The organism is Psychromonas ingrahamii 37 (assembly GCF_000015285.1).
Lineage (GTDB): Bacteria > Pseudomonadota > Gammaproteobacteria > Enterobacterales > Psychromonadaceae > Psychromonas > Psychromonas ingrahamii.
Genome location: NC_008709.1, coordinates 4,037,004 through 4,094,674, shown reverse-complemented (window position 1 = coordinate 4,094,674; position 57,671 = coordinate 4,037,004). Strand labels below are relative to the sequence as shown.

At 41.0% G+C, this 57,671-nt stretch carries 51 protein-coding genes and 3 rRNA genes (2 of these 54 cut by a window edge); 27 read left to right on the top strand and 27 right to left on the bottom strand.

What is annotated here, in order from left to right:
* On the top strand, positions 1-998 hold the 3' portion of the coding sequence (locus tag PING_RS17115) for a sensor domain-containing protein (protein WP_011771556.1). The gene continues 1,672 nt to the left of window position 1, outside the view; the window shows 998 of its 2,670 coding nt (coding positions 1,673-2,670); the start codon falls outside the window, past its left edge; it ends in the stop codon at positions 996-998.
* Positions 999-1,398: 400 nt separating this feature from the next.
* The gene (gene cls, locus PING_RS17110; RefSeq protein ID WP_011771555.1) at positions 1,399-2,877 is read left to right on the top strand and encodes a cardiolipin synthase; all 1,479 of its coding nucleotides are present in this window, start codon (positions 1,399-1,401) and stop codon (positions 2,875-2,877) included.
* 177 nt (positions 2,878-3,054) lie between these two features.
* Here the strand turns inward: cls and adhE are convergent, their stop codons facing one another.
* On the bottom strand, positions 3,055-5,727 hold the full coding sequence (adhE, locus tag PING_RS17105; protein ID WP_011771554.1) for a bifunctional acetaldehyde-CoA/alcohol dehydrogenase: 2,673 nt from the start codon (positions 5,725-5,727) through the stop codon (positions 3,055-3,057).
* Positions 5,728-6,092: 365 nt separating this feature from the next.
* On the opposite strand from adhE, the gene PING_RS17100 reads away from it, so the two are divergent.
* Positions 6,093-7,154, top strand: a complete 1,062-nt coding sequence (locus PING_RS17100) for an AI-2E family transporter (protein WP_011771553.1) — start codon at positions 6,093-6,095, stop codon at positions 7,152-7,154.
* 8 nt (positions 7,155-7,162) lie between these two features.
* Positions 7,163-8,098: a class I SAM-dependent methyltransferase gene (locus tag PING_RS17095; protein ID WP_232279383.1), complete on the top strand. Its 936-nt coding sequence runs from the start codon at positions 7,163-7,165 to the stop codon at positions 8,096-8,098.
* 110 nt (positions 8,099-8,208) lie between these two features.
* Here the strand turns inward: PING_RS17095 and pta are convergent, their stop codons facing one another.
* Together pta and PING_RS17085 are read right to left on the bottom strand one after the other, a co-directional pair.
* A complete protein-coding gene (gene pta / locus PING_RS17090; RefSeq protein WP_011771551.1) occupies positions 8,209-10,371 on the bottom strand; it encodes a phosphate acetyltransferase in 2,163 nt (720 codons plus the stop codon).
* Between the two features lie 58 nt (positions 10,372-10,429).
* Entirely contained in the window at positions 10,430-11,644 is a 1,215-nt protein-coding gene (locus PING_RS17085; protein WP_011771550.1) for an acetate kinase, read from the bottom strand.
* A 348-nt stretch (positions 11,645-11,992) separates the two neighbouring features.
* Between PING_RS17085 and yfbV the strand changes: the two genes are divergently transcribed.
* Complete coding sequence (gene yfbV, locus PING_RS17080; RefSeq protein WP_041767444.1) at positions 11,993-12,442, top strand: terminus macrodomain insulation protein YfbV; 450 nt, start codon at positions 11,993-11,995, stop codon at positions 12,440-12,442.
* Between the two features lie 103 nt (positions 12,443-12,545).
* Here yfbV and rlmA read toward each other — a convergent pair whose 3' ends face one another.
* From rlmA to fldB, 5 genes are all read right to left on the bottom strand, one after another.
* The gene (gene rlmA, locus PING_RS17075; protein WP_011771548.1) at positions 12,546-13,364 is read right to left on the bottom strand and encodes a 23S rRNA (guanine(745)-N(1))-methyltransferase; all 819 of its coding nucleotides are present in this window, start codon (positions 13,362-13,364) and stop codon (positions 12,546-12,548) included.
* A gap of 285 nt (positions 13,365-13,649) precedes the next feature.
* Positions 13,650-14,390, bottom strand: a complete 741-nt coding sequence (gene pflA, locus PING_RS17070) for a pyruvate formate lyase 1-activating protein (RefSeq protein ID WP_011771547.1) — start codon at positions 14,388-14,390, stop codon at positions 13,650-13,652.
* Positions 14,391-14,555: 165 nt separating this feature from the next.
* Positions 14,556-16,841, bottom strand: a complete 2,286-nt coding sequence (pflB, locus tag PING_RS17065; protein ID WP_011771546.1) for a formate C-acetyltransferase — start codon at positions 16,839-16,841, stop codon at positions 14,556-14,558.
* A gap of 75 nt (positions 16,842-16,916) precedes the next feature.
* Positions 16,917-17,786, bottom strand: a complete 870-nt coding sequence (gene focA, locus PING_RS17060) for a formate transporter FocA (protein ID WP_011771545.1) — start codon at positions 17,784-17,786, stop codon at positions 16,917-16,919.
* A gap of 306 nt (positions 17,787-18,092) precedes the next feature.
* Positions 18,093-18,611: a flavodoxin FldB gene (gene fldB / locus PING_RS17055; RefSeq protein WP_011771544.1), complete on the bottom strand. Its 519-nt coding sequence runs from the start codon at positions 18,609-18,611 to the stop codon at positions 18,093-18,095.
* A gap of 54 nt (positions 18,612-18,665) precedes the next feature.
* Between fldB and xerD the strand changes: the two genes are divergently transcribed.
* From xerD to recJ, 3 genes are all read left to right on the top strand, one after another.
* Complete coding sequence (gene xerD / locus PING_RS17050) at positions 18,666-19,562, top strand: site-specific tyrosine recombinase XerD (protein ID WP_011771543.1); 897 nt, start codon at positions 18,666-18,668, stop codon at positions 19,560-19,562.
* A gap of 149 nt (positions 19,563-19,711) precedes the next feature.
* Positions 19,712-20,467 (top strand): bifunctional protein-disulfide isomerase/oxidoreductase DsbC, encoded by a 756-nt coding sequence (dsbC, locus tag PING_RS17045; protein WP_011771542.1) that lies wholly within the window; start codon positions 19,712-19,714, stop codon positions 20,465-20,467.
* 106 nt (positions 20,468-20,573) lie between these two features.
* On the top strand, positions 20,574-22,292 hold the full coding sequence (recJ, locus tag PING_RS17040; protein ID WP_011771541.1) for a single-stranded-DNA-specific exonuclease RecJ: 1,719 nt from the start codon (positions 20,574-20,576) through the stop codon (positions 22,290-22,292).
* 44 nt (positions 22,293-22,336) lie between these two features.
* Here recJ and trmL read toward each other — a convergent pair whose 3' ends face one another.
* The gene (gene trmL, locus PING_RS17035; RefSeq protein ID WP_011771540.1) at positions 22,337-22,801 is read right to left on the bottom strand and encodes a tRNA (uridine(34)/cytosine(34)/5-carboxymethylaminomethyluridine(34)-2'-O)-methyltransferase TrmL; all 465 of its coding nucleotides are present in this window, start codon (positions 22,799-22,801) and stop codon (positions 22,337-22,339) included.
* Positions 22,802-23,296: 495 nt separating this feature from the next.
* On the opposite strand from trmL, the gene PING_RS17030 reads away from it, so the two are divergent.
* Complete coding sequence (locus PING_RS17030) at positions 23,297-24,253, top strand: cation diffusion facilitator family transporter (RefSeq protein WP_011771539.1); 957 nt, start codon at positions 23,297-23,299, stop codon at positions 24,251-24,253.
* The gene (gene cysE / locus PING_RS17025) at positions 24,253-25,035 is read left to right on the top strand and encodes a serine O-acetyltransferase (RefSeq protein WP_011771538.1); all 783 of its coding nucleotides are present in this window, start codon (positions 24,253-24,255) and stop codon (positions 25,033-25,035) included. Before PING_RS17030 ends, cysE begins: the two co-directional genes overlap by 1 nt.
* A 145-nt stretch (positions 25,036-25,180) precedes the next feature.
* Here the strand turns inward: cysE and PING_RS17020 are convergent, their stop codons facing one another.
* On the bottom strand, positions 25,181-25,402 hold the full coding sequence (locus PING_RS17020; protein ID WP_011771537.1) for a DUF1653 domain-containing protein: 222 nt from the start codon (positions 25,400-25,402) through the stop codon (positions 25,181-25,183).
* A 160-nt stretch (positions 25,403-25,562) separates the two neighbouring features.
* Here PING_RS17020 and PING_RS17015 point away from each other — a divergent pair, with 160 nt between their 5' ends.
* Positions 25,563-25,787 (top strand): cell division protein ZapB, encoded by a 225-nt coding sequence (locus tag PING_RS17015; protein WP_011771536.1) that lies wholly within the window; start codon positions 25,563-25,565, stop codon positions 25,785-25,787.
* Positions 25,788-25,944: 157 nt separating this feature from the next.
* Here the strand turns inward: PING_RS17015 and rraA are convergent, their stop codons facing one another.
* The 3 genes from rraA to pyrB all read right to left on the bottom strand — a co-directional run bounded on the left by rraA (position 25,945) and on the right by pyrB (position 28,043).
* On the bottom strand, positions 25,945-26,457 hold the full coding sequence (rraA, locus tag PING_RS17010) for a ribonuclease E activity regulator RraA (RefSeq protein ID WP_011771535.1): 513 nt from the start codon (positions 26,455-26,457) through the stop codon (positions 25,945-25,947).
* 185 nt (positions 26,458-26,642) lie between these two features.
* Complete coding sequence (gene pyrI, locus PING_RS17005) at positions 26,643-27,098, bottom strand: aspartate carbamoyltransferase regulatory subunit (protein WP_011771534.1); 456 nt, start codon at positions 27,096-27,098, stop codon at positions 26,643-26,645.
* 9 nt (positions 27,099-27,107) lie between these two features.
* Entirely contained in the window at positions 27,108-28,043 is a 936-nt protein-coding gene (gene pyrB / locus PING_RS17000; protein ID WP_011771533.1) for an aspartate carbamoyltransferase, read from the bottom strand.
* Between the two features lie 162 nt (positions 28,044-28,205).
* On the opposite strand from pyrB, the gene dacB reads away from it, so the two are divergent.
* Positions 28,206-29,648: a D-alanyl-D-alanine carboxypeptidase/D-alanyl-D-alanine endopeptidase gene (dacB, locus tag PING_RS16995; RefSeq protein WP_011771532.1), complete on the top strand. Its 1,443-nt coding sequence runs from the start codon at positions 28,206-28,208 to the stop codon at positions 29,646-29,648.
* A 44-nt stretch (positions 29,649-29,692) separates the two neighbouring features.
* Here the strand turns inward: dacB and PING_RS16990 are convergent, their stop codons facing one another.
* The 4 genes from PING_RS16990 to PING_RS16975 form a co-directional block, all read right to left on the bottom strand.
* Positions 29,693-31,168: a hypothetical protein gene (locus tag PING_RS16990; RefSeq protein ID WP_232279382.1), complete on the bottom strand. Its 1,476-nt coding sequence runs from the start codon at positions 31,166-31,168 to the stop codon at positions 29,693-29,695.
* Between the two features lie 214 nt (positions 31,169-31,382).
* Positions 31,383-32,174 carry a Cof-type HAD-IIB family hydrolase gene (locus PING_RS16985; protein ID WP_011771530.1) on the bottom strand — a complete coding sequence of 264 codons (792 nt, stop codon included), beginning with the start codon at positions 32,172-32,174 and terminating at the stop codon, positions 31,383-31,385.
* A complete protein-coding gene (locus PING_RS16980) occupies positions 32,162-33,256 on the bottom strand; it encodes an alpha/beta fold hydrolase (protein WP_011771529.1) in 1,095 nt (364 codons plus the stop codon). The genes PING_RS16985 and PING_RS16980 overlap by 13 nt, the downstream gene beginning before the upstream one ends.
* Positions 33,257-33,433: 177 nt before the next feature.
* Complete coding sequence (locus tag PING_RS16975; protein WP_011771528.1) at positions 33,434-35,149, bottom strand: proline--tRNA ligase; 1,716 nt, start codon at positions 35,147-35,149, stop codon at positions 33,434-33,436.
* Between the two features lie 152 nt (positions 35,150-35,301).
* Here PING_RS16975 and PING_RS16970 point away from each other — a divergent pair, with 152 nt between their 5' ends.
* The gene (locus tag PING_RS16970) at positions 35,302-35,868 is read left to right on the top strand and encodes a rhomboid family intramembrane serine protease (protein WP_011771527.1); all 567 of its coding nucleotides are present in this window, start codon (positions 35,302-35,304) and stop codon (positions 35,866-35,868) included.
* Here the strand turns inward: PING_RS16970 and tsaA are convergent.
* Together tsaA and rcsF are read right to left on the bottom strand one after the other, a co-directional pair.
* A complete protein-coding gene (gene tsaA / locus PING_RS16965; protein ID WP_011771526.1) occupies positions 35,837-36,553 on the bottom strand; it encodes a tRNA (N6-threonylcarbamoyladenosine(37)-N6)-methyltransferase TrmO in 717 nt (238 codons plus the stop codon). The two genes, PING_RS16970 and tsaA, sit on opposite strands and share 32 nt — an antisense overlap.
* Positions 36,543-36,977, bottom strand: a complete 435-nt coding sequence (gene rcsF / locus PING_RS16960; protein ID WP_011771525.1) for an Rcs stress response system protein RcsF — start codon at positions 36,975-36,977, stop codon at positions 36,543-36,545. Before rcsF ends, tsaA begins: the two co-directional genes overlap by 11 nt.
* Positions 36,978-37,011: 34 nt before the next feature.
* Here rcsF and gmhB point away from each other — a divergent pair, with 34 nt between their 5' ends.
* Entirely contained in the window at positions 37,012-37,569 is a 558-nt protein-coding gene (gmhB, locus tag PING_RS16955; RefSeq protein ID WP_011771524.1) for a D-glycero-beta-D-manno-heptose 1,7-bisphosphate 7-phosphatase, read from the top strand.
* 617 nt (positions 37,570-38,186) lie between these two features.
* Positions 38,187-39,733 (top strand): 16S ribosomal RNA (locus tag PING_RS16950).
* A gap of 18 nt (positions 39,734-39,751) precedes the next feature.
* On the opposite strand, the gene PING_RS16945 is transcribed toward PING_RS16950, so the two are convergent.
* A complete protein-coding gene (locus PING_RS16945) occupies positions 39,752-39,979 on the bottom strand; it encodes a hypothetical protein (protein WP_041766469.1) in 228 nt (75 codons plus the stop codon).
* 383 nt (positions 39,980-40,362) lie between these two features.
* On the opposite strand from PING_RS16945, the gene PING_RS16940 reads away from it, so the two are divergent.
* The 3 genes from PING_RS16940 (at position 40,363) to PING_RS20780 (ending at position 44,105) form a co-directional block, all read left to right on the top strand.
* A 23S ribosomal RNA gene (locus PING_RS16940) occupies positions 40,363-43,254 on the top strand.
* A gap of 299 nt (positions 43,255-43,553) precedes the next feature.
* A 5S ribosomal RNA gene (rrf, locus tag PING_RS16935) occupies positions 43,554-43,669 on the top strand.
* Together the 16S, 23S and 5S rRNA genes form the textbook arrangement of a ribosomal RNA operon.
* A 289-nt stretch (positions 43,670-43,958) precedes the next feature.
* Positions 43,959-44,105, top strand: a complete 147-nt coding sequence (locus PING_RS20780; RefSeq protein ID WP_157035397.1) for a hypothetical protein — start codon at positions 43,959-43,961, stop codon at positions 44,103-44,105.
* Between the two features lie 174 nt (positions 44,106-44,279).
* Here PING_RS20780 and PING_RS16930 read toward each other — a convergent pair whose 3' ends face one another.
* On the bottom strand, positions 44,280-44,621 hold the full coding sequence (locus tag PING_RS16930; RefSeq protein WP_011771523.1) for a hypothetical protein: 342 nt from the start codon (positions 44,619-44,621) through the stop codon (positions 44,280-44,282).
* A 169-nt stretch (positions 44,622-44,790) separates the two neighbouring features.
* Positions 44,791-45,804: an EF-P beta-lysylation protein EpmB gene (epmB, locus tag PING_RS16925; RefSeq protein WP_011771522.1), complete on the bottom strand. Its 1,014-nt coding sequence runs from the start codon at positions 45,802-45,804 to the stop codon at positions 44,791-44,793.
* Between the two features lie 31 nt (positions 45,805-45,835).
* Between epmB and efp the strand changes: the two genes are divergently transcribed.
* On the top strand, positions 45,836-46,405 hold the full coding sequence (gene efp, locus PING_RS16920; protein WP_011771521.1) for an elongation factor P: 570 nt from the start codon (positions 45,836-45,838) through the stop codon (positions 46,403-46,405).
* A gap of 88 nt (positions 46,406-46,493) precedes the next feature.
* Here the strand turns inward: efp and frdD are convergent, their stop codons facing one another.
* The 4 genes from frdD to frdA all read right to left on the bottom strand — a co-directional run bounded on the left by frdD (position 46,494) and on the right by frdA (position 49,983).
* Complete coding sequence (gene frdD, locus PING_RS16915) at positions 46,494-46,871, bottom strand: fumarate reductase subunit FrdD (RefSeq protein WP_011771520.1); 378 nt, start codon at positions 46,869-46,871, stop codon at positions 46,494-46,496.
* 11 nt (positions 46,872-46,882) lie between these two features.
* The gene (locus tag PING_RS16910) at positions 46,883-47,272 is read right to left on the bottom strand and encodes a hypothetical protein (RefSeq protein WP_011771519.1); all 390 of its coding nucleotides are present in this window, start codon (positions 47,270-47,272) and stop codon (positions 46,883-46,885) included.
* Between the two features lie 162 nt (positions 47,273-47,434).
* A complete protein-coding gene (locus PING_RS16905) occupies positions 47,435-48,172 on the bottom strand; it encodes a succinate dehydrogenase/fumarate reductase iron-sulfur subunit (RefSeq protein ID WP_011771518.1) in 738 nt (245 codons plus the stop codon).
* A complete protein-coding gene (gene frdA / locus PING_RS16900; protein WP_011771517.1) occupies positions 48,172-49,983 on the bottom strand; it encodes a fumarate reductase (quinol) flavoprotein subunit in 1,812 nt (603 codons plus the stop codon). The genes PING_RS16905 and frdA overlap by 1 nt, the downstream gene beginning before the upstream one ends.
* Positions 49,984-50,271: 288 nt before the next feature.
* Here frdA and epmA point away from each other — a divergent pair, with 288 nt between their 5' ends.
* The 5 genes from epmA (at position 50,272) to PING_RS20775 (ending at position 53,006) form a co-directional block, all read left to right on the top strand.
* Complete coding sequence (epmA, locus tag PING_RS16895; RefSeq protein WP_011771516.1) at positions 50,272-51,252, top strand: elongation factor P--(R)-beta-lysine ligase; 981 nt, start codon at positions 50,272-50,274, stop codon at positions 51,250-51,252.
* Between the two features lies 1 nt (position 51,253).
* Entirely contained in the window at positions 51,254-51,472 is a 219-nt protein-coding gene (locus PING_RS16890; RefSeq protein ID WP_011771515.1) for a hypothetical protein, read from the top strand.
* Between the two features lie 125 nt (positions 51,473-51,597).
* Positions 51,598-51,858, top strand: coding sequence for a DUF4404 family protein (locus PING_RS16885; protein ID WP_011771514.1), 261 nt, complete (start codon positions 51,598-51,600; stop codon positions 51,856-51,858).
* Positions 51,859-52,203: 345 nt separating this feature from the next.
* A complete protein-coding gene (locus PING_RS16880) occupies positions 52,204-52,392 on the top strand; it encodes a hypothetical protein (protein WP_041766653.1) in 189 nt (62 codons plus the stop codon).
* 449 nt (positions 52,393-52,841) lie between these two features.
* Complete coding sequence (locus PING_RS20775; protein ID WP_157035396.1) at positions 52,842-53,006, top strand: hypothetical protein; 165 nt, start codon at positions 52,842-52,844, stop codon at positions 53,004-53,006.
* Positions 53,007-53,224: 218 nt separating this feature from the next.
* Here PING_RS20775 and rpsT read toward each other — a convergent pair whose 3' ends face one another.
* Positions 53,225-53,485: a 30S ribosomal protein S20 gene (rpsT, locus tag PING_RS16875; RefSeq protein ID WP_011771513.1), complete on the bottom strand. Its 261-nt coding sequence runs from the start codon at positions 53,483-53,485 to the stop codon at positions 53,225-53,227.
* Between the two features lie 314 nt (positions 53,486-53,799).
* Between rpsT and murJ the strand changes: the two genes are divergently transcribed.
* From murJ to ileS, 3 genes are all read left to right on the top strand, one after another.
* Positions 53,800-55,365: a murein biosynthesis integral membrane protein MurJ gene (gene murJ, locus PING_RS16870; RefSeq protein WP_011771512.1), complete on the top strand. Its 1,566-nt coding sequence runs from the start codon at positions 53,800-53,802 to the stop codon at positions 55,363-55,365.
* A 73-nt stretch (positions 55,366-55,438) separates the two neighbouring features.
* Positions 55,439-56,371 (top strand): bifunctional riboflavin kinase/FAD synthetase, encoded by a 933-nt coding sequence (ribF, locus tag PING_RS16865; RefSeq protein WP_011771511.1) that lies wholly within the window; start codon positions 55,439-55,441, stop codon positions 56,369-56,371.
* A 111-nt stretch (positions 56,372-56,482) separates the two neighbouring features.
* Positions 56,483-57,671, top strand: the start of a protein-coding gene (ileS, locus tag PING_RS16860) for an isoleucine--tRNA ligase (protein WP_011771510.1). 1,646 nt of this gene lie beyond the right edge of the window; only the first 1,189 of its 2,835 coding nucleotides appear in the window; the start codon lies at positions 56,483-56,485; the stop codon falls past the right edge of the window.

Below are 57,671 nucleotides of genomic sequence, written 5' to 3'. Positions count from 1 at the left end.
TTATTATCGACGAATTAGTCAATGAATTCGATGCTGCTATGGTTGCGAATAAAATAGCCGAGCAGTTTAGCCGCGCGTTTCTTATAGAAAACAGTTATACAAATCTTAGCGCAAGTATTGGTATCAGTCTTTCCCCTGATGATGGGATGGAGGCTAGTACCCTGTTTCTAAATGCTGAAGATGCGATGCAGCGTGGAAAAAGCGACAGAAGCGCAGCATTCAATTTTTATACCGCCAGCTTGACGGTTGGTTTGAATAAAGAGTTTGCATTAGAACAAGAGTTACAGCAGGCATTATTGTCAGAGCAGTTTGTTATGTATTATCAGCCGCAATATGATTTTAATAACCGTCAAATTGTTGCGCTGGAAGGTTTACTGCATTGGCACCACCCCAAGCGTGGAATATTAACGCTGGAGCGCTTTTTGAGTGTGGCTGAAGGGAGTCATTTATTAGTTCCCATAGGTTGGGAAATAATTCATAAAGCTGCTTTACAAGCGGTTATCTGGGAAAAATCGGAGATTAAATTTGGCCGGATTGCGGTTAATCTATTCACTATACAATTATCACAAATTAGTTTTATTGCCGAGCTGCAAACAATTTTAAAAGAAACCGGCTGTTCAACCGGGCAGCTTGAATTTTTAGTGGATAAGACTGTTCTGCAGCACGCCTCAACAGATATTCTGTCGAATTTGGATAATCTTAATAAAATGGGCATTACATTAACCATAACAAATTTAGGCATAGACGCTAATGTTATTGATTTAATTCATCGCCTGGGTGTTCAAAACTTAAAAATATCAGACTCGCAGATTAACAGTGGATCAGGAATTTTGGCGAGTGAGCTACAATTACAATGCTTTAAATTTTTTGCCCGCAGTTTAAGTCTTAATGTCGTTAGTGATGGTCTCGATAATGCCGAACAAGCAAGCTTTGTTCAGGAAAAAGTGATGAGTACCCCTGAAGCCACCTTTTACCTGCGTTGTAATAAACGCAAATAATCATTGCTTTTAAAATTCACTTTCCAGTTTGATTGCTTGCGGTGGTTTGTCTGCTAGGGGGTAGTGAAGGTTAGACTTATTTGTTGTTTTAAATGCGATAACAGATTCAACTATGTCGGATTCAACTATGTCAGATTTAACTATGCTGATTGCTATTACTGATCTGACCTCTAAAGATGGTCGTATTATGCTTATAATGCCGAACAGAAAAAATTTCCAGCCGATGCAGGACAAGAAAACGTTTTTCAGGAAAAAGAGATGAGCGCCTCGGAAGCGACCTTTTACCTGCGTTGCAATAAACACAAATAATCATAGTATTTTAAATCGACTCTCTCGCAATAAAAGTTGTCGTACGCTGTCATTTAAGCTAACGTTATTTTTTCCATTAAGAACTTGCCATATGGACACTTCTTTATTTACAACGAACTGGTCAGATAACTCCTTGTATGTTGGACTGACCGCTTTTATATATATAACGCTGGTGATACTGACCTCATTAAGTGTTCTTATTAAACGCAAACCCATTGGCGTTTCTCTCGCATGGTTGCTGCTTATTTACGCTTTACCTATGGTGGGCATGATAAGTTATTATATTTTTGGCCAGCTCAATTTAGGTAAAAAGAGAAAAAAGCGCCGCCTTGAGATGGCGGGGTTATTTAAAACCTGGCTCGCAGATGAAGTGACAGAACATCGCTTATCTGATCAACAAATTTCCAGCGCTGTGACGTCGATTAAACATTTTGTTGAATTTGGTAGCCAAATGCCGATGATGGCTGGCAATAAACTCACCTTATTATCCTCTACTGACGTTATTTTAACGGAGCTGGCGGATTGTATTGAGCAAGCCCGGCACAGCTGTTATTTAATGTTTTATATCTGCTCGGGGGGAGGGTTGGCAAATAATATTTTAGATGCATTAATGCGCGCCGCGCGCAGGGGGGTGAGCTGTAAGTTATTATTTGATTCTGTTGGCAGCCATGATTTCTTTAACTCTACAGAATCGCAGAGGCTTAGAGGGGCAGGTGTTGAAGTCTGTGAAGCCTTACCTGTGGGTACTTTTAGATTACTCTTTCAGCGTCAAGACTTACGTTTACACCGCAAATTAGTTTGTATTGATGATCATGTCGCTTATACCGGCAGTATGAACTTAGTTGATCCCGCTTTCTTTAAAAAAGAGAAAAATATCGGTCAATGGGTTGATATGATGGTGCGCTGCGAGGGGCCTATCGTGCAGTTGATGAAAAGTTTGTTTGTCTGGGATTGGTATTTGGAAACTAACGTTAAATTACCTTTTCAAAAACTTTATGCCGATAGTTTTGCCATCGCCGGGGATCAAAATGTGCAGCTTATTCCATCGGGGCCTGAGTTTGGTGAAGCGAGTATCTATCAAGTTTTATTAATCGCTATTTATGAGGCTAAATATAGTTTGGTGCTCACCACTCCCTATTTTGTTCCCGATGAGAGTTTGCATGAAGCATTAAAAGTGGCCGCGCTGCGTGGTGTTGATGTCAAAGTGATTTTGCCGGCTAAAAATGATTCCTTTATGGTTGATTACGCATCACGGGCCTTTTTTGAGGAGTTGTTGGTTGCGGGGGTGAAAATATATAAATTCCATGGCGGTTTACTGCACAGTAAAAGTATTGTTATTGATGAAAAAATTGCTTTATTAGGAACGGTTAATCTAGACCGCCGTAGTTTTTGGTTAAATTTTGAAATGACGATGTTGGTTGATAATGATTTTTTTGCCGACGAATTATTGCAGCTGCAAATGCGTTATTTATTGTTATCAGATCCTTTAATACTGGAAGATTGGCAGAAGCGAAGTTATCACAAGCGCCTATTAGAAAGTGTTATGTACCTGTTTAGTCCGCTTTTATAGCTCGAAGGCTTGAAAGCCGTCAGCCGTCAGTCGAAGCTCGAAGACTCGCAGCCGACAACCGACAATCGACAACCGACAACCGACAGCTTACCGCCGATAGCCTACATCCGAAGCTCAGCGCATAAAAAAGCCAGCAATTAAGCCGGCTCTCTATATTCACTTAGTAACGAAAAAGAATTAAGCTTCTTTTTTTACTTTTTCTTCTTTTACTAATTTAGGCATTTCAACTATTTCAACTTCAGGTGCATCCATTACATCAACGTAATCTGTGCCGTAGTAAGAAGCAAGCAGTACCGCTTTAAGCTCAGATACAAGAGGGTAACGCGGGTTAGCCGGAGTACATTGGTCATCAAAGGCTTGTTCTGCTAGCGCATCAACTGCCGCCAGGAAGTCATCTTCTTTAACCCCCGCGTCTTGGATTGAAAGGGGAATATTTAACTCAACTTTTAACTCATCTAACCAAGTTAGCAGTGCCTTAATCTTAGCTTCAGTGTTACCTTCACGGAAACCTAAATGGTCAGCAATTTCTGCGTAACGAGCACGTGCTTTAGGACGGTCGTATTGTGAGAACGTGCCTTGTTTAGTTGGGTTATTCGTTGCATTAAAACGAATAGTATTGGTCATTAACAATGCATTTGCTAAACCGTGTGGAATATGGAATTCATTACCAATTTGATGCGCCATAGAGTGACACACTCCCAGGAATGATTGAGCAAACGCCATGCCCGCGATAGTGGCTGCGTTATGTACTTTTTCACGCGCCACTGCATCATTTTTACCGTTATGGTAAGAGCTTGGCAGGTACTCTTTTAATAGTTTAAGCGCTTGTAGTGCTTGACCATCTGAGTACTCGTTAGCAAGTATTGAAACATAAGCTTCCATCGCATGTGTTACTGCATCGTAACCACCGAATGCACAGAGAGATTTCGGCATGTCCATTACTAGATTTGCATCAACAATTGCCATACTGGGGGTTAGTTCATAATCGGCTAATGGGTATTTTTTACCGGTTTTTTCATCGGTTATAACGGCAAAAGGGGTGACTTCAGCACCGGTACCAGAAGTCGTTGTAATACAGACGAGATCCGCTTTAACACCCATTTTAGGGAATTTGTAGATACGTTTACGTATATCCATAAAGCGCATTGATAAGTCTTCAAAATCAGTTGACGGGTGCTCATATAGAACCCACATGATTTTCGCTGCATCCATGGGTGAACCACCACCGACAGCAAGAATAACGTCTGGATTAAAGACATTACAAGCAGCCGCCCCTTTTTTGATAATGGCAAGGGTTGGATCTGCTTCAACTTCGTGGAAGATTTCAACTAACATCCCTTTACTTTCAAGGATTGAACGTAACTCATCCACGTAACCGTTAGCAAATAGAAAACCATCCGTTACTATCATTGCACGTTTTTTATCTTCTAAATCAGTCAGTGCGATAGGTAAACAACCACGACGGAAGTAGATAGATTTTGGTAGTTTATGCCACAACATATTTTCAGCTCTCTTCGCAATTTTTTTAGTATTGATTAGATGTTGCGGACCTACATTTTCTGACACTGCATTACCACTGTGCGTACCACAACCTAAGGTCATTGAAGGTGCAAAACCAAAGTTATAAATATCACCGATACCACCGTGCGATGTTGGTGAGTTAATCACAATACGACAGGCTTTCATGGTAAGGCCAAATTTATCAATACAATCCGAGTTTGCATCCTGGTCTGTGTATAGTGCGGCTGTGTGACCAACACCACCTATCTCTAGAACGATTTTAGCTTGACGGACCGCATCTTCATAATTTGTAGCTTTAAATAGACCTAGCGTTGGAGATAGTTTTTCATGTGCAAACATGTTTTCAACGACGACTTGAGGGCCTTCACCCACAAGAATTTTAGTTGAAGTGGGGACTTTAACGCCTGCAAGTTTAGCAATAGTATAGGCTGATTGACCTACAATTTTAGCGTTAAGCGCGCCGTCGATAAACATCGTTTTAGCTACTTTTTCGGCATCAACTGCATTCAGTATAAAAGCGCCGTATTCTTGAAGGCGCACTCTAAATTCGTTATATTTTGATTCAACAACAATCACAGCCTGCTCGGACGCACAGATCATACCGTTATCGAATGTTTTTGACATTAAGATTGAAGAGACCGCGCGTTTGATATCAGCTGATTCATCAATAATGACGGGCGTATTACCCGCGCCAACACCAATTGCAGGATTACCTGAAGAGTATGCGGCTTTAACCATGCCCGGGCCACCGGTCGCAAGGATAATGGCAGTATCTTTGTGTTTCATAATCGCATTAGTCAGTTCAATAGATGGAATATCAATCCAACCGATAATATCTTTTGGCGCGCCGGCAGAAACAGCAGCGTCTAAAACGATTTTAGCGGCGTAGTTTGTACATTCTTTAGCACGTGGATGCGGCGCGACAATACAACCATTACCTGTTTTAAGCGCCATTAACGTTTTAAAAATAGCCGTTGATGTCGGGTTAGTTGTTGGAATGATCGCACAGATAATGCCCATCGGTTCGGCAAGTGTCACCGTATTGAGAGATTCATTGCGTGATAATTCACCTACGGTTTTTGTGTGTGCGTAGCTGTTATAAATAAACTCAGAGGCAAAGTGGTTTTTAATGACTTTATCTTCCATGATCCCCATGCCTGTTTCTTTAACGGCCATTTTTGCAAGTTCAATACGGTGTGTTGAAACTTTAAGGGCTGCGACACGGAATATTTCATCAACCTTTTCCTGTGAGAAGGTTGCATACTCTGCTTGTGCTACTTTGACGCGTGCAATCAGCGCTTCCAGATCAGCAACAGTGCTAACTGTCATAATATTTCTCCTAAAGATTTATAAGTTTAAAAATTTTTTAATAAAACGGCGCTCGCGATGGCAAATACTGTCTTAGTAAAAAACTCTTTTTAACTAATCTATGGCTGATTATAGAAACCTATGCATGAAGGGACTTGATCAAGATCAGAAAAAAACGATTTATTAAAATATTAAAAATGTGAGGGTATTCACGTTGTAGTGATCAACCGGCCCTGAATAATGTTGTTTTCACGCGAATAAAAGGAGCATGAAAATTTTATTCGCTTATTTTGGCGATAAAAATGTTTAATGCGGGAAAGTCTTTACTTGTTATAGCAAGCGGTAATAAGCTATCACTTTAGCTTAAGTCAACATAAAGAGATCCTATGTCCAATGCCTCCTCCTTTGCGCGCAGTGCAATATTTTTTTCTGCAATTGTGATCTCACTTGCCGGTGTAAAAGTTGCGGCGCCTATTGTTGTGCCTTTTTTACTGGCACTCTTTGTTGCTATTATTTGTAATCCTGCCGTTGACTTTTTATCGGCACGCAGAATTCCTCGGGGTATTGCTATTGCCTGCGTCATTTTCTTTATTTTTGCCATTTTTTTTGGTTTTGGGGGCGTTATTGGTGCAGCAGTTAATGGCTTTAGAGAGGCAATTCCTACCTATGAAGCTCAATTTGCGGTCGAACTGCAATGGTTCATTGCTAAAATGAGTGAATATAATATTGTTATTTCGATGACCGCGGTACGAGAATACTTTGATCCCGCAAAAATAATGACCCTAGTAACAAGCACGTTAAGCAGTTTCAGCAGCGTGTTGGGCAATGTATTCCTGTTGTTATTAACCGTGGTATTTATGCTCTCGGAAGGTGGTGGTTTTGCCAAAAAACTGCATATCGCTTTTGATGACTCGGTCAAAACGGAAAAGCGCTTAGATCATTTTTTAAAGTCAGTGAATAAATATATGGCCATCAAAACGATAATGAGCTTAATGACCGGTTTAATGATTGGTTTTGCTTTATGGCTGATGGGCGTCGATTTTTATGTGTTATGGGCTTTACTGGCTTTTTTATTAAACTATATACCCAATATAGGCTCAATTATTGCGGCGGTGCCAGCGGTTATTTTAACTTTTTTACAACTTGGTATGGGTTATGCAGCAGCGGTGATCGCTTTGTTTGTTGGCGTTAATACGCTGATGGGGAATGTCATTGAGCCTAGGTTTATGGGCCGCAGCCTCGGGCTTTCAACTCTGGTGGTCTTTCTGTCATTAATTTTTTGGGGGTGGTTATTAGGCATGGTAGGGATGCTACTATCTGTGCCTTTGACCATGATTTTTAAAATAGCATTAGAAAATAGTGAAGAGGGACGTTGGTTTGCTATTTTATTAAGCTCCGATGAAGAACTCGAAGATTTTCAAGCAACCAAACAACAAGATAATAAATAATGAAAATAATGGAACATATTAATTGGCAGCATGTTGAAAGCCAACCAGAAAATGAGATGCAGCGTTTATTACACGGTCGGGGTTTCCACTTTCCCGAGTCCGAACACATCAATATCGATTGGTTCTCACCGGTAATCTTAATCATTTTATATAAAGAAATGAAGGTAAAAGACTTACAAAGACTAAGCACGCAGTTACTGCACAAAATGACTAAAATAGGTTTTACTGTTGAGAGCATTCAGGTGCAGTTCCGCTGTCGGGATTTTGCACCGACTGAGATTTTATACGGGGAGCCTATTACGGATTTAATTGCCCGTGAAAATACCCTTAAATATAAAATAAATTTAGGCAGCAAACAAAATTATGGCATTTTTTTAGACATGAAAAATGGCCGTCAATGGTTACAAAATAACAGTGAAAATAAATCTGTTTTGAATCTTTTTTCTTATACTTGTGCTTTTTCTAACGCGGCTATTGCCGGGGGAGCTGAGCGTGTTATCAATTTAGACATGAGTAAAGCAGCCCTTGCGGTAGGGCGTGATAATCATAGATTAAATGATCATGATCTAAGCCGGGTGAAGTACTTCGCCCATGATCTTTTTAAGTCTTGGGGTAAAGTTAAACGCTTTGGACCCTATGATATTGTGATTGCAGATCCGCCGTCATTACAAAAAGGCAGCGTTAATATTAAACGCGATTATCCTAAAATTATTCGCCGTTTACCTGATTTATTAACTGCCGACGGCGTCGCGCTGTTATGTTTGAATTCCCCTGATTTAGATTTAATATTTTTAAGGGAAGTTATTGCTGAAGAATGCCCTCAAGCGGTCATTATTGCGCAAATCTCGCCTCCTGAACTGTTCCTTAATATTGAACCCGGGCGTGGCTTAAAATGTTTGTTATTACGCCTGAATAGAGAGCCTAATGAGTGGGATTGTTATTAGGGTCTGGTGGCTTAGTTTTTATTGAAAATTTGTTTATAAAAAAGCCCCGATTTGGTTTGCAAATCGGGGCTTTTTTGCAGCTATTGATAAAGCGATAAAGCGATAAAGCGTTAAACGTTAGCGATTGCTTTATCCATGGCTTGCGTTGCCTGAATGGCCGTTAACGCGATAGTGTAAACAATATCATCAACTAATGCGCCACGTGATAAATCATTGACAGGTTTACGCATACCCTGCAGCATTGGACCAATACTGATTAAATTTGCACTACGTTGTACTGCTTTATAAGTAGTATTACCGGTATTCAAATCCGGGAAGATAAAGACAGTCGCTTTACCGGCAACCGGACTGTCCGGCGCTTTACTTTTTGCTACATTTTCCATTACCGCCGCATCATATTGAAGCGGACCATCAATCAGCAAATCTGGACGACGTTGTTGCGCAATTTTAGTTGCTTCACGCACTTTATCAACATCAGAGCCGACACCGGACGTACCCGTTGAATAACTGATCATGGCAACTTTAGGGTCAATACCGAATGCGATAGCTGAATCCGCTGATTGAATTGCGATATCAGCAAGTTGTTCTGCGCTTGGATCCGGATTGATTGCACAGTCACCATAGACTAATACTTGATCGGGTAGAAGCATAAAGAAGATAGAAGAAACTAAGTTTGCGCCGGGCGCTGTTTTAATCAGTTGCAGTGCGGGTCGAATGGTATTTGCGGTGGTGTTAAGCGCACCTGAGACAAGCCCGGATACCTCACCCTCAGCCAGCATCATTGTCCCTAAAACAACTGTATCTCGTAATTGTTCACGGGCAACAACTTCCGTCAGGCCTTTTGATTTGCGCAGCTCCACCATAGGGGCAACATAATCTTCAATAACATCGTCTGGATTGATGATTTCAACATCATCGGTTAAAACAATGCCCTGCTGTGTTGCGACACGGTGAATCTCTTCCGGGTTACCTAATAGAACAGGTTTTGCAATACCACGTTGTGCACAGATAAGGGCAGCTTGAATAGTACGCGGCTCTTCACCTTCAGGCAGCACAATACGCTGGCTGTTTTTACGTGCAAGTTCCGTTAAATGATAACGGAATGCCGGTGGTGATAAACGGCGAGATAAAGATGAATCCCCGGTTAATGTTTTTAACCAGTGCTTATCAACATGGCCGGCAATGTATTCTTGTACCTTTTCTATGCGCTCTATATCGTCAACTGGAATTTCCATATTGAAGTTTTGCAGGCGCTGAGCCGTTTGCCATGTGTTGCTATTGATTAGGAGAATCGGTAAACCGGATTCCATTGCCCGTGCACATAACTTCATAACCTCGGCTTCGGGTGTGTAATCACCGGTCAGTAATAAACAACCAATTTTCATCCCATTCATTACCGCAAGACAGGCGGCGATAATCACATCACTGCGGTCACCAGATGTGACCAGCATGGATCCGGCTTTGAAATGTTCAAGCATATTTGGGATCGAGCGAGCACAGAATGTGACCCGTTGTAAACGCCGGGTGTTTAGGTCACCTTTGTTTAATATTTTCGCATGTAAATGGGTAGCAAGATCGACAACGCGTGGTGCAATCAGTTCTGAGCTCCAAGGAATACAGCCTAAAATGGGCAATGGACTTTTACTGAACATTTGCAATACTTCAAGATTACTGTTTAACGAGTCGTGAGCACCCTCAAACATTTCCGTTAAATCTGGACGGTACTGTTCACTTTCATCGCTTGGTGCGCCAACTTTATTGATAATGCAACCGGCAATACGTTGATTGTTTTTACCACCAAAAGAAGAGACAGCAATTTCAATGCGCTCTTTTAATTGCTGTGAAGTGTCATTATTCGGATGAGTAACAAAGACCATCTCAGCACCTAATGCTTTGGCAATACTGTAGTTGATTTCGTTGGCAAACTGATGCTTATCCGTTGGCACAAGCCCTTCAACAATAATCACATCACTTTCTTTGGTGCCTTGACGAAAACGTTCAACAATATTTTCTAATAACTCTGACGTTCTGCTGGAGGAAATCAGGTTTTCTGCGTATTTCATTGCAAAGGGTTCAGGCGGATTCAAAGCTGAAGCATTACGCAGTGTTGCCGTAGAGCGCTCTGGACCTACATCTCCAGAACGTGGTTGCGCAATAGGTTTGAAGAAGTTAACTGCGACACCCTGACGTTCCAGTGCGCGGACCATACCGAGACTGACAGAGGTAACACCAACACCGGAACCGATGGGAATGAGCATAATTGTGCGGGGCATGACTATTCCTTGTAAATAAAGAAATTAGAGGAAAAAGTGGGGAGTGTTTTTCCCCTATTTATAGTGATAATGATTGATTTGAAACTAGTTTTGCAGAATCTTGTGCAATGACCCACTCTTCATTGGTAGGGATAACCATCGCAATCGGGGAGCCGGCTATCGTAATTATACCTTGATTGCCCAATATCGCGGCTTTATTTTTTTCGCCGTCGACTTGGTAACCAAAAATGGTTAATAATTCCAATACCTTGCTGCGGACAAGGGGGGAATTTTCACCGATCCCGCCAGTGAAAATAATGGCATCAATATGGCCTAATGGTACAGCGTAAGAAGCAATATATTTGGCAAGGCGGTAGATAAACATGTCTATTGCGAGTGTCGCTCTTTTGCTACCTTGCTCATAGCCTGCAATAATTTCACGGAAATCGCTGGAAATACCGGAAATGCCAAGCAAACCACTTTGTTTTTGTAATATTTCCATGACGCCTTCGATGCTGTAACCCAGACGAGTTATTAAGTATTCAATAATACTCGGGTCAAGATCACCACAACGTGTTCCCATTACTAAACCATCCAGCGGTGTTAGCCCCATACTGGTATCGACACTTTGACCCTTTTTAATGGCAGTCACCGATGCACCATTACCTAAATGCGCGCAGATAACGTTGAGATCATCGACGGGTTTGTTTAATATTTTTGCGGCTTCATGGGTAACGAACAGATTACTTGTTCCGTGCATACCGTAACGGCGGATGCTGTACTCTTTGTATAAATGATAGGGCAGTGCATACATAAACGCTTTAGCAGGCATAGTTTGATGGAATGCAGTATCAAATACGGCAACCTGTGGAAGCGCCGGGAAAGCGACCTGCGCTGCTCGAATACCTAGCGCATGGGCCGGATTATGCAGTGGAGCAAGGGATGAGCACTGTTCAATACCTTCAAGTACATGGTCATCAATAATAACTGATTCTGTAAATCTTTCGCCACCATGAACAATGCGGTGACCGACGGCTACAAACTGCTCAGTTAAGCCTGCTTCTTTTTTAATAATCTCTTCTACAATAAAAGATATTGCTGCAGAGTGTGCGCTATAAGGGGGAAGACTGGTGGACTTTTTTGTTCCTGCCATTTTCCATTTGATACGTGCCTCGGGAAGATTAAAACATTCAGCAAGACCACTCATTATCTCACCACCGTTATCAGCATTGATAACCGCGAATTTAAGAGATGAGCTGCCACAGTTAAGGACAAGTACCAGTTTGTTATTCATGAAAAACCCAGTAAGTAAAGTTTGAAATAGTCGATCAATGTTATGTGCTTGATGGTCAAAAAAGCCATGCCAATTAGTGACTCAGATCGCATAATTGTGTGTAAAGTCTACACTTATGTAATTAAATGACAATAAAAAATCGGGCTGGTAAATGATTTAAATCAAACTGTAGGAAGGGAGTTTTGTTGTATTTATACTCTGCTTGCAGTGCAGTCCGACTATCTTTTATGTTGTTATTGTAGTGCTTTTTTCGTTGTTATGGTATTAACTGTTATTATATTGATGCTGGTGTTGAATATTGCTAGTGTTTATCCATCATTTTATTTATTAACTGATTTGAGGTTTTTTTTGCATTCATTTTTTGATGTTATCCGCGAGGGGAGTCGTTACCTCAAAGTGTGGCCAAAACAACGTGCGCTAAATGGCTTGTTTATTGACAGTAAAGTTTCATTCTATACGCGTCTGTCAATTAAAATAACACCCGCTTTTATTGCACTAAGCTTAGGGTTAGCCCTTACCTTTCCAATTTCATTTGATCCTATTGTCAGCGTAACATTTGCATTATTTTTATTAGGCTTACCAATTCAAGGTTTTTACTGGTTAGGTAAACGTTCGCAGCAGCTTTTGCCACAGCAATTATTACCCTGGTTTATGGCTATCAAAAAAAAATTGAGCGCAAAAAATGCAGCAGAAAAGGGGGCTATTCACCATCCTTCCTATTTGGAGCTTGCAACATTGCTGCAGCAAGCCTTTAAACTGGGTGGTGATGATTTTTTACAGCATAATGAGCTGATTTAAGCATTATGAGCTTCGAGCTTCGAGCTTCGAGTCGAGAGCCACGAGTTACGAGCGAAGTTCGCAGCTAGAAGCTCGTGGCTCGGATCTTGCTCCCTCGCAGCTGTCATTCTTTTTGATAAACCTCGATATTAAAGTCACATTCAATCTCCCAGGTTTTTTCTGCTAATAAAGCGAGCATTTTTTGCGGGTTAAATTTCCATGCAAAGGGTGTCATATTAATTAAATCCTGCACTGTCTGAGGATTATTAATCGTTAGTCTGTAATTTAGATTGATCTGCTTGATTTTGCTAAAACCAGACACGGGTTTATTTTCTTCGGCATGTTGATTTACCTGTTCATATATTTTTTCACGTAACTGAAACAGATGGCGCGGGGCAGGCGTGACGGTTATTATATAACCCTGTGGTTTGATTAATCGTTGTAATTCACTTTCGAGTGACGGTGCATAGATTCGGATTAAGGCATCTAAACTATTATCCGCCAGTGGTACATCGTATGCGCTGGCAACACAGAAGTTAATATTTTTATAGCGCTTAGCTGCATAACGAATTGCTACTTTGGAAATGTCTAAGCCGTTAATCATAAACTGCTCCGGGAGCTTTGCTGCTATACGTGCAGTGTAATAACCTTCGCCGCAACCTAAATCAAGAATTTGAGCCTGCTTTTTTTCTGCTAAGCAGGCAGACACTAACTCACTGACTTTTTCTGCTAATGGCAAATAGCCGTCGCTGTTTAAAAAAGCACGGCGTGCGCTGATCATCTCTTTATTATCACCCGGATTTTTTGAATTTTTAGCATTCACCGGCAGCAGGTTTAGATAACCTTCCTTGGCAATATCAAAATGATGATTATTAGCGCAGATTTGGGTGTTATTAGTGCGTTGCAGTTTAGTTTGGCAAAGCGGACAAATAAAAGGAGTCATAATGGGGCCTATTTGAGCAGGTGAAAAATTTACCTGCTCTGTTTATTATTCAGTAGATAACGCAGTGATGGTATTGTAAAAGAATCTCTTTTATTTTGTCTATACTCTCATGAATTGGTGTGCTGATTGTTCAAGCAGGTGAAATATTTACCTGCTCTGTTTATTATTCAGTAGATAACGCAGTGATGGTATTGTAAAAGAATCTCTTTTATTTTGTCTATACTCTCATGAATTGGTGTGTCGATTGTTCAAGCAGGTGAAAAATTTACCTGCTGTGTTTATTATTCAGTAGATAACGCAGTCATGGTATTGTAAAAGAATCTCTTTTATTTTGTCCATACTCTCACGAGTTGGTGGGCTAACGCCATCTAGCGGGTAGATTTCCCCCATTGCGGTCCATTTATGCTTACCTAATTCATGGTAGGGTAATAGCTCTATTTTTTCGATGTTTTTCATAGGCTTTATAAATTTACCTAAGGCATGTATATCATCGATAGCATCGGTATAACCGGGTAAAACCACATAACGTAAATAGACCGCTTGGTGACGCTCTGCTAAATAGTGAGCAAATTCCAGCGTGTATTTATTACTGACGTGGGTTAAGTCGATATGTTTATCATTGTCCATCTGTTTGATATCTAATAATACTAGATCAGTGTGATCGAGCACGCTTTTAACCGTGTCATCGATTCGGCGCACAAAACCATTAGTATCTAAACAGGTATGAATTCCCTCCAGATGGCAGGCTTCAAAGATCGCTTTAATAAATTCAGGCTGGAGCATTGCTTCGCCCCCGGAAACGGTAATGCCGCCCCCCGATGCTTCCATGTAATGGCGATATTGCAGCAGTTCGGCCATTAATTCTTCAACGCTCATCTCTTTACCGGCCTCGGTATCCCAAGTGTCGCGGTTATGACAATATTGACAGCGCATTAAACAGCCCTGTAAAAAAATAATAAAGCGGATCCCAGGACCATCAACGGTACCACAACTTTCAACGGAATGAACTCGTCCTGTTACTGACATTAGAAACCCCTTAAAATAGACTATTTGATTTGCATCTTAGGCAAAAAACAAAGCAAATAAACATTTTAGAATAGATAAAAAGAAAGGTTTCATCCGTACAGATGAAACCTTTGCAATCTTTGCAATTATAGCAGGCAAACTAAAAGAGTTGCCTGAATATTTTTGTTACAACCTGGCAGTAAAGGTACGTGAAATCACATCGCTTTGCTGTTCTTTAGTTAACGAGTTAAAACGTACTGCATAACCAGAAACACGGATAGTCAACTGCGGGTATTTTTCAGGATTATCCATTGCATCAACCAGCATTTCACGGTTCATCACGTTTACGTTTAAGTGCTGACCACCTTCAATCTCAGGGGTGTGCTTAAAGTAACCGTCCATCAGACCCGCTAAGTTTGTTTTTTGTGAATCGTCAGTTTTACCTAATGCATTTGGTACAATCGAGAAAGTATATGAAATACCATCCTGTGCGTAGGAAAATGGCAGTTTAGAAACAGAGGTTAATGATGCAACCGCACCCTTTTCATCACGACCATGCATGGGGTTAGCACCAGGCGCAAAGGGCATGCCAGAACGACGTCCATCAGGTGTGTTACCGGTTTTTTTACCGTATACCACGTTAGAAGTAATAGTAAGGATAGATTGAGTCGCACGTGCATTGCGGTACATTTTGTGCGATTGAATTTTTTTCATAAAACGTTCAACAAGATCACAAGCCATGTCATCTACACGCGGGTCATTGTTACCAAATTTAGGGTAATCACCTTCGATCTCAAAATCAGTTGCAATACCGTCTTCATCACGGACAGGTTTAACGGTTGCGTATTTTATGGCAGAAAGTGAATCAGCTGCAATTGAAAGACCGGCAATACCACAAGCCATAGTACGTTCAACATCACGATCGTGCAGTGCCATTAGCGATGCTTCATAACTGTATTTGTCATGCATATAATGAATACAGTTAAGTGCAGTGACGTAGGTTTCAGCTAACCATTCCATAAAGTGGTCAAGGTTCGCAAATACTTCATCATAATCTAAGACTTCAGAGGTAATTGCAGGCAATGTACTAGGACCAACCTGCACTTTAGATTTTTCATCTACGCCGCCGTTAATGGCGTAAAGCAAGGTTTTAGCAAGGTTGGCACGCGCACCAAAGAACTGCATCTGCTTACCGACAATCATAGGGGATACACAACAGGCGATAGCGTAATCATCGTTATCAAAATTGCTGCGCATCAAGTCATCATTTTCATACTGAATAGAGGAAGTATCAATCGATACTTTTGCACAGTATTTTTTAAAGTTAACAGGTAATGCTTCAGACCATAAAACAGTAATGTTCGGCTCTGGAGAAGGGCCCATAGTGTATTGTGTATGCAGAATACGGAAGCTGCTTTTAGTCACTAGCGTACGCCCGTCAACGCCCATGCCGCCAATAGACTCCGTTGCCCAGATAGGGTCGCCGGAGAACAGATCATCGTATTCAGGTGTACGTAGGAAACGTACCATACGTAATTTCATGACCAAGTGATCGATAAGCTCTTGTGCTTCAGTCTCGGTAAGTACACCTGCCTGCATATCTTTTTCAATATAGATATCAAGGAAACTCATAGTACGACCAAATGACATTGCTGCGCCATTTTGTGATTTGATTGCCGCCAGATAACCAAAGTAAGTCCATTGAATGGCTTCTTTCGCATTTTGTGCAGGACGAGAGATATCCGAGCCGTATTTAGCCGCCATCTCTTTAATTTGTGCTAGTGCACGGTATTGCTCAAAGATCTCTTCACGTAATTTCAGGGTATCTTCAAGTGTTGCTCCGGCAAGTAAATCTTTTTCTAAGCTTTTATGCTGCTCCGCTTTATCGGTCATTAGGAAGTCAATTCCGTACAGGGCAACACGACGGTAATCACCGATAATACGACCACGACCATAAGCATCGGGCAAACCGGTTAAGATACCTGATTTACGACATTTTAGGATGTCACCTGTGTAAACATCAAAAACACCCTGATTATGTGTTTTACGGAATTCAGAGTAAATTTTATTAATAGTTGGATCGAGCTCTTTACCATAAACTTTACAAGAACCATCGATCATACGAATACCGCCGTTAGGGATAATCGCACGTTTTAAAGGCGCATCGGTTTGCAGACCAACAATGGTTTCTAAATCTTGGTTGATATAACCTGCGTCATGAGCGGTAATGGTAGAAACAATATCAGTATCGAAATCAACTGGCGCATGGGTGCTGTTTTCCAGTTTGATGCCTTCCATCACCTTAGCCCAAAGCGCATCAGTGGCTTGGGTTGCACCCGCCAGGAAACTTTCATCACCTTCAAAGGGGGTATAGTTTTTTTGGATGAAGTCACGTACGTTAACGTCAGTTTTCCAAACTTCACCAGCAAAACCTTGCCATGCTGATGCCAATTCTTCATTAATCTTAGTCATAACGATTTACCTTGTAGTTAAAATAAGTATGAGTTGAACTGTAAATAGACTCTATCGTTCGTGTTTAAATAGACTCTATTGTTCTTGTTTGCTTTTCTGCATTGGACGTAAATAGATCATCCAGTGCATTAAACCTACTATTACGCCGCCGCCAATAATGTTACCGATGGTCACCGGAATTAGGTTATCGAAAATAAAGTTGTAAATTGTTAAATCAGAATATTGGCTGGTGTGCTCTCCGATAGCGAGCCAAAATTCTGCGGGAGCAAATTGCTGGATTAAAATGCCGCTGGGCACCATAAACATATTGGCAATACTATGCTCAAAACCGGAGGCGACAAACATGGTGACAGGTAGAAATACGGCAAACATTTTATCGGTAATAGTGCGTGCGGCAAATGCCATCCACACTGCCAGACAAACCATCATATTACATAAAATACCCAGTGAAACGGCCTCTATAGATGAATGATGGAGTTTATGCTGGGCAATATGTAAGACTGTTAATCCCCATTGCCCGTGATCTGTATTGTACATTCCCGCAAAAAAGATCAGGAAAACAAGGAAGGTTGCGCCAATAAAATTACCAAAATAAACAATGATCCAGTTTTTAAGCAGTTGTGCTGTCGTGATACGTTTGCTCGCTTTCGCTATCAGGGTCAGCGTGCTGCTGGTGAATAGTTCACCGCCCACGACAACGATTAATAGTAGACCAAGACTAAATGCTGCTCCACCTGCAAATTTACTAAGACCCCAAGCGACATTTTCAGTGCCTGTGGTGACGGTGACATAAAAAACAAAAGCGAGGCCGATAAAAAGACCTGCAGTAATCGCGAGGTAAAAAGCGGATAGGGGAGCTTTAGTTGCTTTATTATATGCAACGTCAGCGGCTTTTTCGGTTAGTTGATGAGGCAGTAGTTCTTCTCGTTTATTTTCTGCAAGCATCTCGTCCGTTCCTGTTTATTGAGAGTACAAGAAGTTTAACAAATGGATTATGTAATAAATTTGATTTAAATCAATTGCCAGGGATTGGTTGTAATTTTATTACATTTTCGGTGGTTTTTGTCACTTTCACGAGGTAGGTGTGGTTCGAGGTTATTTTTTTAAATGAGCTAATCCAATATAATAATAATAATAACGATAATGACAGGCAGTCTATTTATGCTGAATTGTTATTAACCTTTAGACTGTCGTTGTCTTTCCCAAATGATGGGATGACAAGCAAACAGTGATAAAGGCTTATTATGTTTACTATAGTAATGATTCTATTTCTTGTAAAATTTGCAAACACCATTCGTCGATACGTTGATCGCTTAATTCGTATTGAGAATCTTCATCAAGCGCCAATCCCATAAAGTGCTGTTGATCAGGTAAAAGGGCTTTTGAAGCGATAAATTCATAACCTGTGGTTGGCCAGTAACCGACAAAAAGAGGTTCCTGCGGTAGCAGTTCGTCATGCAGCATTCCAACAGCATCAAGAAACCATTCGCTATAACCCTCTTGATCCCCCAATCCATATAAAGCAATAATTTTGTTTTTGAGATTAAGCCCTTCAAGTTCATCCCAAAGTGCTCCCCAGTCTTCCTGAAGCTCGCCATAATCCCAGGTAGAAATCCCTAAAATAAGAATATCATAATCATTTATCTTGCTAATGGGGGTTGTTTTTATGTTAAATAGCTCAACAAGTGATTCACCTATACAAGCCTGAATCTTTTCAGCTGCAATTTCTGTATAACAAGTACTAGAACCATAAAATAATCCGATTTTCATATATAACGCCCGATAGACTAAAAACGGTGTTAATTTACAGATAAGGGAGTCTTAATGGAAGCATTAAGCATCGATCAATTTTTAGATTCATTATGGTTAGAGAGGGGATTGTCACAAAATACCTTAGAATCATATCGCCACGATTTACGTTTGGTTGAAATTTTTCTTGCCACAAGATTGGTTAGTTTATGCTCTGCCTCGTCGTTAGATTTAATTGATTATTTTAGTTGTCGTCTGAGCGGAGAGAAAGAATATAAAAATGCATCAACTGCGCGTTTAATGAGTGCCTTACGCCGTTATTATCAATATTTATGCCGCGAAAAAATACGCGAGGATGATCCCAGTGCTAAGCTGGAAAGCCCTAAAATAATCAAACCCTTACCTAAGTCACTTTCAGAATCCGAAGTTGACGGATTATTATCCTCACCAGATTTAACCGACAGTGTTCAATTTCGAGATAAAGCCATGCTTGAGCTTCTCTACGCGACGGGTTTGCGCGTTTCCGAGTTAGTTGGATTGTCGATGGAGGAGATCAATTTAAAACAAGGTGTTGTGCGCGTTACCGGGAAGGGTGATAAAACGCGTTTGGTACCATTAGGAGAAGAGGCCATCTACTGGGTTGAGCGTTATATAGAGGAAGCGCGGCCAGATCTGTTAAAGGGTCAAAGCAGCGACGTGTTATTTCCAAGCCGTCGCGCAACGGTGATGGTGAGACAAACATTTTGGCATCGCATTAAATTTTATGCCCAATTATGCGGCATAGATAAAGAAGCGTTATCCCCGCATGTATTGCGTCATGCCTTTGCAACACACTTATTAAATTATGGGGCAGATCTGCGTGTGGTGCAGATGCTATTGGGGCATAGTAATCTTTCTACAACGCAGATTTACACGCATATTGCACAAGACAGATTGAAAGAGCTGCATCAGGAGCATCATCCAAGGGCATAACGCAGCTATTTCTGATAACACGCAAAAACACGGTCTAGTATTTATTGATGGCAAATTAAAAAATTCACAAATCAGTACTTACTAGGCATAATCAACTCCTGAGTATTTTAGAAATACTCTCTTTATTCCACTAACAATATGAGGTTTTTATGGCGACTATTTTTTCAAAAACAGGGGTTATTTGTGTCTTTTTATTAAGCAGTTTTGCAGCCGTCTCAGCGACGTCTGAATCTCCCTCCTCGCTGGTGGTTGAGGAAATAACGACTAAAATGGAAAGCCTTAAGATCCCCGTTAATGAGATTAATAAGTCAGCAGTAGAGGGATTATATGAAGTGATCTCCAATGGTGATATTTATTATATTAGTGAAGATGCAACCCATTTGTTGTATGGAAGTATTTACGCTTTAGACAATCAGATGGTCAATATTACTGAGCAGAAAAAAGCACAATTAAGTCGCCAAAAAGTCGCTAAAAATATAGACAAAATAACCGCCTTTGAAAAAGACATGATTGTGTTTAAAGCGCAGGATGAGAAACACGTTGTCACTGTTTTTACCGATCCTACCTGCAGTTACTGTCAGAAATTACATTCACAAATGGCTGACTATAATAAATTGGGTATTACTATTCGCTATTTAGCATTTCCGCGAGCGGGTATTGATTCTTCAACCTACCATACTATGGTCTCAATATGGTGCTCAAACGATCCTAAAAATGCGATGAATATGGCTAAAAAACGCCGTGAGATCCCCTCTGAAACCTGTGAAAACACCGTCAAGGAGCAATATCAGCTTGGGCGTTTACTTGGGGTTAATGGCACACCGGCTTTGATTTTAGAAAATGGTACCCTCACCCCGGGTTATCTTCCTCCTCAGCGTTTGCTGCAGTTGTTAGAGGAAAAATAAATCGGCGATTTTTTAATATAGTGCCCTTATAGCCAGATCATTTGCTGATGCCTGCATTCGCAAATGATCTGGCTATATTCTTATTACAAAGCATTTGGTAGCCATTATGCCTACAGTTCAAGTCAAAAATAGAACCGTTTTAGATCCTGTTCCGATCAACTTAACCTGCTCCCCTTTATTAACACAGCTTTATATCAATCGCGGTATTAGCAGTGCAAGTGAATTAGATAACAGCACACAAAGTTTACTTCATGCGCAACAATTAAAAGGCATCACAACGGCCTGTGAACTTTTATATCAGGCCTTATTATCTTCACAAAAAATAATAGTAGTGGGCGATTTTGACGCAGATGGCGCGACCAGTACTGCATTGAGTATTTTGGCGTTACGCGGTTTAGGTTTTACCAATATTGATTATCTTATCCCCAATCGTTTTGATTATGGTTATGGGTTAAGTCCGGAGATCGTCGATTTAGCCATTAGCAAGGGTGCACAATTATTGATGACGGTCGATAATGGCATTTCCAGTATCTCTGGTGCTAAACATGCGAAAGATAACGGTCTGAAGTTATTAATTACAGATCACCATCTGCCTGGAGCCGAAACGCCGCAAGCGGACGCAATAGTTAATCCGAATCAGGTTGGCTGTAGTTTTCCGAGTAAAAACCTGGCGGGTGTCGGTGTCGCTTTTTATGTGATGTTAGCGTTACGTGCTTTCATGCAGAACAAAGGCTATTTTACCCATTTTAAAGCGCCTAATTTAGCAACATTGTTAGATATAGTAGCTTTAGGGACGGTTGCTGATGTGGTGGTGCTTGATGCTAATAACCGCACATTAGTCCATCAGGGATTGGCACGTATTCGCGCAGGCGTTTGCCGGGTCGGGATCAGCGCCTTAATCAGTGTTGCTAAAAGAAACCAAGGCCAGCTAGTCGCAAGTGATTTAGGCTTTTCATTAGGACCCAGGTTAAATGCCGCCGGGCGCCTCGATGAAATGAGCTTTGGTGTTGAGTTGTTATTATGCGAAAATGTTGAGCAGGCAAATATAATAGCCAATGAATTAGATGCTTTAAATCAGTCGCGTCGCGAGATAGAACAAGGGATGCAGGAAGAGGCGCTAAAAACCTTAGCCAATTTGTCACTTGATGAAAATAACATCCCCCATGCTATTTGCTTATTTGAACAGGAATGGCATCAAGGTGTGATAGGGTTAGTGGCATCGCGTATTAAAGAAAAATATTACCGTCCTACCTTTGCATTTGCTAAGGCTAACAATGGCGAAATTAAAGCATCCGCACGTTCCATTCCAGGCGTACATATTCGTGATATGCTCGATTTAGTGGATAAAAAAATACCTGGTGTTATCTTAAAATTCGGCGGGCATGCAATGGCTGCCGGACTCTCTGTAAAAGAGACTGACTTTGAATTATTTAGTAAAACCATTAATAGGGTACTTCAAGAACAGGTCGATAATGATCTGCTAAACAATATAATCCTTTGTGATGGACAATTAAATAGCCAGCAGTTTAGCCTTGAACAAGCTCAAGAGTTAAGAGATGCGGGACCATGGGGTCAGGGCTTTCCTGCCCCTCTCTTTGATGGCGAATTTAAACTGCTGCAGCAGCGCTTGGTGGGCAGCCACCATTTAAAAATGACCTTAGAGTTTGAGGGTAAAACGATTGAGGCGATCGCCTTTAATATTGATGTCGAGTTTTGGCCAAATCCGATGGTAAAAACGGTATATTGTGTTTACCGTTTAGATATCAATGAATTTAGAGGTAATAGGACAGTGCAGATGCTGGTGGAAGTGTTACGAGCGGAATAAGAACGAAATAAGAAGCTGTCAGCTGACAGCCGTTAGCCGTTTGTTTAAACTGCGCCTTCAAAATCGAGTTGGCGCCAAGCTTCGTAGACGAATACTGAGACTGCATTAGATAAGTTCATTGAGCGACTTTCCGCTCTCATTGGAATACGCAGTTTTTGCTCGAGGGGTAAAGCATCGAGGATTTCACCGGGTAATCCTCGTGTTTCAGGGCCAAAAAGTAATACATCGTCCGCTTGAAAATTTGCCTGACTATGAAAGGTAGTTGTTTTTGTTGTACAAGCAAAAATTCTTTTACCTGATACCGCCTGTAAAAAATCGTTGTAATTTTTATGGCGATAAACATGGGTCAGTTCATGGTAGTCGAGTCCTGCTCTGCGGACTTTTTTCTCATCTAAATCAAAACCTAAAGGTTCGATTAAGTGCAAAACACAGCCTGTATTGGCACATAAACGGATAATGGCGCCAGTATTTTGCGGGATTTCAGGTTCAAATAGTGCTATTTCAATCATAGTCGGTAGCCATCTTCTTTGTTTAGTCTCGTTATAGAAACCGTTTTTATTATCGTTGCAAGTTGACTGTTTAGTCAAATCGAGGGAATTGTAAGTGCATATCTACCTGTTTATCATTATTTTCGCCATGTTTAAGCATCGCATTTCCAGTAATACTTCAGCCCCTTTCTCGCCTGTGCGGGGATCTCTTGCTTAGCTTAAGCGATTCTGTTGCTTATTTTCAAGTATCTTAATTAAAAATAAATCCTTGCAACTCGAACAGGTGATTTATGTTTAAAGTCGTGCATGCTCTTATTCTACCTGATTTTTTTGCACATGCAGACCGAGACAATTAAAAATTGATAATATTAGAATATTTTGTCATCATTAATGCGGGTGGGTATGCTCGGTTGAAGAGGATATTTTAACGCTTTGACGAGGAACTGAAACTCGCATTTATAAATGGGTAGGGTATAATCACTGCCTGATTTTTTTGTTATATGATAGGTGTTCTTTTTGTCCAAAAATCTCAAAAAAGAAGAGTATAACCGATTGGTTAACCTTGCCGGACGGGCTGCTATTTTCGCCGCCTCTTTGCTGATTCTCGTTAAATTAATTGCCTGGGTGATGACCGGCTCTGCCAGTATTTTAGCCACCCTGACCGATTCGTTAATGGATGTCACTACTTCTATTATCAATCTGTTAGCGATTAAGATAGCCCTTCAACCTGCCGATGATGAACACCGTTTTGGTCATGGTAAAGCAGAGAGTCTTGCCGGGCTAGCACAAGCCGCCTTCATTTCTGGTACGTCTATGTACTTGATGTTTAATGGTATTTCTGCTTTGGTTAACGGACATCAAATAAGTGCAACAAATGTTGGCATTGGGGTAATGATTTTCTCTGTTATCGTCACTATTTTATTGGTTGCATTTCAAAGCTATATTGTGAAAAAAACAGATAGCATGGCAATTAGAGCCGATTCACTGCATTACCGGACCGATATTGCCATGAATGGCGCGGTATTATTGGCGCTTATATTGGCCGGGTACGGCTGGTATTGGGCTGATGGTGTATTTGCGATTGCGGTTAGTTTTTATATTTTACATGGCGCATGGCAGATTGGCCGTTTGTCAATTGATGCTCTGATGGATAAACAACTGCCTAAATCTGATGAAGAGAAAATTGTAAAAACTGCCTATCATATCAAGGGGGTGCGTGGTGTTCATGATTTACGAACCAGATTATCGGGTAATACAAAATTCATTCAGCTACACTTGGAACTTGATGATAATCAAAGCTTATTAGAAGCGCATAACAAAGCGGATCAGTTAGAAGAGGCGTTAGAGTCTGATTTCCCTCGCGCAGATATACTCATCCATCTGGATCCTTTGTCGATAGTTGAGGAAGAAAAATTGAACGACAAATTACAATTTGAAACATCGCCAGTTACCTCGGATAAGGACAATATTTAATGGACGCGACTCAGAAAAAATTATGGAAAAAAATTAGGGAAGAAGCGCTGCATTATTCTGCTAGTGAACCCATTTTGGCGAGCTTTTTTTATTCAACAATATTAAATCATCATAGTTTAAAGTCGGCATTAAGTTATCAGCTGGCTAATCGTTTGGATCACCCGACTATGCCGGGCATTCTGTTGCGTGAAGTTATTGAAGAAGCATTTACTGAATCACCAGAAATTATGACTGCCGTTATGGCTGACATTATTGCCGTTCAGGACAGAGATCCTGCGGTTAATGATTATTCAACACCTTTGCTTTACCTTAAAGGTTTTCAAGCAATTCAAGTTCACCGTGTTGCTCATTGGCTGTGGAAAAAAAATCGCATAACATTAGCGTTATATTTACAAAATCGTAGTTCTGAGCTGTTTTCTGTAGATGTTCATCCAGCAGCAACTATCGGTAAAGGTATTATGTTTGACCACGCGACAGGTGTTGTTATTGGTGAAACAGCCGTTATTGAAGATGATGTCTCTTTATTACAAGGTGTGACATTAGGTGGAACGGGTAAAACTTGTGGTGATCGCCACCCTAAAATTCGTCAGGGGGTGATGATCGGGGCCGGCGCAACAGTGCTTGGTAATATTGAAATTGGCAAGGGTGCGAAAATTGGTGCCGGCAGTGTTGTATTATACGCAGTACCTGCTCATACCACAGTCGCAGGGGTTCCAGCCAAAGTTGTAGGTGTTCCTTCCTGTGAGATGCCGTCTTTATCAATGGATCAATATCTTTCATAAACGGAGTTCATTGAGGTGTTTGTAAACTGCATTCACCTCTTTCATAGGCCCTTACTCTGGTTTTGCTAATAAACAGGTCTCGCCGATAAAAATAATCGTGGTTTCTTTCTACCCTAAATTCGCACCTCTTTTGTCGGGCCTTAACTCAGGTCTCGCCAATAAAAAGAAATCGTGGTTGTTTTTTCCCCTCAATCTCGATCTCTTCTACAAACATATCAAGTGGTCTTACCCACAGGGCTTGCTCACCATACTGCGGACGGTAAACCACCATTTTCTCTTCGTTTTCACTGTGTGTGGCGATATTCTCAACCCTATACAGACCGCCTTTATAATGACGGTATTGACCGAGCTTAATCTCTTTTTTCATGATTTCTCACTTAATTAACGCGATAGGCGTAATAGTTAGCAATAATTTTCCTGATATTGTCATAATATAGTTAGCAAACATAAAACAATGGTTGAATAAGTAAACGGGAATGCTTACTCTCAATGAATTGACAGCATACATTATTTTAAGGAGAGAGTTGATGACATTGGATCTTTTAGAACAGTTAGAAAGTAAAATTCAAAACACGGTAGATACCATTGCGTTGCTGCAAATGGAAGTTGAAGAGCTCAAAGAAGATAAGCAGGTTTTAACTGAAAAAGGTGAGCAGTTACAGGCAGAAAATATCCGATTAACAGAAGAGCACCAGAAATGGCAATCTCGTTTAAGTGCCTTAGTGGGTAAAATAGAAGAAACTGAAAGCTAAGTACTCACCCTAAAGTATTCTGATCTTAAAGAGCGCCTTTATTGAGTAAAGGGCTCAAAAATTCAGGAAAATTTATTTAAGAGTGCTTAACGTTAAGTTAATGTCAGCAACTAAAAGCCCGATTTATTATTAATTGGGCTTTTTTACAATTTATCGGCTAAGCTATTTCATCTGATTCTGTCAATGCCTCTGCATTGAGCGGCTCCGGCGAAATAATAATACCGGTACTATCGGCATATAAAATATCTTCAGGTAGGAAAGTCACACCGGCAAAGTTAACTGGCGAGTTGACCTCTCCTATTTGTGTATCTTCAGCCCCGACAGGAATTGCAGTGATTGCCTGTATACCTATATCTAAATCTTCAAGAAGATCCACTTCACGTACACAGCCGTTTACGACAATACCTTCCCAGCCATTTTCAACAGCAAGTTCAGCAATGTGTGCATTAACTAAAGCACGGCGTAATGAACCACCACCATCGACCAGTAAGACCTTTCCTAACCCATTTTCTTCAAGTGCTTTATAAATCAGACCAACTGACTCAAAACACTTGATGGTGACAACTTCTCCGGCAAAAGAGTTTCGCCCACCAAAATTGGTTAACAGGGGTTCAACAACATCAACAGTATCAGCGTAAATATCGCAAAGGAGGGAAGTATTGTAATGCATTATCAGGCTCGCCTATGGTTAGTATGATATTACTGAGTATAAACTTAACTTATTCATTTACAATCTTGTTTTTACATTGAAAAAAACAGTTTTGAGTTTGCGTGATAAAAATCAAATAACTCGAAGGCCAAATCACAGTGTCGATCCTGATTATCGGCCTGGGACAAAAGTCGGGCGACAATCCTTTAGTCTAATTCACTGAAAAATAAATGATCAAAGGTTTTTTCACAATAATGACACTTTAGTTTGAGAGTGGATTTTTTCTTGACATAAAAACGTGTATCTACTGGCTCATGATGACTGATGCAGTTACTGTTCGGGCAAGCTAACACATCAATAAAAGAGTCTGGTAGCTGCACCTGAAATTTATTGACCACCTTAAAATCTTTTATCTGATTAATAGTGGCATGGGGTGCAAATAAGGCCAGCTGATTGGCTTGTTTATCGCTGATAAAAGTATTTTCGACTTTTATCAGATCTTTTTTTTGCCCGGTGTGGGTTGCCAGGTTCAGGCCGATGGTAATTTTTTCATTGGTTTGTGTTAAGTTAAAAAATCGGATGATTTTGACGCCCTGTTGAACCGGGATGTGATCAATGACGGAGCCGTGCTCAATTGCTTCTACTTGTAATTTCTTTTGCATAATTAGCCCTTACGCTTGATCTTGGAAATGGTTTGTTAACAATAAAGCCAATAAAGCCTGTCGTGCATAAATGCCATTTTGAGCTTGTTGAAAATAATAAGCATAGGGTGTCTTATCGACATTGATATTAATTTCATCCACACGAGGTAACGGGTGCAGTACTTTTAAGTTTTCCCGCACGTTTTCTAACATATCTGCATTTAACAAAAATGCGGATTTAATATGTTGATATTCCGTTTCATCAAAACGTTCTTTTTGCACCCTTGTCATATACAACACATCGAGTGAATCAACAACCTCTTCAATACTGCTATGCACAGAATAATTGATCCCTTTCTCATTAAGTTCTTCCAGTATGTAGTCGGGCATTGCCAAAGCTTCTGGAGCGATAAAATAGAAATTACAGTTAAATAAAGACAAAGCTTGTGCCAATGAGTGCACTGTTCGGCCATATTTTAGATCGCCTACAAAGGCAATATTCAGGTTATCGAGTCTGTTTTGCGTTTCATAAATGGTAAACAGATCTAATAATGTTTGCGTAGGATGTTGATTCGATCCGTCTCCACCATTGATAACAGGGATGTTGGTAAATTCCGCCGCTAAACGAGCCGCACCTTCCTGCGGGTGGCGTATAAAAAAAGCGTCAGCATAAGAAGCGATTATTTTAACTGAATCTGCCAGTGTTTCCCCTTTTTGTGCTAATGAGGTATTTCCTGCATTATCAAAACCAATCACAGTTCCTCCCAACCTCTGCACTGCTGTTGCAAATGAAAGGCGGGTTCGTGTTGACGCTTCAAAGAAACAACTGGCAATAACTTTATTTTTTAACAGCTCGGGTTGCGGGTTGTGTTTTAATGATTGAGCTGTTGTTAGAATAAGTTCAAGCTCTGCACGAGAAAGGTCGGAGATGGAGATAATATTTTTTTGATATAATGGATTATTCATATTTTCTGACTCATGGGTAACGAGTGACGATAGGGAAATTATAGCACCGCGCCCCCATGAATTCTGCCTTTTTTAAATGCTTTAATCAAAGTGAAATGTTTTTTTGAACGCTTTGTTATTGTTAGGGGTTATGATGAGACTTGACAAATAATTGGAGTTTTTATGTTTAAGCGTATTCTGTGTTTTGCTTTATTTCTACTGCCGGTAAATTTACTGGCTGATCAATGGTCAGCACTGCATGCTTTATTACCTAAAGGGACACAGCTTTCTTATTTGGTATTGGATCCTGCCAATAATCAATTGCTTGCTGAGTCCAATGCCGAGATCCTGCGTACTCCGGCAAGCTTACAGAAGTTATTAACAGCGACGGCTGCCAAGTTATATCTAGGTGAAAATTTTCGCTATCAAACAACCCTTGAGGGCAACAAAAGTCACATTAAAAATAATCATTATCAGGGTGATATTCGCTTACGTTTTGTTGGGGATCCCACCCTGTCGCGTGCAGATATCAAAGAGATGCTAACATCTTTTAAAGCATTGGGTGTCAAGCAGATAAGGGGTGATCTTTTAATTAACGCGGCTCATTTTAGCGGCTATCAATGGAGTGATGGTCAGGCCTGGAATGATTTGGGTGTCTGTTATACCTCTCCGTCAAATGCCATTATTGTTAACAGAAATTGCGTATTAGGTAACCTCAGCGTAGTGAGTGCAGATGCCAAAAAAGCGCGTTTATTTATTCCAAGTTATGAACCCGTTGAGATAAGCAGTAACGTCGATGTGGTCACATCTGCGCAGCGAGATGAGCAATTTTGCGCCTTAAAAATGACCCGTAATAGTGATAACCGTTACCATTTATGGGGTTGTATGGTGCCGAGGAATCGTCCTTTTGGTTTGGCTTTTTCGGTCAACGATCCCTTTGCATATGCGAGTCAAATTATTGAATCAGAACTAAAAAATGTCGGTATTAAGTTGACTGGTAAGGTGAAAATTGAGCAGATAAAAACAGCTAAGAAAGTCTCGCAAGTATTAGTTAAGTATCAATCCCCTGAGCTAGGGAAATTATTGGAAATTATGCTCAAAGACTCAGATAATTTAATTGCGGATAGTCTTTTCAAAACACTGGGTGCTGCCTATTTTCAACAGGACGGCAATTTTCTCAATGGTGCTAAGGCGCTTAAATTAATTCTGCAGGAGAACGGTGTTGATTTAGAAAATGCTTATCTGGCCGATGGTTCCGGGTTATCTCGTCATAATTTAATGAGTGCTAAATTGTTTATGACTGTCCTTAAATATGTTTACCAAAATGATGCTAAATTAAACTTGTTAGACAGTTTTTCAATTGCTGGAGTAGACGGCACACTGCATTACCATAAAGGGGTCGCAGGACCTTTGTTAAAAGGTAATATTGTTGCAAAAACGGGGTCGATGAAAGGTGTGGCAAACTTATTGGGTATTGTTAAAACGGCGCGTGGGGAGCGTCTTTTTGCTTTAATTATAAACGGCTATAATTGGCCTGAGACCGATTTAACTAAAGCCACAAAATCACCTGTTGTTATTTTTGAACATGCTTTTTTTGAAACAATAATAAAGTCTTCCCGCAAATAAATAAATCAAAAAGAGGTTTATGCTTCTTTTGGATAAATATGAATTTATTGTATTTTAATCGGGAACCATTTTTTAGGTCTACCTTGGCTAAATAAAATAATATCAGTGGCAAGATCAAGTTTATTAACCGGTGGCAGATTGCGCGTATCAGGTGGGTAACTAATGCCGTCAAAATCGAGTATGAACCATTTTCTATCTCTTTCAACCAGTAAACTTTGCCATAAATAATGCTGACTACTAGATACTATGACTGGTACTTGTACCTGAGATATGCGGCTTGCAAAACGATAACCATCTTCTTGGCGCTCAAAAATAAGCATTTCACAGCCACTCTTTGCACACCAATCAAGTAGAACGATCGCATCATTCAGACCGTCTCCGTTGAGGTCATAATTCACCGCACTAAATTGAGTGTTTTTTGGATTGGTGCCATGAATTTTAAAGTATTGATTTAGCGTTTTTTGTAGTGCTTTATCAATTTCTGCATTTGGGTCAATATGCTGCACTGTGAATTCTCTTTCAATTTGGGTTGTGCTGTTTTTTAAGCTGATTTTTTTACTGGTCATTTTATTGAACACCCTCTCAGACGGAGGGAGCCTGGAGATAATATTATTTTTGTTAAGTTTAGTACTGCTGAGTGTGACACCTGAACGGTTGAAAATCAGTTCTTCCTGTATCTTTTGCAGACCTTGTTGCATTAGCATCACTACAACCCGATCTGGAGAATTACTTTTCCAGAAGCCTGTTTTAGTAATGCTTTTTTCTCCAATATTTTCTTGATATTCAACGCTGTAATCTGAATTGAGCGTTAAATTTATTTTTTTAAAGGGAGTTATATTTAAGTAATCACCGGCAAAGTCGCGATAATCTATTGGCCATCCAGTTTCTCCACAGCCGCTGAAATCCCCCCAGACACTGTCAACATTGGCGGTAAGGCCCCAATATTCTTTCATTTTTAAATTATAACAATGATCGGGTTGAATTTTTAAACTCAGCCGCTCTCCCTGTTCATTGTTAGTTTTAATATAGCTTGTTTGTGTGCTGTTAAAGTTTGAATTTTGAATCTGATAAGCCCTATTACCGGCTTGAGTGGCAAAATGCAGCCGATCTTGATCAAGATTTAAGCGCCAATAGGGATTTTCACCTTTAGCTTTAAATAAGAAATTATGAGTTGCTTTAGCACATTGCAATGATGCTTTAGGCAGCGCCATATGCTGAACTCTATCTATCCGCATTAGTGCATTCGATGGTGGTGTATTTATGGCTGGAAAGGTTATTTCACCAATAAATTCGATATACACAGGGGTGGATTTTGCCGAACTGATTTGTTCATAGATATGACTTAATACAGGATTAACTATCACTGGAAAATCTTGTTCGGAATCACAAGCCGTGAAATAACCTTTACCATCACCAAAACTAAAATAGCCTCGAAAATTGCTATCCAAGATTTTTGAAAATTTTTCCTTGATGACGGGCATTTTCTCCGGCGTAGTTGAGACAGTGGAAGTCTTTGACACACAAGCTGCATTAAAAAGCAGGGAAATACTTAACAATAAGAAACTCAACAAACGCATAAAAAATCTCAGTTCAGTCATCATTGATGGCTAAGCGTGCATAAATCTACACAAACATAACAATATGTGGCCTTTTTTATTTAAATACTTAATCATCGTTCGGCTCTTAAGATTGTAGCGATTAAAGATTAAAACATTTACTTTATATTCTGGGCTACTAGGTTAAATATCGTTCCATTATTACCGCCACACCGTGCTCTTTAGATGAAAGCGTTTTTTCTACATTAGGCAGCGCCTCTTTTAGCGCATACTGGGCATTTGCCATTACGATAGGTTTCGCCACTGCGAGTAACATTTCAAGATCATTCATACCATCTCCAAATGCAATGGCATCGGAAATTTCCAGGCTTTTTCTTTTTAACACGACTTTAACGGCTTCACCTTTATTGGTATTGGCACACATCACCTCCAGACACTTTGTCAAAGAAAAAGTGAGGTTGATTTTATCACCGTAACGCGCCGCTAATAAGTCATAAACGGGTTGTAATAATTCAGCTTCCGCATAGAAAAATATCTTAATCGTATTACTTTTATCAAGTTTGCTGAGATCGGCTTTGATGCAGTTAAAGCCTGCGTCTAATCCCATTCCATCAAGTTCTGCCAGAGGATAGTTGGCATACCAGTTTTGGTCTGTGAAGAGGTTTATTTGCACTGCATCAGAAAATACAGTATCGCAAATCTCTTGTGCTATATTACTGGGCAAATTCTGTTGATGAATAATTTTTCCTTCTTTATTGTGAATGCGTGCTCCATTTGAAGTGATTAAATAAATGGGGATATTTAAGGATTCTTGTAAATGTTTTGCTTCGATATAGTGCCTGCCCGTTGCGATCACAAATTTTCGGCCACTTTGTACCCAGCGTTGAATTGTTTCTTCTGTTTTTACTGAGATGCGATGATCCGGGCCTAGCAGGGTACCGTCGAGATCTGAAATAGCTATTTTGTACATCGCAGTGTGCCTTGTTGTGATGCTTCCAAAAATTCAAGTGCTGCATTTAAAGCCACTAATCGGGATTGATCTTTTTCTAAATATATCTCATGTTTTGCATTGGGTATAGTGAGAAATTGTTTCGCTTTACACTGGGTAATATTTTTAAAAAATTGATTTTGCCCTGCCGCTGTCACAACCTGATCGGCTCCTGCTTGCAGTAATAGAATTGGAATATTTATTTTATTGGCGTTATCCACCACCTGCCCAGTGGCGCTAAGGCTTTGGGCAACCCAGCGCATACTCGCATCACCAAGTTGTGTTTCAGGAAACTCTATGTAGGTATTTTGTGATGCATTAAAACGCACTTCGCTGGAGGTTAAATCATTACCGATAAATGCTCTGGGCTTATATTCTTTGCCACCGAACACATAACAGGATTGATCGCTAAACCAGCTGCACACTTCGGCACCACTGAAGGTTAATAGCTTGGCAATAAAACTGGGTATGCTGCCTAAATTGATTGACATCATGGGGCTTAATAATATGGCTGCCTGAAATGGGTGGTTATATTGTTCGAGGTATAGCGCGCTTATCGTGCCGCCCATTGAGTGTGCTAGCAGGTAATTATGCTGGTAATTGTTGGCTAAGTCTAAGGATAAAATATAACGGTTAAGGTCATCGACATAATCTTGGAAATGAACAACATGCCCGTGATCTTGATCTCCGCCTAAGCGTTCTGAAAATCCTTGACCTCGGTGATCAATTAAATAAAGATCATAACCTTGACGGTTAAGATCAAAGGCAAGTTCCTTGTATTTTAAGACACTCTCGTTTCGACCCTGGCTAATCACTATCGCGTTAGCATTACCGGTTTTAATACTAATAGTATGCAGTCTTTTATTGTCAACGCCTTGTAAGGAAACTGAGATTGCATTTTTTTTCCAAAATGCATTTATCTTACTGTTAAAAGTATCACTCAGTTCGGCTTCAGTTGTTAAACCGTAGGGATTATTTTCCATGTCATTTTCCGCGGAGGTCAGTGCGCTAGAAAGTAAAAATAAAAAAGGTAGCAGTAATCTTAGTTGAGAAGCTTTTTTCATCTTTTATCCGTACGTTATATAGTTGTTAATAGGACGCTATTATTATACGTAAAGCATTTGATTAGATAGTCCCCAATCTTAGCTAAGACTGGGGACGGCAAGATCCTTTATATTTTCTTCAAAGATCACGCCGGAATAAAAAATACTAACTTTGTTAATGGTAGGATACGCGAATGATTAAGCGAGTTGGGCTTTGATAAAGTTAATAACCTCATCAATAGCAACTTCCTGTTTTACACCCGATAGGCGATCTTTATATTCAATCACGCCATTATCCAAACTACGATCTCCAATCACCAGGGTATGTGGAATACCCATAAGCTCTGCATCCGCAAACATAATACCAGGGCGTTCTTTACGATCGTCAAATAACACCTCGATACCTGCTGCTTGTAATTCTGCATAGTATTTTTCAGCAAGTTCTGCGACACGATGTGATTTATGCATATTCATTGGGACAATAACTACCGAAAAAGGCGCCAGTGTATTGTTCCAAATAATGCCATTTTTATCATTGTTTTGCTCAATAGCAGCAGCAACAATACGTGAGATACCAATGCCGTAACAACCCATGGTTAATATCTGGTTTTTACCTTGCTGGTTAAGTACGCCGGCATTCATCGCTTTAGTATAAGTATCACCCAGTTGGAAAATATGTCCCACTTCGATACCCCGTGCCATTGAAAGTGTTCCACTACCGCAGGGGCTTGGATCACCTTCAACGACATTACGCAGATCTTCAACTTGAGCAAGTTCAACGTCGCGGCCCCAGTTAATGTTGCAGTAATGTTTATTATCAATGTTTGCACCGGCACTAAAGTCGCTCATAACAGCCACTGAACGGTCAACAATAAAGGGCACTGGTAGAGAAACTGGACCCAGTGAGCCCGGGCCTGCATTAACCAATGCTCTGATTTCACTTTCGCTGGCGAATTCAAGTGGAGCAGCGACAGAGGCTAAATTTTCAGCTTTAATCTCATTAAGTTCGTGATCACCACGGATGATAAGCGCGATCAGCTCCGTTTCAATTTGATCAGACGCTTTAACAAATAAAGTTTTGACCGTCTTTTCAATAGCAATGCCATGTTTCGAAACGAGTTCAGCGATAGTTTTTGCATTTGGGGTATCAAGCAGTCCCATTTCAGCAGTGGGTGCTGCAAGAACAGTGCTCGGTGCCAATGCTTCTGCTTTTTCAATATTTGCCGCGTAATCACTTTCAGTTGAGAAAACAATGGCATCTTCACCGCTTTGCGCAAGTACGTGGAATTCATGAGATGCACTGCCGCCAATACTTCCAGTATCGGCAATAACAGGGCGGTATTCAAGACCTAAGCGGTCAAAGATACGACAATAAGCGTCAAACATTTTCTGATATGTTTTTTCCAGACAAGCTTGATCCATATGAAAAGAGTACGCATCTTTCATGGTAAATTCGCGCGCACGCATAACACCAAAACGCGGACGAGTTTCATCGCGGAATTTTGTCTGAATTTGGAAAAGATTGAGTGGTAGCTGTTTGTAACTGTTTACTTCTTTGCGCACAAGCTCAGTGATCACTTCCTCGTGTGTTGGGCCCAATACAAAATCACGTGTATGGCGATCTTTAATACGTAACAGCTCACCGCCGTATTGATCCCAGCGACCTGTTTCTAGCCAAAGATCTGCAGGTTGCACAATTGGCATTAAGACTTCAACACCTCCGGCTCGTTCCATCTCTTCACGCACGATAGTTTCAACTTTACGTAAAACCCGTAACCCCGTCGGTAACCAGGTATATAAACCCGATGCTAATTTACGGATCATGCCTGCACGTAACATAAGCTGATGGCTTACAATTACCGCATCGCTGGGTGCTTCTTTTTGAGTTGAAAGTAAGTAGTTGGTCGTGCGCATAGTTATCCCTAATTGATAAATTAAACAGCACTGATTTTAGCAGTGGAAACGTAATGACTAAAGGTTTCTTCATCTATTTAGAAAATATAATTGAATTTTAACCGGGCTTTCAGCTATTTTGTCTTAATAAATAGCAAATTATAAGGAAGACAATGAATCGTTATCTATTAGCTGGAAAATATAGTGCAGGCATCATGCTGTTTTGCAGCATGGTTTTAATGGTTAATGCTGTATTACCGATGGATTTAAATCAGTTCGGTATTGTCCCCCGTTCCTTTGATCATCTCAGTGGTATTTTTATGGCGCCTTTTCTACATGGAAGCTGGTTGCACCTGCTCAGTAATTTTTTACCCTTTATAGTCTTTGGAACCTTAATTGGTGCGCAGGGTAGCAAACGATTCTGGCTGTTATTTCTCCTGCATATCAGCTCTACGGGAATGTTAGTGTGGTTATTCGCACGAGGTAACAGCGTACACATCGGAATGAGCGGGGTAATTTATGCCTTCTGGGGCTATTTAATCGTTTATGGTTTTGTTCGGGGAAAAATCCTGCACCTTGTGATCTCGCTGCTGATGCTTATTTTTTACGGAGGATTAGTTTTTGGCGTCTTTCCAACAAAATTTGGCGTGTCATTTGAGAGTCACCTGTTAGGCGCATTAGTCGGCGCTGCCAGTGGCTATTATTTTGCTAAACCAGTGGCTCAACATCGAGCACTGTAGTGGTTGACCCTGCATTAATCCAAGAGATATTAAAGTCGAGAAGATGCACTGCATATTTTTTTGGATCTTCTTTTGTCTTTTTATAAGCAGGGCGCGGGTCTTGTTGCAGTACTTCAATAATCAATTGCTGCAGTTCAGGGTAGCCATCTTCAAGCAAGTTAATTGCTTTTTGAGCCTCAGTTGAAAATTCGACCTGCATTAAGGATTCAGGCTGCAGCTGAGCAAAACCGGCTAGCGCCTGTGGTTTTGAATCTGCATAGGGAATATAAGGTTTGATATCAATAATTGGAGTGCCATCGACTAAATCGATATTACTCAACATTAAAAAAATCTTACCATTAACTTGTTTAATGCCGTGAAATTCAACCAGTGATAAACCAATGGGGTTTGGACGGCAGGGTGAACGTGTTGCAAAAACACCTAAGCGTTTGTTACCACCGAGTCGAGGCGGTCGTACGGTGGGACTCCATTTATCTGGGTTGCGATTTTTATGGAAAATAAACACTAACCATAAATGACTGAATTCCTGTAAACCCAAAAAAGCGTTAATATCATCATAAGGAAATAATATTTCCAGCTCAGCGATGGCACTGGGAACTAACCCAGGCTGGCGAGGCACAGCAAACTTCTCTTTATAGGGGGAATGGATTATCGCTATTGAATCAAACACTATGTTATTCCCCATCAGAAAGTTTCACACTAATAGCACGAGCATAACAAATAATGTTGCTGATGCAGGATGCGTCTTGTTCAAAAATCAAGCAGTTTTGAAAAACGATACCGTTAGCGTTCATCTCAGCGGCTTTAATGCGGGCATTAGTACGTGCTTCTTTAATATCTGCAGGGCGATCTATTTCCTCTTGCTGGCAGCTACTGCCGTCAACTGCTGCAATAAATTGATAATCGAGCCCCTGCAATTGCGGTTTTTCGTAAACAGTGACGCGTGAGGGTTTGAAATAATCATCAAAATTTTTCTTGTCGAGATTAGACGAAAAGTCAAGGTTACTACAAGCTGTGGTTAAAAGGACGGTAAAAGAGATAATAATAAAACGTAACATAAGATGCTCTTTATCAATAGAAGGGACTCGCGATGAATGGCATAATAACATTTTTTAATAAACCTGAAACAGAGAAGGAAATAATATGACAGTAGCCAATGGAAAACGTGCCGTTTTTCTTGATAGAGATGGGGTAATAAATGTCGACAATGGTTATGTATCACAGCGTGATGATTTTGAATTTATCGACGGCGTCATTGATGCCTGCAAAGCACTTAAAGAAAAAGGCTACCTATTAGTTGTTATAACCAATCAGTCCGGTATTGCACGGGGATATTTCAGTGAAGAGCAATTCCATACCTTAACAGAGTGGATGGATTGGTCATTAGCAGATAGGGGGGTTGACTTAGATGGTTTCTATTATTGCCCGCATCATGCCGAAAAGGGTATTGGCGAATATAAAATTGATTGCGATTGCCGCAAGCCAAAACCTGGCATGCTGATCAGTGCCATTGAAGACCTGGATATAGATGCAAGTCAGTCAATATTAGTCGGGGATAAAGTTTCTGATATACAAGCCGGTTTAGCTGCCGGAATAAACACCAACTATTTAGTCCGAACAGGAAAAACGATCACAGCAGAGGGTGAAAAAATCGCAACAGCCGTATTTGATGATTTGAACAGTATAGTTAAGCTGCTGTAATTGAGTCGTTAAGGGAAAATCTGTGGATAATTATAGTTAATCTGTGGGTAACTTGTTTGCAAATAGGGTATAAAAACTAATTGCAAAAATAGGCTGTTTTTATGCAAATAAACCCTTGCCAACGTTAACAAAATCCCTATAATGCGCCCCACGGAAACGGGAAAGACGCAAGTCAATCCGGTTACTCAGAACGAAAGAGGTTAAGTTTTTAATAACGTATCACGTTGATTGAAAACATTATAATTTTATGTTTTAGCAAGATTAATAATCTTGATAAAAGATTAAAAAAATAACCATTGACATCGTTTGCAGGTAGCGTAGTATACGCACCTCGCCGAAAGGCACGCTCTTTAACAATTTAATCAAACAATCTGTGTGGACACTTATTGTTGATGTGATTTCAAAAAAATCAAAGTCCTTTCTTGTAAAGGCAGTAACTTTTTACTTCGTAAATAGCTTACTCATCAATAAAAGTGACACACGAATAAATTTATTTATTCAGAATAATAAGTTATTCATTATTTTATACTGAAGTTTTTATACTTAGGTGTTGAGATAATAGTAATTAGTTTTAGTCAGTTATATTGAGTCGCAGCGCAAGCTGCAAATTAAACTTTAAATTGAAGAGTTTGATCATGGCTCAGATTGAACGCTGGCGGCAGGCTTAACACATGCAAGTCGAACGGTAACAGAGAATAGCTTGCTATTTTGCTGACGAGTGGCGGACGGGTGAGTAATGCTTGGGAATTTGCCTTGTTGCGGGGGACAACAGTTGGAAACGACTGCTAATACCGCATAATGTCTACGGACCAAAGGTGGCCTCTATTTATATGCTATCGCGACAAGATGAGCCCAAGTGGGATTAGCTAGTTGGTAAGGTAATGGCTTACCAAGGCGTCGATCCCTAGCTGGTCTTAGAGGATGACCAGCCACACTGGAACTGAGACACGGTCCAGACTCCTACGGGAGGCAGCAGTGGGGAATATTGCACAATGGAGGAAACTCTGATGCAGCCATGCCGCGTGTGTGAAGAAGGCTTTCGGGTTGTAAAGCACTTTCAGCGAGGAGGAAAGGGTATTGGTTAATATCCAATATCTGTGACGTTACTCGCAGAAGAAGCACCGGCTAACTCCGTGCCAGCAGCCGCGGTAATACGGAGGGTGCGAGCGTTAATCGGAATTACTGGGCGTAAAGCGCGCGTAGGCGGTTAATTAAGTCAGATGTGAAAGCCCAGGGCTCAACCTTGGAACTGCATTTGAAACTGGTTAACTAGAGTTTTGTAGAGGGTGGTAGAATTTCAGGTGTAGCGGTGAAATGCGTAGAGATCTGAAGGAATACCAGTGGCGAAGGCGGCCACCTGGACAAAGACTGACGCTGAGGCGCGAAGGCGTGGGGAGCAAACGGGATTAGATACCCCGGTAGTCCACGCAGTAAACGATGTCTATTAGAAGTTTGTGGCTATATGCCGTGGGTTTCAAAGCTAACGCATTAAATAGACCGCCTGGGGAGTACGGCCGCAAGGTTAAAACTCAAATGAATTGACGGGGGCCCGCACAAGCGGTGGAGCATGTGGTTTAATTCGATGCAACGCGAAGAACCTTACCATCCCTTGACATCCAGAGAATCTGTTAGAGATAGTAGAGTGCCTTCGGGAACTCTGAGACAGGTGCTGCATGGCTGTCGTCAGCTCGTGTTGTGAAATGTTGGGTTAAGTCCCGCAACGAGCGCAACCCTTATCCTTAGTTGCCAGCACGTAATGGTGGGAACTCTAGGGAGACTGCCGGTGATAAACCGGAGGAAGGTGGGGACGACGTCAAGTCATCATGGCCCTTACGGGATGGGCTACACACGTGCTACAATGGCAAATACAAAGGGTTGCTAGCCTGCGAAGGTATGCGAATCTCATAAAGTTTGTCGTAGTCCGGATCGGAGTCTGCAACTCGACTCCGTGAAGTTGGAATCGCTAGTAATCGTGGATCAGAATGCCACGGTGAATACGTTCCCGGGCCTTGTACACACCGCCCGTCACACCATGGGAGTGGGCTGCACCAGAAGTCATTAGCTTAACCCTTCGGGGATGGCGATGACCACGGTGTGGTTCATGACTGGGGTGAAGTCGTAACAAGGTAGCCCTAGGGGAACCTGGGGCTGGATCACCTCCTTACGTAAAGAGACACATCAGTTAATTCGCTTGCGGATTAATACATCGAAGACTTGCTTGCAAGTGCTTCACAGTACAAGCCTTTCGGCGATTTTGCTCTGCAAATTCACCTTCCGGCTCAAGTTTTTGCTTCGCAAATACTTGATGAGTGTCCACACAGATTGTTTGATTAGAATGATAAAGCGTAATAGCAAATACACTTATTAACTGTTCTTTATAAAGAATAATTAATAAGTGTTTTTTTAACACTGCTCTTTAACAATTAGGAAAGCTGATAAAAGTTCTTTTTATCACACAAAAACAATGGCACTCAGGTGTTGATTGGTGTGATAAATTAAACGAAATTGTTCTCAATTATTAAGATTTATTTTAATAATTGTAATCAAGCAAAAATAAATGTTGTTCAAACTGATACTTTGGATAACGTACGTATCTATTGAATCATTGTTAATTCAATGATTCTTAGGTGCACGAAAAACGAATGTTGTTTTTTGTATTGTAAAATATGAGAAATCGCAAGCGTCTTGGAAACTCAAATAAATACAAAATCTAGATTTTGTTATCTTATGCGTTTTTTGAATGTTATTAACATTCATAAAAACGATTAAAGTGACACCTTTTAGGTGTTGTATGGTTAAGTGAATAAGCGTGCACGGTGGATGCCTAGGCAATTAGAGGCGATGAAGGACGTGGTAATCTGCGATAAGTCCAGGGGAGTTGATAACAAGCGTTATATCCTGGAATTTCCGAATGGGGCAACCCGGCACTTAGTGTCATCGTTAAGTGAATACATAGCTTAACGAAGCGAACGAGGGGAACTGAAACATCTAAGTACCCTTAGGAAAAGAAATCAACCGAGATTCCGATAGTAGCGGCGAGCGAAATTGGAACAGCCCTTAAGCTGTTTAAAAGTTAGTGGAAGGCTCTGGAAAGTGCCGCGATACAGGGTGATAGCCCCGTACACAAAAACTTCTTTACAGTGAAAGCGAGTAGGTCGGGACACGAGAAATCCTGACTGAATATGGGGGGACCATCCTCCAAGGCTAAATACTCCTAATTGACCGATAGTGAACCAGTACCGTGAGGGAAAGGCGAAAAGAACCCCTGTGAGGGGAGTGAAATAGAACCTGAAACCGTGTACGTACAAGCAGTAGGAGCGGACATTGTGTTCCGTGACTGCGTACCTTTTGTATAATGGGTCAACGACTTAATTTCAGTAGCAAGGTTAACCAAATAGGGGAGCCGTAGGGAAACCGAGTCTTAACTGGGCGAATAGTTGCTGGGATTAGACCCGAAACTTGGTGATCTAGCCATGAGCAGGTTGAAGGTTGAGTAACATCAACTGGAGGACCGAACCCACTAATGTTGAAAAATTAGGGGATGACTTGTGGCTGGGGGTGAAAGGCCAATCAAACCAAGAGATAGCTGGTTCTCCTCGAAAGCTATTTAGGTAGCGCCTCGTGTATCACTGTTGGGGGTAGAGCACTGTTTGGGCTAGGGGGTCATCCCGACTTACCAACCCCATGCAAACTCCGAATACCAACAAGTGCAATCACGGGAGACACACGGCGGGTGCTAACGTCCGTCGTGGAAAGGGAAACAACCCAGACCGCCAGCTAAGGTCCCTAAGTATATGTTAAGTGGGAAACGATGTGGAAAGGCTCAGACAGCTAGGAAGTTGGCTTAGAAGCAGCCATCTTTTAAAGAAAGCGTAATAGCTCACTAGTCGAGTCGGTCTGCGCGGAAGATTTAACGGGGCTAAACATATCACCGAAGCTGCGGATGCTTATTTATAGGCATGGTAGAGGAGCGTTCTGTAAGCCGTCGAAGGGAAAGGTGTAAACCATCCTGGAGGTATCAGAAGTGCGAATGTTGACATGAGTAACGATAAGGGAGGTGAAAAACCTCCCCGCCGGAAGACCAAGGGTTCCTGTCCAACGTTAATCGGGGCAGGGTGAGTCGACCCCTAAGGCGAGGCCGAAAGGCGTAGTCGATGGGAAACGGGTTAATATTCCCGTACCCTTTATTATTGCGATGGGAGGACGGAGAAGGCTAGGTGGGCCTGGCGATGGTTGTCCAGGTTCAAGTGCGTAGGCGGGAGACTTAGGTAAATCCGGGTTTCTTTTAACGCTGAGACACGATGTCGAGTCACCAAGGTGATGAAGTCATTGATGCCATGCTTCCAGGAAAAGTCTCTAAGCTTCAGATAATAGAGGATCGTACCCCAAACCGACACAGGTGGTCAGGTAGAGAATACTAAGGCGCTTGAGAGAACTCGGGTGAAGGAACTAGGCAAAATGGTACCGTAACTTCGGGAGAAGGTACGCCTCCGACGGTGACGAGACTTGCTCTCTGAGCTGTTGGAGGCCGAAGATACCAGATGGCTGCAACTGTTTATTAAAAACACAGCACTCTGCTAAATCGTAAGATGACGTATAGGGTGTGACGCCTGCCCGGTGCCGGAAGGTTAATTGATGAGGTTAGACTCAGGTCGAAGCTTTTGATCGAAGCCCCGGTAAACGGCGGCCGTAACTATAACGGTCCTAAGGTAGCGAAATTCCTTGTCGGGTAAGTTCCGACCTGCACGAATGGCGTAATGATGGCCATGCTGTCTCCACCCGAGACTCAGTGAAGTTGAAATCGCAGTGAAGATGCTGCGTCCCCGCGGCTAGACGGAAAGACCCCGTGAACCTTTACTACAGCTTAGCAGTGAACTTAGAGCCTACATGTGTAGGATAGGTGGGAGGCTTTGAAGCGTTGTCGCTAGATGACGTGGAGCCAACCTTGAAATACCACCCTTGTATGTTTTGAGTTCTAACCATGGCCCCTGAATCGGGGTTTGGGACACTGTTTGGTGGGTAGTTTGACTGGGGCGGTCTCCTCCTAAAGAGTAACGGAGGAGTACGAAGGTTGGCTAATCACGGTCGGACATCGTGAGGTTAGTACAATGGTATAAGCCAGCTTAACTGCGAGACAGACACGTCGAGCAGGTACGAAAGTAGGTCATAGTGATCCGGTGGTTCTGAATGGAAGGGCCATCGCTCAACGGATAAAAGGTACTCCGGGGATAACAGGCTGATACCGCCCAAGAGTTCATATCGACGGCGGTGTTTGGCACCTCGATGTCGGCTCATCACATCCTGGGGCTGAAGTCGGTCCCAAGGGTATGGCTGTTCGCCATTTAAAGTGGTACGCGAGCTGGGTTTAGAACGTCGTGAGACAGTTCGGTCCCTATCTGCCGTGGGCGTTTGAGAATTGAGAGGAGCTGCTCCTAGTACGAGAGGACCGGAGTGGACGAACCGCTGGTGTTCGGGTTGTATCGCCAGATGCATTGCCCGGTAGCTACGTTCGGAATCGATAACCGCTGAAAGCATCTAAGCGGGAAGCGAGCCTCGAGATGAGTTCTCACTGGAGCTTTAAGCTCCCTAAAGGGCCGTTGGAGACTACAACGTTGATAGGCAAGGTGTGTAAGTGCAGTAATGTATTGAGCTAACTTGTACTAATTACCCGTGAGGCTTAACCATACAACACCTAAGACGTGTTGAGTTGCAGTAGACGAGTGGGTCAGTGAATGTTATTAACATTCCCTCTGATTGAGCTAAGAGTTGAAACAACAGTAACCAAGAAAAAATATGCTTGCGAAATATATTTTACAAATATTTACGATTGCTTGATAAAAACAACAATAAAACCAGCTTTTTTAATTAATTTTTTATAAAGACTTTAGATTGTTGCCTTACGGAAGATTAACAAAAAGACGTTAATCTCCTACCGGCCAAAACAATTTAAAGCTAAAAAAAGCCTAAGCTTTAAAAAGTTTTTGCTTGGCGACCATAGCATTGTGGTACCACCTGATCCCATTCCGAACTCAGCAGTGAAACGCAATTGCGCCGATGGTAGTGTGGGGTCTCCCCATGTGAGAGTAGGTCATCGCCAAGCGCCTAATAAACGATAAATCCCTGTTGACTAACGTCAGCAGGGATTTTTTCGTTTGAGTGCTTGAGACGATGACTACTCGAGCATGGGACATAAAGAGCAGCCACGGAGTGGCATTCAAGCCATGTGATAGTAGGGGCGAGTATTGCGTGAGCAATGTGTCATGAGCGGGCTAAGCTCTGCGAGTCCTTTTCCATCGCCAGTATTCCGCACAAGCTTGGCAATTAAATCCAGATAAATCCCTGTTGACTAACGTCAGCAGGGGTTTTTTCGTTATTAGGGCTTTGACGCGATGACCAACTCGAACATGGGAAAGGTTAAGAGTATGCCGGAGGGCGAGTATCGCGGCAGCGATGGTTCACGAGCGGACAAGTTCTGCGCTTCCTGTATTTCCGATCATGTAGAGCAGGGCGAATTTGCCGTTAGGCAAATGTCATGAGCGGGTGAGCTCTGTGAGTCCTGTTCCATCGCCAGTGTATTGCACAAGCTAAGCAATTAAATCCAGAAAAATCCCTGTGACTAACGTCAGCAGGGATTTTTTCGTTTAAGCGCTTGGACGATGACCAACTCGAACATGGGGTATAAATAGCTCACCTAATGAGTGGCATTGGTATCAGGTACTTTCTGATCCTGGTTGTTCACCCTTTAAATTGTCTTTAAAAGCTTTAAGCGTCTTAAACAGAAGTTCAATTTTAACGACGATCGACGGAATTAAGGTTTTGTAATGCTCGTCATTATCAGTTTGAATTGCTTGCAGATCCGCAGCTAACTCTTCAACATAAGGCAAGAAGGTCGTGGAATGATTTTTAAACGCACTATCATTCGTAAATATTTGTGCAAATCCCGCTTTTTTTTGCTCTCGTAGCAGTTCTAGCTGTTTATCTGCGTCAATGGCACGATGATAAATAATTTTTATATTGTCTTGTAATTGTTTAATCACATTTTCTTTATTCATTGTTTACTCCTTTTTTTAAAGCGATTATAGCGAACTAATATTGAACAGATCACTTAAATATTTGCAGATCTTTGTTCGTACTTATTCTATCATCGTTACAGCCCTCAGAGGTTAAGCAGTACTCTATGCTTAACCTAAGGTTGAATCAGACTCTGCATCTGGTTTGATTTTATGTCGCTATCAGTGTTTTGTTCTTTTCACCCGCAATTTCCCGACTTAATCTTGGCACTAAATAACCTGGTAATGCAGCGCTCATTTCTTGGGTTAATTGTATCGCACGCTGCTCGGGTAAATCAAAATGTTGTGCGCCCTGCACCTTATCTAATAAAAACAGGTAATAAGGCAGTATATGCGCCTCAAAAAGCGCTTCGCTAAGGTCAACCAGTGCCTGACTGTTATCGTTTATGCCTTTTAGTAATACACTTTGATTTAATAACTGCACGCCAGCCTGATGGAGTTTATTCATTGCATCTTTAAATATTTGATCGATCTCATTAGCATGGTTGATATGTAATACAAAGACCACATTTAAACGACTTTTATTAAACATATGACATAGTTGGTCAGTGATTCGAGATGGAATCACAACCGGTAGACGACTATGCAGTCTTAATCGTCTCAATTGTGGTAATAACTCCAATTCATTGATCACGTGTTGCAAAAAATCATCTTTACTCATTAATGGATCACCACCGCTTAATATAACTTCATTTACTTCAGGATGGGATTTGATGTAAGTGATAATTTCCTGTAACTGTTTTTTGTTAATATTATTATCCTGATAAGGGAAATGTCGCCTAAAACAGTAACGGCAATTAATCGCACAACCCGATTTTAAGATCAGTAATACGCGGCTTTGGTATTTGTGTAATAAACCGGGAAGGGCACTGTTATGCTCTTCTAAAGGATCTGTACTGTAACCTTCAGAGACTAATTCTTCATCTTCTATAGGTAAAACCTGTTGTAATAAAGGGTCATTAATATCCCCTTTTTTCATTTTTTTAACAAACGGCATCGGTACCAGCATAGAGAAGCTTTTACGGGCTTTTAAGCTTAACGGTACATTTTCTGGGGATATATCCAATAATTGTAACAGTTGTTGTGGATTTTTGACCGTATTCGCGAGTTCTTTTTGCCAACTCGGCAACACATCGGTATTATCCGTGGTAATTATTTGCAGCATATTTTATAAATCAATTTATAGTGAGGTAATGATGGGAACGTATAATACCAGTGAATTCAAAGGCGGGCTAAAATTTATGCTTGATAACGAGCCTTGTGCAATTATCGAGAATGAATTTGTTAAACCAGGTAAAGGTCAGGCGTTTAGCCGTGTTAAACTGCGCAAACTTTTATCGGGTAAGGTGATTGAAAAAACCTTTAAATCTGGCGAAACAGTTGAATCTGCTGATGTCATGGATATTGAGCTTTCATATCTCTACAGCGATGATCAGTTTTACCATTTTATGAATAACGAGACTTTTGAACAAATTGCGGCAGATGTAAAAGCGGTCGGTGATATGGCTAAATGGTTGGTTGAGCAGGATATCTGTACTATCACTACCTGGAACGATAATCCAATAGTGGTAACACCCCCTAATTTTGTTGAACTGGAAGTGACAGATACGGATCCGGGACTTAAAGGAGATACTGCCGGTACGGGTGGTAAACCTGCTACCTTGGCAACAGGTGCGCTTATTCGAGTGCCTTTATTTATTCAGATTGGTGATATGGTCAAAGTTGATACGCGCAGCGGTGAATATGTCAGCCGGGTTAAAAAATAAACTTTTCTGATATCTTTAGTGATGTGAGTATCAAGATAAAAAAATCAGCTAATTAGCTGGTTTTTTTATCTCTATGAACGGGAAACCACTAGAACATCTGCAGCAGCAGAGTAAAGACAAAGACACTGACCGCAAAAGCAAACCCGTAACAGAAAACCTGTTGCAAATCTCGTCCTCGTTTTATGCCTATATCGTGTAACCCATGGTAAATACGATGCAGGGTATGCCATAAAGGTAAAGCAACCAGCACTAATACAATAGCTGCACCGTACCAGCTTGTGGCAAAGTGATGCACTTTTTCATAACTAAGGTTCTTACTATCTATTAAACCAAGCGGAATTAGAATACCGGTAATCAAAATCATGACGGGTGTCAGGAACGCGGTGAGCATTCCTCCCGCACCAAATAACCCCCAGAAAATGGGTTCATGTGAACGTGTATAGATTTTCTCTGTTGTATTAGACATTTTCATTCTCCTTACAGGGTGATAATTATCAGGCAGAAAATAGTCACTGCAACGAATGCGCCGTAATGACCCGCAATAATAAATTTGTCTGGTAATCTTTTCCCTCTGATCCATAAAGCGATCGCTTTAGGCGCCAGAGAAAACCAGGTAACAGTATGATACAGGGCTAATGCTAACGCGATAAGGTGCAGCATAATTGAAAGTGGATTGTGTAATGCGGCCATCCAGGCATTAAAAGCGGCTTCACCCTGACTTAAACGAAAGACACCCCAGGTTAATATCAGGCTGTATAAGGTAATAAAAATACTACTGCCTTCGCGAATCATATATTTTGTATAAAAAGCGTTTTTCATCCACCAATTTATTGGTAATTCACGCACATAAGGTTTACGTTTACTCATTTTATTAACCTCCATAATTTAAAGCTGTCATTAATTCCATTGGCAGTTCACGCACATAAGGTTTACGTTTACTCATTTTATTAACCTCTGTAATTTAAAGCTGTCATCAATTTAATTGAAAATTCAAGTTGGTAAGATTTTCCTTTAGGCATAGTTATCCCCTTAATCTGGTTTAAACATACCAATTAAATAATCTTTACTGCTGTCCACTTTAAGCAGTTGAATGGCTGCAGCCGGATCAACATCTTTAGGGCAAACTACCGAGCAATATCCAACAAAAGTGCAACCCCAAACACCTTCTTCCTGATTGACTATTTTCATCCGCTCAGCTTCACCATTATCTCGACTGTCGCGGTTGTATCGCGCTAGCAATGCAAGAGCCGCAGGGCCGGTAAACTTCTTGTCTAAGGCATATTGCGGGCAGGCGGCGTAACATAAGCCGCAATTTATGCACATTGAAAACTGTTTAAATTTTTCCATCTGTAAAGGTGTTTGCCGATGAGGGCCTTCGGCTAAATCTTTTTCTTTTTCAGGTATAAGATAGGGTTTAACGGACTCTAATTTATCGATAAAGTCATCCATGACGACCACCAAATCGCGTTCAATAGGGAAGTTAGCCAAGGGTGCTAAACTGACTTTCTTTGGAAAATAATCACGCAGGAATACTTTACAGCCTAATTTAGGAACGCCATTTACCATCATTCCGCAGCTGCCACAAATCGCCATACGGCAAGACCAGCGGAAACTAACCGTGCTATCCAGATGATCTTTAATATATTGCAGGGATTCCAAAACAGATAAGTCTGGGCTGTAGGGGACTTCAAAAGATTGAGTAAATGGTTTTTCATCCATTTCGGGGCGGTATCTCAGTACATCTATTGTAATAGTTGATGCGTTCATTAAACTTCCTCCTGTGCAGACGCAGCTTGTGCTTTCTCAGCAGCAGCGTTTGCTTTGTCCGATGCTTCACCATAAACACGTTCAGCGGGCTGGCTTTTGGTAATTGTCACGGCGGAATACTTTATTTTGGGTGCTTTATCCGCTTGATAATATGCCAGTGAATGTTTTAAGAAGTTTTGGTCATCACGTTTATCAAAATCGTCAATGCGCTGATGTGACCCGCGCGACTCTTCCCGATTTATTGCACTGTGTGCCATTGCTTCTGCGCTGTCGAGTAAATATCCCAATTCAATGGCATATAAAAACTCAGTATTAAACACACTGGATTTATCAACAATCTTAATGTTTTTATAGCGCTCTTTAAGTTCGGCAAGTTTATCGATGGTTTTTTGCATTAGTTCTTTGGTGCGATAAATGCCAACCCCCTCTTCCATGCAGTCGCCCATTTCTAAGCGGATGTCTGCCATCTTTTCAGTGCCTTCACTGTGCAATAAGGCTTCTGTGCGGGCCAAAATAGCATCGGCCTGTTTTTTTAAAGGCGCTATTTCCTGGTGTTCTGTATTAAGTGCATAATTTGCAGCTTCCTGCCCGCCTAACTGGCCAAATACGGCAAGCTCAGTTAACGAATTCGAGCCCAAACGGTTGGCACCATGCAAACCAATAGAAGCACATTCGCCTATTGCATATAACCCAGCCAGACTGGTTGCCGTTTTCGCGTTCGTTTCGATACCCCCCATTGTATAATGTACGGTAGGGCGCACAGGGATGGGGTCATAAACAGGATCGACTCCGGCATAGGCTTTTGCCAGTTCACGGATAAGTGGCAGGCGTTCATTAATTTTATCTTCACCCAAGTGGCGAAGATCCATATGAATATAGTCTCCGCGTTCTCCTTCAAAGACATTACCTTTTTGCTGCTCCTGCCAGAAACATTGACTGAGTTTGTCACGTGGTCCAAGTTCCATGTGTTTGTTTTTAGTCTGTCCGACGGGTACTTCAGGCCCCAATCCATAATCTTGCAGATAACGGTAACCATTTTTATTGACTAAGATACCCCCTTCACCACGACAACCTTCGGTCATTAAAATACCACTGCCCGGTAAACCCGTCGGATGATACTGCACAAACTCCATGTCACGGAGCGCAACACCGTGCCGATAAGCGAGGGACATGCCATCACCGGTGACAATGCCGCCATTGGTATTATAGCTGTATACGCGACCTGCGCCGCCGGTTGCCATAATTACCGATTTAGCCTGGATCAGTTTTACTTCACCTTCGGCAATATCAAGGATCACAATACCTTGGATTTTGTTGTCTTCAACAATCAAATCCAGGCAGAAATGCTCATCAAAGCGTCTGATTTTGGGGTGCTGAAGTGAGGTTTGAAAAAGAGTGTGCAGAATATGGAAGCCACTTTTATCGGCAGCGAACCAAGTACGTTCTATTTTCATCCCCCCGAATGCACGGACATTAATCGAGCCATCCTCTTTACGGCTCCACGGACAGCCCCAATGTTCAAGTTGGGTAAGTTGTTTGGCGGCATTCTCTACAAAATACTCAACAACATCCTGTTCGCATAACCAATCTCCGCCGGAGACAGTATCATTGAAGTGGTTATCCAATGAATCATGACCTTGAACAACGCCTGCCGCGCCACCTTCAGCTGCAACGGTATGGCTGCGCATCGGATAAACCTTGGATATTAATGCGATATCGAGCTCTGGATGGTTTTTTGCAATTTCAATAGCGGCTCGAAGGCCTGAGCCGCCGGCACCAATAATGGCAACATCTGTTTGAATTATCTGCACATTTCTACTCCCTTAGTTGTTTATGTTATTCATCTTATTCACATTATTAAGATTATTCTTTGATTCTAACAGTGAGTTGGTAAAAAACCGCGAAATAAACAAGGTTATTTGGAAATGAGCTATAAAGACTAGCAGTTTATGTCAATATAATGAGGGGATATTACAAAAAAATTTTTTATTTCCGAATTTTTTATTCTTCGGTAAACTAGGGGGGGGTATTGATCTTCCTATGCGATAATCTTTGATTATCTAGAAAAGGTCAATTATTCTGAATATAAAGGAATTAAAATGAGCTGGAAACCAAGTGCATCGATAAAAGAATTAAAACAACGGGCAAAAATATTACAGGCTATTCGGCATTTTTTTATAACACGCGGATTATTAGAAGTGGAGACGCCGATCTTAAGCCAGGCGGGTGTGACGGATATCCACTTGTTTTGTTTTCAAACCCATTTTATGGGGCCACAAATATCCTCATCAAAGCCGGAAGCACAGGGTACCCCGCTCTATCTGCAAACGTCGCCTGAATTTCATATGAAGCGTCTTTTGTCTGCCGGTAGTGGGTGTATTTTTCAAATAAGTAAAGTCTTTCGCAATGAAGAATCGGGACGATTCCATAATCCTGAATTTACCTTACTGGAATGGTACCGGGTTGGATTTGACCATTTTCGTTTAATGGATGAAATGGATCAGTTATTACAATTTATTCTTAAATCTGAAACTGCGCGTCGTTGTACCTATCAGAATGCTTTTTTAGAAGTATTAGCGGTTGATCCTCTCACTGCGAGTCTTGAACAATTGAAGACTTCAGGAGAAAAGCTTAATCTGGGGGAGGTCTTAAGTGAAGAACCCGATCGGGATACTGTACTGCAGCTATTATTTTGTATTGCTATTGAACCTGTTATTGCGCAACACAAGCCCTGTTTTATTTATAATTTTCCGGCTTCACAAGCAGCATTGGCAAGAATAAGTCCCACTGATAAGCGTGTCGCAGAACGTTTTGAGGTTTATTTTCAAGGCATTGAGCTGGCTAATGGTTTTCATGAATTAAGTGACGGGCAAGAGCAGTTAAGACGTTTTCAGGCAGATAATCGTTTACGCTCACGAAAGGGGCTTGCGCAAATGCCGATTGATGGGAACTTTATCTCGTCGCTAGCGACGTTACCCGATTGTGCCGGTGTTGCCTTAGGAGTCGATCGCTTGGTAATGCTTGCCTGCGAGAAAAAACATATTGATGATGTTATCAGTTTTACAATTAAAGGAGCCTGAGTTGGCTAAATTATGGTTAACCGATCGTGCTTATCCGTTATGGGCGTATATATTTCGTATCTTATACTGGTTATTTGCTATTTATCTTTCCTCTTTATATTTACAACATTATTCATATCATGATTGGTTTAAAATTGGCCTGATGTTATTAAGTGTCTTTTTTGTTATTATCTCTTTATTATTAGGACGTTGTCTGGATCACTTTTTTAAACCAGGCTAACTGAATTGTTTATTTTAAGACTATAATGGGTTATTAATCCTAATATTAATAATTTTTTAGCCAAACCACTTAAGGGGAAGATTCAATTGGTTTGGTTTTAATTCATTCACTGTACAGAGGTGTTTATGGCGATTAAAAAAGTTAAATCAGAAGTTGAAAAGTTATCGGCCATTTTGGACGAGGATCTTATTGCTGATAAATGCACTGCCGGAGACTTACGGCAGGTACATGATCAGCTTCAAGAGGCTATAAAATCTGGTGATCCGGCAAAATTGATCCGGGATAAAAAAATTGCCCAGCAACTGATTGTTTTTGAAGAAACTAATCCGGTTGTTGGTAAGGTGATTAAAGACCTCATTTTAGCCCTTTCCAGCATGGGAATATAAACCCGCTGAATTAAAGCGAGTAGGTTTGTATTTTTCCTGAAATATAGACATAAAAAACCGACATCCAGTCGGTTTTTTCATTTTATTTGGTTAAACTACAAAAGCAGTAAGTGTCAGATTGCAGCTAACCCTGGGTGAGTCAGGCATTCAAAATTATTTCACCCGTGATGCCCTGTTAAATCAAGAGCGCTGATCAAGTCAGTTAAAACCCGTTAGCGCATGTTATATCAGACCTTAGATTAAAACCCATTTCACAAACCATTATTATTTGATATGTTTATAATACATTAACCAAAAATGAATATAACGAATCAGATCTTATTAAATAGAGTGGAATTCTAAACCATGAATGTAATTCATAAATGTAAGGCAATGTTAAGAATTAAATCTAAGTCGAATTCTTCAGCAAGCCTAAAAGATCGGGCAATGGCTGTACTTGAGCATGACTCACGTCAAGAAAAATTAGCATCGGAACAAAAAAAGTTTAGTCTAGAAGAGTGCTTAGATGATACAACCCTCAATAAGGATTTTTAAAACTTTTCCTTGCTCGATGCTAAAGTTCATTTTTTGAAAATAAGTGTCATTTACCAAGCTCTTAAATTAGTCAATATTCGTTTACAACTCACCTTAGGTAAGTCAGCGATTTAAAAATCATTTCACTCGTGGTGCTTTAATACATTGGTACAAGCACAAGCTTGATAAAAAGTAATAGGTTATGCCAAGATCGTCGCTGTTAAACCAAGAACCATCGCATTAAGTCCTTTAAAAGCCGCTGGGTGGATTTCAAATGGGTCGTGGTATGCGCATTGTCGATTAGATCCTTGTCCATGAGTCCTACCATCTTCACTCATCAACATTATGGAAAGAGGTCGGACGGGTAATACCGAGTTATAAAGAGAGATTGAAAGTATGTTGCCATAATCGGGTGGTTTAGTAGCTTCAAAATTATTATCAAAGATTTATATTCTCAAGAAAATAAGCAAATGACAGGGCTTATATTTAAAATAGAAATAGGGTGTGGTGGGGCTGATTTTGCCAAGACGGAAGATGCACCAAAACCAAAATACTTACGCTGGACAACATTTTTCAAAGCTAAAGATGAACTTTACGAATTAGGCTGTAAATATTGGACGATAGTTGACTTGTAGATAGTTGAATTCTATTTTCAATGACAGTTTGAAAGCTTAACCAATCAACACACTCACAGCTGCTCTTATTTATTGCAGACATGAAAAAAGGTTAGTAAACACTAGGCCTACTAACCTTTCCATATATAACATCCCCTAATTGAGTTACACGAGGGAAGTTACGACATTAAGTCGGTTTTTTAAAGCTTAAAATTAAAGACTATTTTCTTAAATAAGAATTATAGTGCTTTGATTTTTGCAGAAAGACGGCTTTTCTTACGAGCAGCAGTATTTTTGTTAATTAAGCCTTTAGTTGCGTAGCTATCTAAAACTGATTGCAGTTTTACAAACTCAGCGGTAGCAACTTCTTTATTCGCAGCTTCGATAGCAACAACAACTTTCTTGATGAAAGTACGCATCATTGTACGACGGCTGGCATTATGTTTACGGCTCTTTTCAGATTGTAAAGCACGTTTTTTAGCAGACTTGATATTAGCCAAGACTTTAACTCCTAAATTCTGTATACAGGGATAATCAAAGGTCGTGGAATATGCCCTTTCATACGTATATTGTCAAATGATTTCTTTTTAACCACTTAAAAAACTGGTAAGAAACCAAGTAGATGGTTAAACTGCGCGCATTATATACCCAAGTTGCTTAATAATGCAAGAATCTACAGGTCTAGAAGTGACTCTATTTCCAGACGTTTAGGGTATTAACGAACGCTGACTAGTCATACTCCAGCTAACTTGTTGAGTGCCTTTTTCAAATAGTTTGAACAAAATTAACATCCCCCTTTAGTAGGAAAAATATTGTGAGTAAAAAATTACTGAGATCAGGTTTGATCGTAAGCTCTATGACATTGATTTCTAGAATTTTAGGTCTGCTAAGAGATGTCGTCATAGCAAACTTGATGGGAGCGGGAGCTGCCGCCGATGTGTTTTTCTTTGCCAATAAAATTCCTAATTTTTTACGGCGTTTATTTGCTGAAGGTGCGTTTGCACAAGCATTTGTGCCGGTCTTGACGGAATACGAAAAACAACACTCTTTTGATGAAGTTAAAAAATTAGTTGCCGCTGTCTCCGGCACCTTGGGAACCATTATTACTATTATTACTATTCTCGGTGTGTTGGGATCTTCTGTGATCACCGCATTATTCGGTTTTGGCTGGTTTTTAGAATGGTGGAATGGCGGCCCGGATGGACAAAAGTTTGAGCTTGCCTCTTTTATGTTAAAAATAACCTTTCCCTATTTATGGTTTATTACCTTCACCGCTTTATCCGGGGCAATTTTAAATACTCTGGGTAAATTTGCTGTCGCCGCTTTTACGCCCGTCTTTTTGAATGTGGCAATTATCAGTTGTGCAATTTTTGTCTCCCCGCATTTGCAACAACCAGAAATAGGGTTAGCAATAGGCGTATTTTTGGGTGGGGCGATCCAGTTTCTTTTCCAGATCCCTTTTTTACATAAAGAAAAACTATTGGTTAAGCCTACTTGGAATTGGCACCATCCCGGTGTTGTAAAAATCAGAGTCTTAATGATTCCGGCATTATTTGGGGTATCTGTTAGCCAAATTAATTTATTGCTTGATACTTTTATTGCCAGTTTTCTGCAAACGGGATCAATCAGTTGGTTATATTACTCGGATCGTTTACTGGAATTTCCATTAGGGTTATTTGGTATCGCTATCGCAACGGTTATTTTACCGAGCCTGTCCTCATCTCACGTCACTAAATCAATCGATGATTTTGCTAAAACGCTGGATTGGGGGATGCGTATGGTCTGTATCTTAGGTTTCCCTGCGATGTTAGGGTTGATTATACTGGCGGAGCCTATGCTGCGTGTTTTATTTATGCGTGGTGAATTTGTTGCCCACGATGTTGCAATGGCATCAATGAGCTTATGGGCATACGGCAGTGGGTTATTGAGTTTTATGATGGTTAAAATATTAGCACCCGGATACTACGCACGCCAGGATACAAGAACGCCAGTAAAATACGGGATGATTGCTATGGGCAGTAATATGGTTTTGAACATTATTTTTGCTATCCCCTATGGTTACGTCGGTTTGGCTATTGCAACCTCAATTTCAGCGACTTTAAATGCAGGCTTGTTATGGTTTGGTTTATACCAAAAAGGTATTTACCAAAGACAAAAAGACAGTGTGTCGGTACTACTGCGAATTATCATTGCGGGTTTAGTGATGGCCGCAGGTTTAGTTGCCTTTAATCCAGCATTATCAGAGTGGAGTCAACTGTCGTGGCTGGAAGCTGCATTAAAACTGTTTTATTTAATCGTGGCAGGTGCAGTCTTGTATTTGTTTGCTTTAGGGTTGACCGGATTACGCTTTAGGCATTTTCAGATAAGAATGGCTAAATGAGGGCTGATTAGTTGCGCTGCTTAATATATAATCCACTCTTTTGTGTTTTATAGCCTTTTATTAAGTAAACAAAATGGAATTATTACGCGGCATTCACAATATCAAAGCATCCCATCAGGGATGCGTTTTGAGTATTGGTAATTTTGATGGGGTACATTTAGGCCATAAAGCGGTGCTTTCTCGATTATTATTTGAGGCTAAGCGCCTGAAGGTACCTGCAACTGTTTTAACATTTGAACCGCAACCTGCTGAGCTGTTTTCCGGAGAGAATGCACCTGCTCGATTAAGCCGCTTACGTGATAAATTTGTACAACTTGATCAACTGGGGTTAGACAGGCTTTTATGTGTTTCATTTAACCGTAAGTTCGCTAATTTAAGTGCGCAAGAATTTATTGAAGAGTTGTTGATAAAAAAACTCGGTGTAAAGTTTTTGGTGATTGGTGATGATTTTCATTTTGGTTACCAGCGTAAGGGCGACTTTGAGTTGCTAAAAAAAGCCGGTGAAAAGTATGGCTTTGAGGTGGTTGATACCCACAGTCTGACGCAACAAGAATATCGTATTAGTAGCAGCCGTATTCGTGCGGCTTTGGCTGCGGGCGACATGCGACAAGCGGCATTAATGCTTGGCCGAAAATACAGTATTACCGGCAGAGTGGTACATGGACGAAAGTTAGGCCGTACTATTGGTGTACCCACTGCGAACCTGTTGTTAAAACGTCGAGTATCACCCGTTTCAGGTGTTTTTGTGGTCTCGGTGCTGGGCATTGGCAATCAGATTTATCAAGGTGTTGCTAATATTGGTCAGCGACCTACTGTGCAGGGCGTCCGTCAGCAGTTAGAAGTACATATATTTAATTTTAATGCGAACTTATACGGTTTACAGTTAGAAGTCGTATTAGAAGAAAAAATACGCGATGAAGTGCGCTTTGATTCATTCGCAGAATTAAAAATTCAGATCGATAAAGACATCAAGCAGGCCAGACAATGGCACTTGCTCCATAAATAACCACAAACTACTTGAATATGCAGGAATCCGTTAGTCGTACATGACTTTGAAAATTAATGTTAAAGTAGCTTGGGTCTCAATCCCAACGTAATGTCAGATGGAATAAAATCAATGAGTGATTACAAAAGTACATTAAACCTACCTAAAACAGGTTTCCCGATGCGTGCAAATCTTGCTAATCGTGAACCTAATATGCTGAAAAATTGGTACAGCAACGACCTTTACGGAAAGATCCGTGCAGCTAAAAAAGGTAAAAAAACATTTATTCTGCATGATGGTCCTCCCTATGCAAATGGTGATATTCATATCGGTCACTCGGTTAATAAAATTCTTAAAGACATTATTATTAAATCAAAAACATTATCTGATTTTGATGCACCCTATATCCCCGGTTGGGATTGTCATGGTCTGCCCATTGAGTTGAAAGTTGAGCAAAAAGTTGGCAAACCCGGTAAAAAAATCAGTGCCGCTGAATTCCGCAAAAAATGTCGTGAATATGCAGCGCGCCAAGTTGATGGCCAACGTAAGGATTTTAAACGTCTGGGTGTGTTGGGGGAGTGGGATAAACCCTATCTTACGATGGATTTTGGCACCGAAGCGAACATTGTTCGCGCGCTGGCGCAAGTGATTAAAAATGACCACCTCCACAAAGGCTCTAAACCTGTGCATTGGTGTACAGAATGCGGTAGTGCATTGGCTGAAGCCGAAGTTGAATATGAAGATAAACTATCACCGGCCATTGATGTCGCTTTTAGCGCGGTCGATAACGAACAAGTTTTAAACTGTTTTAGCGCTGTGACTGATAATCTGGGGGAAGGTAATGTCTCTGCTGTGATCTGGACAACCACGCCTTGGACACTGCCGGCTAACCGCGCCATTGCATTAGCACAAAAAGTAGAATACTCCTTAGTACAAGCAGGAGAGCGGCGTTTAATTATAGCGACGGATCTGGTGGCCGATTGTCTGAAACGTTACGGCAATGAAGATTTCAGCACCTTAGCTATCTGTAAAGGGATTGATTTAGAGAAGCAATTATTTAACCATCCCTTCTTGGACTTGCAGGTACCTGCCATTCTTGCTGATTACGTCACCGTTGATGCGGGTACTGGTTGTGTACATACCGCGCCAGGGCATGGTCAGGACGATTATGCTGTTGGTTTACGTTACGATTTAGAGGTTGCTAACTACGTTGCAGATAACGGTGTTTTCCGTGACGATACCGAATTTTTTGCAGGCTTACATGTGTTTAAAGCTAATGACCGGGTGCTTGAAGTATTAGCAGAAAGAAATGCATTACTGT

Excerpts from the sequence above, each read along its gene's own strand:
- pyrB (WP_011771533.1), bottom strand. The coding sequence starts at position 28,043 with ATGAATAATCCATTATATCAAAAAAATATTATCTCCATCTCCGACCTT.
- cysE (WP_011771538.1), top strand. The coding sequence starts at position 24,253 with ATGGACGCGACTCAGAAAAAATTATGGAAAAAAATTAGGGAAGAAGCG.
- PING_RS16975 (WP_011771528.1), bottom strand. The coding sequence starts at position 35,149 with ATGCGCACGACCAACTACTTACTTTCAACTCAAAAAGAAGCACCCAGC.
- PING_RS17095 (WP_232279383.1), top strand. The coding sequence starts at position 7,163 with ATGGAACATATTAATTGGCAGCATGTTGAAAGCCAACCAGAAAATGAG.
- rraA (WP_011771535.1), bottom strand. The coding sequence starts at position 26,457 with ATGCATTACAATACTTCCCTCCTTTGCGATATTTACGCTGATACTGTT.
- PING_RS17085 (WP_011771550.1), bottom strand. The coding sequence starts at position 11,644 with ATGAATAACAAACTGGTACTTGTCCTTAACTGTGGCAGCTCATCTCTT.
- dsbC (WP_011771542.1), top strand. The coding sequence starts at position 19,712 with ATGGCGACTATTTTTTCAAAAACAGGGGTTATTTGTGTCTTTTTATTA.
- PING_RS16910 (WP_011771519.1), bottom strand. The coding sequence starts at position 47,272 with ATGAGTAAACGTAAACCTTATGTGCGTGAATTACCAATAAATTGGTGG.
- dacB (WP_011771532.1), top strand. The coding sequence starts at position 28,206 with ATGTTTAAGCGTATTCTGTGTTTTGCTTTATTTCTACTGCCGGTAAAT.
- PING_RS17020 (WP_011771537.1), bottom strand. The coding sequence starts at position 25,402 with ATGAAAAAAGAGATTAAGCTCGGTCAATACCGTCATTATAAAGGCGGT.
- fldB (WP_011771544.1), bottom strand. The coding sequence starts at position 18,611 with ATGAAAATCGGATTATTTTATGGTTCTAGTACTTGTTATACAGAAATT.
- PING_RS16980 (WP_011771529.1), bottom strand. The coding sequence starts at position 33,256 with ATGAAAAAAGCTTCTCAACTAAGATTACTGCTACCTTTTTTATTTTTA.
- PING_RS17100 (WP_011771553.1), top strand. The coding sequence starts at position 6,093 with ATGTCCAATGCCTCCTCCTTTGCGCGCAGTGCAATATTTTTTTCTGCA.
- rlmA (WP_011771548.1), bottom strand. The coding sequence starts at position 13,364 with ATGACTCCTTTTATTTGTCCGCTTTGCCAAACTAAACTGCAACGCACT.
- pflB (WP_011771546.1), bottom strand. The coding sequence starts at position 16,841 with ATGACTAAGATTAATGAAGAATTGGCATCAGCATGGCAAGGTTTTGCT.
- PING_RS16985 (WP_011771530.1), bottom strand. The coding sequence starts at position 32,174 with ATGTACAAAATAGCTATTTCAGATCTCGACGGTACCCTGCTAGGCCCG.
- rcsF (WP_011771525.1), bottom strand. The coding sequence starts at position 36,977 with ATGTTATTATGCCATTCATCGCGAGTCCCTTCTATTGATAAAGAGCAT.
- xerD (WP_011771543.1), top strand. The coding sequence starts at position 18,666 with ATGGAAGCATTAAGCATCGATCAATTTTTAGATTCATTATGGTTAGAG.
- PING_RS16880 (WP_041766653.1), top strand. The coding sequence starts at position 52,204 with ATGAATGTAATTCATAAATGTAAGGCAATGTTAAGAATTAAATCTAAG.
- pta (WP_011771551.1), bottom strand. The coding sequence starts at position 10,371 with ATGCCCCGCACAATTATGCTCATTCCCATCGGTTCCGGTGTTGGTGTT.
- epmB (WP_011771522.1), bottom strand. The coding sequence starts at position 45,804 with ATGCTGCAAATAATTACCACGGATAATACCGATGTGTTGCCGAGTTGG.
- PING_RS17015 (WP_011771536.1), top strand. The coding sequence starts at position 25,563 with ATGACATTGGATCTTTTAGAACAGTTAGAAAGTAAAATTCAAAACACG.
- cls (WP_011771555.1), top strand. The coding sequence starts at position 1,399 with ATGGACACTTCTTTATTTACAACGAACTGGTCAGATAACTCCTTGTAT.
- pyrI (WP_011771534.1), bottom strand. The coding sequence starts at position 27,098 with ATGCAAAAGAAATTACAAGTAGAAGCAATTGAGCACGGCTCCGTCATT.
- PING_RS20775 (WP_157035396.1), top strand. The coding sequence starts at position 52,842 with ATGACAGGGCTTATATTTAAAATAGAAATAGGGTGTGGTGGGGCTGAT.
- frdD (WP_011771520.1), bottom strand. The coding sequence starts at position 46,871 with ATGTCTAATACAACAGAGAAAATCTATACACGTTCACATGAACCCATT.
- PING_RS16970 (WP_011771527.1), top strand. The coding sequence starts at position 35,302 with ATGAATCGTTATCTATTAGCTGGAAAATATAGTGCAGGCATCATGCTG.
- PING_RS16885 (WP_011771514.1), top strand. The coding sequence starts at position 51,598 with ATGGCGATTAAAAAAGTTAAATCAGAAGTTGAAAAGTTATCGGCCATT.
- gmhB (WP_011771524.1), top strand. The coding sequence starts at position 37,012 with ATGACAGTAGCCAATGGAAAACGTGCCGTTTTTCTTGATAGAGATGGG.
- adhE (WP_011771554.1), bottom strand. The coding sequence starts at position 5,727 with ATGACAGTTAGCACTGTTGCTGATCTGGAAGCGCTGATTGCACGCGTC.
- PING_RS16905 (WP_011771518.1), bottom strand. The coding sequence starts at position 48,172 with ATGAACGCATCAACTATTACAATAGATGTACTGAGATACCGCCCCGAA.
- epmA (WP_011771516.1), top strand. The coding sequence starts at position 50,272 with ATGAGCTGGAAACCAAGTGCATCGATAAAAGAATTAAAACAACGGGCA.
- trmL (WP_011771540.1), bottom strand. The coding sequence starts at position 22,801 with ATGATTGAAATAGCACTATTTGAACCTGAAATCCCGCAAAATACTGGC.
- tsaA (WP_011771526.1), bottom strand. The coding sequence starts at position 36,553 with ATGGGGAATAACATAGTGTTTGATTCAATAGCGATAATCCATTCCCCC.
- focA (WP_011771545.1), bottom strand. The coding sequence starts at position 17,786 with ATGCTTGCAGAAAATAAACGAGAAGAACTACTGCCTCATCAACTAACC.
- PING_RS16930 (WP_011771523.1), bottom strand. The coding sequence starts at position 44,621 with ATGAATAAAGAAAATGTGATTAAACAATTACAAGACAATATAAAAATT.
- PING_RS20780 (WP_157035397.1), top strand. The coding sequence starts at position 43,959 with ATGACCAACTCGAACATGGGAAAGGTTAAGAGTATGCCGGAGGGCGAG.
- ribF (WP_011771511.1), top strand. The coding sequence starts at position 55,439 with ATGGAATTATTACGCGGCATTCACAATATCAAAGCATCCCATCAGGGA.
- efp (WP_011771521.1), top strand. The coding sequence starts at position 45,836 with ATGGGAACGTATAATACCAGTGAATTCAAAGGCGGGCTAAAATTTATG.
- pflA (WP_011771547.1), bottom strand. The coding sequence starts at position 14,390 with ATGTCAGTAACAGGACGAGTTCATTCCGTTGAAAGTTGTGGTACCGTT.
- recJ (WP_011771541.1), top strand. The coding sequence starts at position 20,574 with ATGCCTACAGTTCAAGTCAAAAATAGAACCGTTTTAGATCCTGTTCCG.